Below are 52,062 nucleotides of genomic sequence, written 5' to 3' on the forward strand. Positions count from 1 at the left end.
CGGCGTATAGCGGAGAGCTGGGGGTGGTGTAGGCCTTGATGAAGTCGATTACCAGCAGTGCCGGTTGTTCGCCGAAGCCGACTCGGCCGGCTAAACCGTGCTGCCGGTAGTCGTCGGTAAGTTGCTCAAAGCGTGTCATAGTTCCTCAGGCGGTTACCCACCGGTGTCGGTGCACCGGTGGGTAGTTGGTCAAGCGAAGCGAGCCTTCTTTCTAGTCGGCTGTGACTTCGTGTTGCTTGACAGGCTGTGCCATACGCTCGCGACGAGCGGCGCGGGCCATGGCCCATCGCACCGGTTGCGGTTTACGCGGTGCCGGCAAGCCGGTCTCGGCTTCGGCATTGGCCAGCAACTCTTCCAGCGGCGGTCCGAAGTCGAAGCCTTTGATTTCGCCACGGGCAGCAGCCAGCTCGGTGCGTTTGGCTTCGGTAGCGGCCACGTCGATGTCTAACGTGTCGGTCAGTACGACGCCGTAGTCATTCAGGGCCTTCTCGCGGCTGACCAACCCGTAGCGTACATCACGCTGCACGGCCTCCGGTGGGCGGGTGAGTGGATCTTTCCAACCGCCGCCACCGGCAGTGCGGTAAATCAATTGATCACCTGGCTCAACCGCAATTTGGTCGCACTTGCTGGGCAATACCTTGCGTGTGCCATCGGTACGCACGAGAATCTTCGTTGACCGACTACCCGGCTTACCGCCGACGTTGCCCCACGGCGGTGTTAACCAGCGGTCGTCGTGGATCGAGATTTCGCCCGGCTCGAGGAAGGTGTAGATCTTCTCGATACCATTCCCACCACGATGGAAGCCGGCGCCACCTGAGTCCATAATACTGGTGTAGCGTTCGATCCGGATCGGATAGTAGCTCTCAAGGTATTCGGTGGGAATGTTGGTAAAGAGCGGCCACCACGAGTGCCCGTCCATTCCGTCGCCAATCGGACGACCGGGAATACCACCGTAGTTGATCTCCATCAGATAGAAGAATTCACCGTCCTTATCGTAGCCGGAATAGAGCAGGTAGGGCGAGGTGCCATAGCCGGCAGCAGTAGTGAACTCGGGCGCACGTTTGGCCAGCGCACCGCCGAGCACGTCGAAGAGGCGGGTGAGGGCATGGGTACGGCATCCCAGTGCAGCCGGAAACTCCGGCTGGATAAGGCTGCCTTTGGGCATAATGACATGCAGCAGCGGGTAGAAGCCGTCGTTGAACAGGATTTGCGGGTCAAAAACCATAATCAGGTAGACGCCGATGAACATTTTGAACATCGATTCGTTGAGGTAGAAGTTGATCGGCCCCATCGCCTGCGGGTCGGTGCCCGTCCAGTCGAAGTAGGCTTCATGACCCTCGCGCCAGATTGTCAACTTCATCTTAAACGGCCCATTGCCCAGCCCATCATCATCGACATAATCTTCAAACGACTGTGGTTCTTCGGGCAGGTTGCGCACGATCAGTTCCTTCATCGCCCGGTAGGTGCGATCGAGCAGGGCTTGAGTGGCTGCCAGATAGACATCTTTGCCAAAGCGGTCGCACAGCTCGATGACCCGCTTTTCGGCGGTGCGGCAACTGGCAATGATTGCCATCAGGTCGGCGCGGTTCATTTCGGGCTGGCGGACGTTGTTGAGCATGATGTCGAGCACGGCTCGGTTGAGTTTGCCGCGTTCGTAGATCTTAACCGGTGGCAACCGCAACCCTTCGCCGAAGATGGTGGTGGCGTTGGTTGGCAGCGATCCGGGCAGTGGACCACCCACATCTTGGGCATGGCCGAACATGCTGGCCCAGCCAATCAGTTCGCGATCCTCACCCTCGCCGTAAAAGATCGGCAGCATTACCAGTAGGTCGTTGATGTGGCTGATCGCCCCACCGCAGAGGTACGGATCGGAGAGCAAAATGACATCACCGGGTTCGATGGTTTGATCCCAGTTGTCGAGTAAGCCAGCAATATACGAACCAAACTGACCGACGATCATCCGCCCGTGCGGATCGGTGATCATTGGAAACTGGTCGTGCTGCTCACGGATCACCGGGCTCATCGCCGTGCGGTAGAGTACGGCGTCCATTTCGTATCGGGTATTCTTGAGCGCATTCTCGATAATATCGAGCGTGACCGGATCGATCTCGATCTGGGGAATCGACGCAATCTTGAGATTGGTTGCCATCGTTGTTCCTCGCTATTCGTCTTGGTGCAACGCTGCACAGCAGTTAGCTCCGATTGATCAACAGGTTGAAGTACCGATCCACGGTTGCGGTGTGGTGGGGCAGCACCACTGTTGTGCTATCGACTTCAGTGATAATGGCCGGTCCTTCGATCTGCATACCGGGGCGTAGTTTGTTGCGGTCGTAGAGTTTGGCCGTGATCCATTCACCGTGACGGTAGATTTGGTGGTCGCCGGTGTAGGCGCTGCTGGCATCGGCATCACCCGGCTCGGCTTCCGGCAACTCCACCTTCGTCACGCGGCCAATGCCGACTGCGCGCAGATTGACAATCTCGACGTTGCTGTCGAGCATAAAACCATAGGTGCGGTCGTGCAGCTCATTGAAGCGCTGCACCAGCAGCGGGATCAGGTCTTGCTCGAATTCGGCCTCGCTGATCGCAATCGGCATCTCGTAGCCTTGGCGGTAGTAGCGCATATCGACGAAGTAGCGAATCTCTTGGCGGGCGGGCGGGATGGCCTCATTGGTCAGCATCGCCTGTGCTTCTGCGCCCAGTTCACGCAGCATCCCGACCATCTCCTCTTGCTCAACCCGATCGACGGTGCGGATGTAGGTGCGGGCAAACTCGTCGCGATAATCGGCGCTGAGATCACCAAGCGCGCAGAGCAAGCCGGGTGCGGGGGGTACGATCACCGGATAGCAACCGAGCAATTCGGCCAGTGCATTGCCGTGCAGTGGACCGGCTCCGCCGAAAGCCATCAAGGCAAACTGGCGCGGGTCGAAGCCGCGTTGCACGCTGACCAGCCGCAGTGCGCCGAACATATTCTCGTTGACGATGCGCAAAATTCCTTCGGCGGCATCCATCAGGCTGAGGCCGGTAGCATCGGCAATCTTCTGTATCGCTGCCTTAGCTGCAGCCACATCGAGCTGCATCGCGCCGCCGAGGATGCTTGGCGGCAAATAGCCGCAAACTAGATTGGCATCGGTAACGGTCGGTTCGGTACCGCCTTTGCCGTAGCATGCCGGACCGGGCACGGCCCCGGCGCTTTGCGGGCCAACGCGGAGGGCGCGAGTGAGGGTAGGCACGTGGGCTATGGAGCCACCGCCAGCGCCAACCGAGCGTACATCGACCGAGGGCACTTTTACCGGGAAATAGCCCAGGACCGTCTCACGGGCAATGTTCGGTTCGCCCATACAGAGCGAAACATCGGTTGAGGTGCCACCCATATCAAAGGTCAAGATACTAGGATACCCGGCGCGAATGGCAATGTGGAGTGCGCCTGCTACACCTCCTGACGGGCCGGAGAGCAGCGTGTAGACCGGGTTCTCCTCGGTCGTCTCGGCAGTCATCAGGCCGGCGTCCGAGCGCAGGATGTTCAGTTTGGCCTGTACGCCTTGTTGGCGCAGACTCTGATCGAGATTGTGTACGTAAGTCTTGACTTTTGGTTTGACATAAGCGTTCATGGTTGCGGTGAGGGTGCGCTCATACTCGCGAAACTCCGGCAACACATCGTATGAGATTGTCACCGGCAGATGAGGAGCAACGCGCTGAGCAATCGCCTTGAGCCGACGCTCGTGGTCGGGGTTGGCGTATGAGTTGATTAACGAGATGGTGAGTGACTCGATTCCCGAATCGACCAACTCACGGATAACGGCTTCAGCTTGCTCTTCATCGAGTGGGCGAACCACTTCACCACGGGCACTCATCCGCTCACGCACCTCGCGGGTATCGGCCAAGGTTGCCGGTGGTTCCGGCTTAATCATAATCATCCATCCGGCCAGTGGTCCTGGCGTCTGCGAGCGGGCAAGGTGCAGAATCTGCTTGAATCCTTCGGTGGTAACGAGACCGACGCGCGCTCCCTTGCTCTCAAGAATAACGTTTGTCGCGACGGTCGTACCGTGCATAATTTGGGCTACTTGCGAGGGGGCAATCCCGGCCTGTTGGCAGATGGCCGCGATACCGGCCAGCACTGCCTCTGACGGATCATGCGGTGTAGAAGGCGTCTTGTGGCGCCAGTAGCGCCCGCTCTCCTCGTCGAAGAGCATGAGGTCGGTGAAGGTACCGCCGACGTCGACTCCAATACGGTAACTCATGTCTCCATTCCTCCCTATAAAACCAATCGCTCCCCGAAGAATCCGCTAGGACGTGTGGTGTGTTGCCGTAGTGACGTAGGTATAGACCGGGCCGGCCTTACCGGTGAGGGCCGGCAGTGGTCGACCGAGGGTTGTACTCAGCCAATCAGAGGTGTGCAAAAGAGTCGGCAGGTCGATCCCGGTGGGTACACCGATACCGTTGAACATGTGAACCAAATCCTCACTGGCAATATTACCGACGGCACGAGGGGCGAAGGGGCAGCCACCGATCCCACCTACCGCTGCATCGAACGAACGGAAGCCGGCCTGCCAGGCAGCAAAAGCGTTGGCATACCCGGTGTTGCGGGTATTGTGCAGGTGGATCGTGAGGGTGACATGCGGCAACCGATGCATTGCCAGTTTGCACAACTTTGCCACCTGCGTCGGCACGGCCATACCGGTGGTATCGGCGAAAATAATCTCGTTGGCACCGAGATCGACGGCGTGTTCGGCAATCGAAATGACTCGTTCAGGGGAAACGTAGCCATCGAATGGACAGCCAAACGCCGCACCGATGGCGACACCAAATGCAAGGCCGTCGTAGTAGATGCGTGAGGCGAGTTGACTAAACTCGGCTAGTGATTCGGCGGTCGTGCGTTTGAAGTTGGCCTGATTCAACCCGTCACTGGCAGCCAGCACCAAACGAACGTGACGTAGACCGGCAGCAGCCGCCAATTCGTAGCCACGTTGATTGGGAACAAGTGCGGTAAAGCGAAACGTATCGTTCGTGGTGCGCGCCGCCAGATGATAACCGCGCTCGGTGAGCAGGCGAGCAATTTCCGCAGCGCCGGCCATTTGCGGCACCTGCCGCGGATTGACAAACGACCCGATCTCAACCCGTGGCACACCGGCAGCAAGCAGGTGTTCGATCAGTTCAACCCGTGTGCTCGGATCGAGTATCTCAGGCTCATTCTGCAGGCCATCGCGCGGGGCGACATCAATAATCGTGACGGCTTCCATCAGACTACTCGCTTCGCTTGCAACGTTGCCAATTCATCCTCGCTCAACCCAAGTAGATCGACAAACACCTCGCGGTTATGCTCACCGAGTGCCGGCCCGGTCCAATCGATACCACCCGGTGTGGCCGAAAGGCGTGGAACGACATTCTGCATTTTGATCTCGCCCAATTCGGGATCGTGGACACCGATGATCGACTGACGCGCAATAAAATGGGGATCGCTCAGCATCTCTTTGGCGGTGTAGATACGACCCGCCGGGACGCCATACTCGTCCATCATGGCTTGGAGTTGATCAGCGGTGTAATTGATCGTCCACGCCGCAATCAGATCATCGAGTTCAGCTTGGTGTTCGCCGCGCGCTTGGTGAGTGGCGAAACGCGGGTTGCGGGCCAATTCGGGTTGGCCCATGGCTTGAGCAAGACGGGTGAAAATCGTATCGGCGTTAGCCCCAATCACAAACCAACCGCCATCAGCAGTGGGGTAAATATTCGAGGGAGCGACATTGGGCAAAATATTGCCGGTGCGCTCACGGATATGGCCGGTCAACTGATATTCGGGGATCATGCTCTCCATGAGGGCCAAGACCCCTTCGTAGATCCCAATATCAACGACCTGTCCCTGCCCACTACGCTGACGTTGATGAAGCGCCACGAGCGCACCCAGCGTTGCAAACGTTGCCGCCAGCGAATCACCGATACTAATACCGATGCGCGTTGGGGGGCGGTCGGGAAAGCCGGTGATCGCGCGAATACCACCCATCGCCTCACCAATGGAACCAAAACCTGCCTTATCGCGGTATGGTCCCGTCTGCCCAAATCCACTGACCCGGATCATGATCAAGCCGGGATTCAGAGCACTCAAATCTTCCCAACCCAGTCCCCATGCTTCGAGCGTACCGGGACGAAAGTTTTCGAGGACCATATCAACGTGAGGAACGATCCGTTTGACCAGTGCCTGCCCTTCGGGAGTGCGCAGATCGATGGTGATCGACTTCTTATTACGGGCCAATACCGGCCACCAGAGAGTGCGACCCTTGTAACGATGGCGGCCCCACTCCCGCATCGGGTCGCCTTTACCGGGTGGTTCAACCTTAATCACCTCAGCCCCGAAATCGGCCAGCAACTGACCACAGAACGGCCCGGCCAAAAACGCACCTAGTTCCAACACACGGATATCATCGAGTGGTCGTGGTGGACGTTGACGACTCACAATCCCTACTCCTCGCCGAACGCCGCAGTTTCTGTGCGCCGGCTCTGTAACAACACATCACGGCCATAGAAAATGTGTTCTCGCATCATTGCACGGGCACGATCGCCGTCACCCAACTTCAGTGCGGTCAAGATACTGCGGTGAAAAAAGTTGGAGATGTGGCGCTCTTCGGCGCGATACCAATAGAACGAGCGAAACTGCAAGGGGATAGCAACGATCTGGTTGAGCATCGCAATCAAGCGTTGATTACCGGCAGCTTCAGCGATGGTTTGATGAAAGATGGCGTTCTGCTCAACCAGGAAGTGAACTTCGTCTTCACGACGGTCGAAGTGCTGCTGTAACGAAGCCTCGAGTGCAGCAGCGGCGGCTTCCATCCGCTCCAACTGTGCCGCTGTGATATGCTGAGCGGCAAGATAGGCTGCGTGCCCTTCGAGCAAAGCGCGCAAATCGTACATCTCGAGCAGATCGTTGGTTGTGAAGTTCCGGGCTACCGCGCCGCGATTGGGAAAGATCTGTACCAACCCTTCGGCGGCTGCGCGCACGAGTGCCTGTCGCACTGGTGTTCGACTAACGCCAAGGTCTTGAGCCAGGCGTTCCTCAATGAGACGGGTACCGGGTGGGTAATAGCCTTCGATCAGCAACCGGCGTAGGCGCCGGTAGACGTGATCTGCGGAGGATGTATCATTAGTTGTATACAATCTGCTCATTACAATTGGGTGTAGTAGCAAAAAGATGATCGATGTCCTCAAGATGGTAAATGGATTTTCACCTATTACCATCGAATAAAACAGTTTATACAAATAAGATATATTTCTTATGCCCAGAAAGGATTGTATACAATATAGCAGATGATACGCGACATGTCAAGAGGGGAAGGAAGGACAAAAACGGTTGCCAATTGGAGTCAGTTGGGAGCAGTCTTCTATGCGTTCGATGCAGCGGTACAGGTACAGGGCGATAATTATTTAGAAGTTCTACCTATTTTGTCGCCCGCCAATCTCGATTACAATGGGAAGCGCATGCCTACTGAACAATCCGAAGTCACTACTATGTCCGACCGTCCGCCCATTTCAGTGGTTATCCCAACCTACCACGCACGTCGTTTCTTACCGGCCTGCCTCAGTGTGGTAATGGCCCAGTTGCGTCCATCCGACGAGATCGTACTGGTTGACAACCACTCACGTGATCGGGCCGGTGCGTGGGTGCGCGCGCATCTACCGACGGTACGGGTGCTTGATCTACCATACAACGCCGGTTTTGCCGGCGGGGTGAATGCCGGTATTGCTGTAGCGCGGGGCGATCTCATCCTGCTGATCAACGATGACGCACTGGCCGAGCCGGGGTGTGTGGCAGCGTTGTGGCAGGCCCTGGTGATTTCACCGGCAGCAGGGTGGGCTGCCGGCGTGTTAACCTTTAGTCGTCAACCGGATATTGTCGCCGGAGCCGGTATTCGTTTTCAGGCTGATGGTATTGCTACCGATCGTGACCTTGGTCTGCCGGTTAGCGCCTTACCATCGCAACCGCAACCGGTGTTTGGGGCGAGTGGTGGTTTAGCGTTATTACGCCGGTCAATGCTTGATGATATCGGTCTCTTCGCCGATTTTTTTAGCTATCTCGAAGACGCCGATCTGGCGTGGCGGGCGCGGTTACGTGGTTGGGAGTGTGTCTTGGCGCCGCATGCTCGTGCGCGCCATATCTATTCGGCGACGGCCGGTGTTGCTAGCCCGCTAAAGCAACGCTTGCTCGGACGTAACCGACTTCGCATGATTATCAGATGCTTACCCACGCCGTTGCTGGTAGCCTGTTTGCCGTCGATCCTCGCCTACGATGGTATGGTTATCGCCTACGCTGCTTTGCGCCGCCAACCGGCACTCATCGCCGGGCGGCTGATGGCTCTGGCCGAAGTGCCAATGCTCTTGCGCCAACGTCGCGTTATTCAGGATCGGCGCACGGCTACCATTCCTGCACTCGCACGCTGGATTGAGCCGCCGGCTGGCCCGTTGACGACGTGGCGCCTACAACGCCGACTTGCCAGACTAACGCAACCGGCTACAACTTAATGGGTTCTAGACAAAGCGGGTGGTCACCGACCACCCGCTCCGGTACCACGTTGTATCTTACGGCGCTACGCCGTTGGGGCTGTGCTATTTGCGCCCTATGGTATTGATGAGGCGTTGCCATAATCGGTACCACCACGAGCGCTGACGGCGGAGGCGACGCGCTTCGCGCACCAGTCGTTCGTGTTCGGCATCACGGATTAGATCACGCTGATGCACTACCGCAGCCGTCAACGCAAGCCACGTGTCGTTCATGCCTACCCTCCTCTGTCGTAGAGCGACGCAGCGACCTCATCGTCTAGCGTCGGAATGCAAGCCAGAGGATGATACCTCTTGCTTCATACCATTTACAGTGTATAATAGATACTACTGATTGTGCGAAAAATAACAATTACTAACGGTTGTCACTCTATCACCAGCCCGGCACATGCTTGAAGTGACCGGGTGAGCGTGCTACAATATAAATGCGTATGGTCCGAATGCTTGCACGGTCAAAGGAGACTGCCATTAACGAGATCCGCACTCACGACGGAAAACGCCTTTATTCCACGACAATGCCGCGCCGGCGGGCTTTGCTGGTCGGTGCCGAAGTCGCCAGTTTTCGTAGCCCATGGCCGGTAGAGGATTCACTTGACGAATTGGCCCTCCTCGCCAAGACGGCCGATCTGGAAGTGGTCGGTCGGGTTTTTCAACGTTTACCCGAACCGCAACCCAAGTTTTTTATCGGTCCCGGTAAAGTGAAAGAGGTGGCGGCACTGCGCGAGCAGACGCAAGCCGATCTCATCGTGTTCGATGATGAACTCAGTCCGGCCCAGATCCGTAATCTGGAAGAGGAGTTACAAACGCAAGTTATTGACCGTACTGCGTTGATCCTCGATATTTTTGCCCGTCACGCTCGCACTCATGAGGGGCGCTTGCAGGTTGAATTGGCCCAGTATCAGTACCTTTTGCCGCGTCTGCGCCGACAGTGGACGCACCTTGAGCGACAGACCGGTACCAGTGGTGGTACTTCAGCCGGTGGTATGGTCGGTCTGCGCGGCCCCGGTGAGACGCAGCTCGAAATTGACCGCCGCTTGATCGAACGCCGGATCGCGTGGCTGAAAGAGCAATTAGCCGATGTTCACCGTCACCGCGAGTTGTACCGTCAGCGTCGGCGTCAGACCGGTGTACCGATTATCGCACTGGTCGGCTATACCAACGCCGGCAAGAGTACCTTACTCAACGCGATGACCGGCGCCGATGTGTTGGCGGAAGATAAGCTGTTTGCTACCCTCGATCCGACTACGCGGCAGGTATTGTTGCCCGGTAATACCGTTGCGCTGATGACCGATACCGTCGGTTTTATCCAAAAATTACCACCCCAACTGATCGCTGCGTTTCGGGCTACTCTTGAAGAAATTGAGGAAGCCGATCTGTTGTTGCACGTGGTTGATGTGACCCATCGTAATGCTCAAGAGCATGCGCAGACGGTTGAGCGGACTCTCCGCGAGCTAAAGGTCGATTATAAGCCGATCTTGACGGTCCTCAACAAGATCGATTTGCTCGAGGGTGCAACTGCTGAGGGTATTGACCAGATCGCTGCTGAGATGGGTCTGCCCGGTGATATTGTAGCCGTGTCAGCCCAGCGCGGCTGGGGGTTGCAGACGCTTGGTGAGCGGATTGTGGCGACGTTGGCGCAACGCATGGTGCGGGTTGATGCGTTGATCCCCTACCAGCGTAACGACCTCGTTGCGCTCTGGCGGCAGCGTGGTGTGATCGAAGTTGAGGAATTCGGTAGCGACGGTGCGCATATCGTTGGCCGACTGCCGCCGGCATTGGCGCCGCAGTTTGCCCGCTTTGCACGGGCGTAGGGTTGTGATAGGTATCTCAGCTCGTTATCATACAGCAATGCGACGGTAGCCCTGCCTGGTTGCGGGGCTACTGTCGCATGTAAAGACCCGCATTGGCCTACTCTCGTGTCCTGGTTTTCTAACGTCGTTGAGTGATCGTGTGTCGCGTCCATCGTTCCTTACCCTCAAGGACGCAATGCGCACTACCGTACTGCTATCGTCTCCCGTATTCCAGCGCCGATGTGGTGATGTTATGGTGGGATGCTCGGTAAGTGTTTGTGCGCCTTGTCAAGTGATGTCATTCCGCTCCGAATCTTCCGCGGCGAGGGGGATCGATGCTGTACCGTCTGTTGCTGCTCGGTGAGGTGTGTCGGTGCTGGCAGTCGCGCATGTCACAACGGTGTGCGTTTTTCTCTTCTGGTACAATACCTGCAATGCGTCTTCATCATTGGTCACGTATCACGAGAATATACGTCCTATGCTCCGCTACCTTCGCCTGTTTGCCCTCTTTGCTCACAATAGCTTACAAATCGCCCTCGAGTATCGAGTCAATTTTGTCACTGCGCTGTTTCAGAGCACCTTGTGGCTCGTATGGGGTGTGCTCGGTACGCTCGTGTTCTTCCAGTTTAGCGGCACGCTCGGCGGCTGGACGTTGCCGCAGGCGTTGCTGGTCGTCGGTCTCTTTCGTATCTTCGAGGGCTTGATCGATGGTATTATGCGCCCCAACATTACCCGCATCGTCGAACATATTCAGAAAGGGACACTCGATTTTGTGTTGGTCAAGCCGGTTGATAGCCAGTTTATGGCGTCACTGCGCCAGATTAATCTGCTCGTGTTGCCCGATCTCCTCACCGGTTTAGGCCTGATCGGTTACGGGCTTTGGCTTGGTGATATGTGGCCCACTCCCGTGCAACTGCTTGCCTTTCTCTTTTTGCTCGGCTGCGGCATCGTAACGGCCTACGCCATCTGGATGCTCCTGGTGACGACGGCTTTCTGGTTGGTGCAGGTCGAGAATGTCACCGAACTGCTCACTGCTATCTATGAGACGGGGCGTTTTCCGGTAACGGTCTATAGCCCGACGATCCGATTGGTTTTGACGTTTATCATCCCAATCGCCTTCCTCACCACCTTCCCGGCGGCGGCACTCATCGGTCTGCTGGATCCGCTCTACCTTGCGCTCGCGCCGATAGTCGCCGGTGTGTTACTCCTGGCGTCGCGCTTGTTTTGGCGCGTTGGACTACGCTCATACACGAGCGCCTCATCATAACCAATCTAATCTGCCACCGCCAATCCCAACGCCTCGCGTGCTGCACCGGCTACAAACAGCGAGCCGGTAACGCAGATCAGGTCATCGGGACCGGCTAAGGTGCGTGCTGTCGCAATCGCTTCGGCCACGATAGGTACGATGGTGATGGGCGCACTCGTGAACGGTTCGACCTCAGTCGCGATGCGGTCGAGGTCCATCGCTTTGGGATGGCTCGAACGGGTAATGATGATGTGATCGGCGTGCGGAGCGAGTGCGGCAGCGATGGCAGCAATATCTTTATCGCGCGATGTACCGAGCACGAGAATAAACCGGTGATGTGGTAATTCTTGCTCGATAGCCTGCCACAACTTTGCTGCCGAATCACCGTTGTGGGCGCCATCGATCAAGATGCGCGATGGGCCGTCGATCAACTCAAACCGTCCCGGCCACCACGCTGCGGCTAACCCGCGCCGGATCGCTGCATCGTCAATCGCAATCCCCTGCCCGCGCAACAGCAACGCCGCTCCCATCGCCAACCGCGCATTTTCTCGTTGGAACGTGCCGTGCAACTTGCCCGGCTGCGGCGGCGCTGGATAAGCTAACGGCTGTCCGTCTGCCAGCCACGGCTCCACTGCCGCCTCAGCGGCCAGCCAGAGCGGCGCGCCAACCGTCTGCGCTTCAGCGACGAAGACCGCTGCCGCCTCAACGTGCTGCGGTACCGTGATTGCCGGTTGGCCGGCGCGGATAATACCAGCTTTGTTGTAGGCAATGTCGCGCAACGTTGGCCCCAGTATCGCCATGTGGTCATAGCTGATCGAGGAAATCACCGCGACCAGTGGTGTGATCGTCGCCGCCGCGTCATACCTTCCGCCCAAACCAACCTCGACGACGGCCAGATCGACCTGTTTGGCGACAAAATGGCGCATCGCCATCACAAAACCAATATCGAACGTGCTAGGCCGGCCATAGGTCGCTACGTCAAACCCCTCTACCACCGGTAACACTGCATTGACCAACTCGATCAGCGTCTGCTGACTAATCGGCTCACGGTCAATCTGGATCCGTTCGCGGTACGAACTGAGGTGCGGCGATGTCCACAACCCCACCTTCAACCCAGCGGCACGCGCCATGGCTTCAATCATCGCGCACGTACTGCCCTTGCCTTTGGTACCGGCTACCACGACGGCACGTAATTGTTGGTGTGGGTTGCCGGCATCGCGTAATAATGCGGTAATTCGATCTAGTCCGCGTTGGGCAATAGAGGGATCGGGCGATCCTTGGCGGGTGGGGTCGATGAAACTGTAGATGTAGTCTAGTGCCGCTTGGTAGGTCGTGATGGACATAGCCAACCCTGAATCGTAACGTCGCGCATCGCCGGCGAGGGCTGATGGGCGACGGATGGATGCCGTTGGTGTATGATACCATTGCTAGGCAAAGGTTGAGGATGGGCAGGCAAGGGTGAACGTAGAGCCGTTGTCTTACAATGGCTCTACGCGCAGGGGCTATTGTGTGTACGTGGCTAGCGTGCAGTCATCGGGATGAACGTAGTGTAGATGTTCAGTTTGCGCGCTTGCGGCAACCCGGTTGAGAATACCGCCGAAGTGTTTCCCGATGTAGCAAGGACAGCGTAGCTAGGCAATATTCTAAAATGATGATATTTGTGTAGTAGCGCTGGAGCTATGCAAGCTGCGCATGCAGTCTGCTTATGGTGATGGTTGCGCGTGAGTTGCCTGCATGTTGAGTGGGGCGTCGGTTATCTCGCAAACGGTATGGTGCAAGCTGGAAGTGCGATCGCTCGCACAGCACACTCTCGGTATATCGAACATTGCACCTTTACCGTAACGTTCTCCTTTGCCCACGTACATTGACAGACCGTACCGGATCATCTATCCTAAACAATACGAACAGGTGAGCGAAGGAGTCGGCATGAGTCTTAATCTCGCTGCGCTCGGTAAACAGGTTCGTGTGATGAGCCAGACCGTTGCCCGTGAAGCGCGACAGCGTGATCAGCGTCTTGATGAGGTGCGCCAACGCTATCTGGCCGGGGTCGGTCAGGAAGATACATGGCATACCGCGGTTGAGTTAAGTTCACCATCGTTCAACTGGCTATTGGCCGATCCGGTGGAGGCGCTCGATACGGTAGGCGATTTGCCACCTATACCCAACGACTATGCAATCGTGGCGACCGATGGCTCGCATCTCGATGTCGACCGCCACGGTGAGGTTGATTGTTACTTGATCAACATTGGGCAGGTCTATATCCGGTATGGAACCAACCCAGAAGCTCGGCTCGAATCGCTACCGCGCCTCTTCTTTACCGAAGATGAGCTATTTTTGACTGATGACACGCGCCGCATTCCCATTGAAGGTGCGGTGCTGAGTATGCGGCGTGATGTTGAGGAAGGATTAGCGTTGGCACGATTAGCCGCCGACTATCTGACCGATCCGAACCTTCCACGTGTAGCATTACAAGATGGTACCTTGATTCGATGGGCGTTGGCGAATGCCGACGCGAAAGTACGCGATCACTTTTTGCAGCAGTATTTGGCATATCTCGACCAGATGCAGAAGCTAGCCATCCCGGTTGCTTCGTACATCAGTCGCAGTCGCTCGCCAGAGGTGATGGGGTTGGTCCGGTTGATGCTGTGCCCTGATGTGAATGTCAAAGCGCAGCGCGGGGCAAATTGTACCCAATGTAGTGATGCCAAACAGGGACTCACCCCGTCGTGTATGGTGTGCCAAGACTTGATCGACGCCGATCTGTTTGCGCCGCGTTTGCGTGAAGGTCAGCGCAGTCCTATTTTTCGCTCGCTGAGCCGGATTAGCGTTGAGCGGTACGAACATCACCAGATTCACTTCTTTTTCTTGCGGGTCGGGCGCGAGCTGGCCCGTGTCGAGCTACCCGGTTGGGTGGCGAGCCAGCCGGCATGGGTCAATCAGGTGCATGCGTTGGTCTACGATCAAGCGGCGCGCGGCCTGGGCTATCCGATTGCCTTGCAGCGTGCTCACGAACAAGCGGTGATTCGCAGCGCCGAGCGGCGCGTGTTCGAGCAGATGGTCTCTGGTGCGATCCAGCGCGCCGAAGCGCCGGCTGGCGTTTCGGCCAAGCGCGAGAGTAAGCAGTTTGTGCAGGGATGATACTCATGACGATGCCGCAAAATGGCCGGATCGGTGAAATTATCGAGTCTTCGACGACTCAGTTTGTCGCTGCGACATACGAATTGTTGGCTGCGCCGCCGTTTGGCGCGTTGGTGCGGGCCACGACTCGTGATACCAATATGCAGGTCTATGGACTGGTCTACGATATTCATACCGGCAGCCGCGAACCGGGTGGTCGGGCGATTGTGCGTGGCCGTACCTACAGCGGGCGCAATCTGTACGACGACCAAATCTACCGCGAACATCCCGATCTCGGCGAGGTGCTGCAAACCGAGTTCGCTGCACTGACGGTCGGTTACACCCTCGATGGGCGTTTGTTTCAACGCCTGCCGCCCCAGCCGCCACCGGTTCACTATTCAGTCTATCCTTGTACCGATGCTGAACTGGTTATGTTCGGCGAGCAACTCGATTTTTTGCGCACCGTTTTGCTCGCTCCCGGGGTGCCGTCGGATGAACTGTTGGCCGTGTCCGTCCGCGCGATCGCATTGGCCCGCCGTGATGGCCCTGCCTATCTGGTGCGGGTTGGCCGTGAATTGGCCCGGCTGCTCAAAGAGGATTATGACCGTTTGACGGCGCTGCTGCATCAGATTAGGCCGTAAACGACGAACGCAACGGTATCGTCGCAGCGCCCGGTGGCTGATCTTGCGATGTGGAGTGAGGAGCCGCTTCTCGCTTGTCATTGCGAGCCGAGCGGTCGGGGCCGAGCACCGCTCGGCCCGCCGCGAGGCGAAGCAATCTCCCCCAAGAGCGGGATTCTATTACTCATCGAAAACGTATCATTTGTGCATCGTTTCGTAGCAGTATCTGCCCTCCCAACCCTTCCTTCGTTGTGGGATGAGTGATAAAGAGCCACCAAAACACCCAAACCGCGCAAAACGACCCTCTTAGATGTTGGGTCTTTTGTGGCGCTTGACAGTTCTTCACTCTCAGCCCGCGTCGCCAGTTTCGCAACCGTAGCAGCCCTTCGGGGCCATGTGGTCACCATCCTTCGGTGCTTGCTCTACGGAATGCGGCAATGGTAGAGGTCTTGCGCAAGGTAGCCAACTTGCGCTGTGGCGTGCGGCATAGGAATAACCATAAAAACACCTAAAGCTCGCAAAAAGCCAAGATTCTATGTCTTTTGTGACTCTTGGCGGCTCTTCACCCTCAGCCCGCGTCGCGAGTTTCGCATCCGTAGTGGCCTGCACCTCTTGCCCTAACATCTGCTATCATATCCATTCAGAAGCCGATCTGTCACGGAGAACATTATGCTCTTGCTCGATGCCGCTTTTCAGGTTGATGCCAATCCCTTGCCGAACGCCGCCGCCGTGGCCCAAGCTGCCGAGGCGATTGGCTTTGCTGCGCTTTGGGCACCGGAGACAGCCCACAACCCCTTTCTCCCCCTCACAATTGCTGCCGAACATACGCGGCGGCTTACTATCGGTACGGCGGTGGCAATCGCTTTTCCACGTAGCCCAATGGTGACGGCTCAGATTGCGTGGGATCTGGCCGGTTTTAGTGGCGGGCGGTTTGTGTTGGGGTTAGGCACACAGGTGAAGGCCCATATCGAACGACGTTTTAGCAGCGTCTGGGATTCGCCGGTAGGCCGGTTGCGCGACTACATCGATGCGCTCCGTGCCATCTGGCAGTGTTGGCAGACTGGCAGCAAGCTCGATTATCGCGGACAATACTATCAACATACGTTGATGACACCTTTCTTTAGTTCTGGCCCGATCGATCATCCGCAGATCCCAATTTATATCGCCGGTGTGAATACCGGTCTTGCCCATCTGGCCGGTGAGATATGCGATGGCTTCCACGCCCATCCACTCTCAAGTGCCCGTTATTTGCGCGAAGTTTTGCGCCCGCAGATTACCGCCGGAGCTGTGGCTGCCGGTCGCGATCCGGCGGCGTGTATCATCGCCGGAAGTGCTTTAGTGATTACCGGACATAATGCCACCGAACGCGCCCGCATGCGCGCCTTCGTGCGTCAGCAAATTGCCTTTTATGCCTCGACACCGACCTACCGCGCTGTGCTTGAATGCCATGGCTGGGGTGAGGTTGGCGAAGAGTTGTCGCGCTTGGCGGCGCAGCAGCGGTGGGCCGAGATGACTGCACTGATCGACGAAACAATGATGGCGACCTTTGCTGTGGAAGCCGATCCGGCCGATCTGCCAGCGGCGTTGCGGGAACGGTACGAGGGTTTGCTCGACCGGGTTGCACTCTATCTGCCGTTTGTGCCCGGTGAACGTGATGCGTTTTGGCGTCATCTCGCTGTTTCGCTGAATGGTGCGTAGGATGGCCGGCGTTTTTACCCAGCTTGATTTGTCACCCAATCGGTTGGAGGTAGCCCGGCAAGCGTGTGCAGCACGCGGCGATCTGATCGATCTAACAAGCAGTAACCCGACAACCCAAGGGTTGCTCTTTCCACCGGAGGTATTGGCAACTGCTGCCGCTAAATACTGGACAACTCGCTGTTACCGACCTGATCCTCACGGTGATTTGGCAGCACGCGAGGCAATTGTCGCGTATTACGCACGGCGCACGCCACCGTTGGTTCTCACGCCCAACGATATTTTCCTGACGGCCAGCACGAGCGAGGCCTATAGTCTGCTCTTTGCTTTACTCGCCGATCCGGGTGATAACCTCCTCGTACCGAATGTGACCTACCCACTGTTTGAATATCTGGCTGCGCTCCGTAATCTGGAATTGCGTAGCTATCAACTCGATGAAGACCGGGATTGGCAGATCAACCAACGCTCGTTGCGTCGCGCGGTTGATGACCGAACACGCGCAATTTTGATCGTCTCACCACATAACCCCACCGGCGCAATTGTCGAACATTCGCTGACAACCCTTGATCTGCTCGGTGTACCTATCATCTGTGATGAGGTCTTTGCTCCATTTACGTATGCAGCACCTTCGACTCCGCCGTTGGCGGCCCTCCATCCCGATCTGCCGGTATTTACCCTGAACGGTATCTCAAAATTGTTCGCTTTACCCGACCTCAAATTGGGATGGATTGCACTTAACCGACCTGCGCGCGCTTTTGCTGCACGGCTAGAGCTGCTTAACGATACGTTGCTTGGGGCAAATGCGCTCAGCCAGTTCCTCTTGCCGACCCTCTTCGCTGCCGGTGAAGCGTTTGTTTCAGCGATGGTTGAACGGGTGCGCACGAATCTGACCTTTGCCCTGCAACGGTTCGCCGATCACCACCGTATCCATGCCCGTCCTCCTGCCGGTGGTTATTATCTCTTTCCTTCCATCAGCGGCTGGGATGATGAAGAGGCGCTCGCTCTCTATCTCCTTGAACAGGGCGTCTTTGTCCATCCTGGTTATTTCTACGGTGATGTTCCCGGCTGTCATATTATGCTGTCGGCGCTGACCGAACCACACGTCTTTGTTGCCGGGGTAGAACGTCTCTGTGTGGCCCTGACCGGATAATACTTGACCGCGTGTTTGCATGGTAGATAGCCATAGTTGCCTATTGCAGAGCATTCTAGCCTCGGCTATAATGCTTGCAATCGAATGGATGGAATGCATATTTGTGTGCTAATCATGCGGAATATGTCGTTTTTCAAACCGAAAAGGTTGTAATGCCGCTTGCGATACAGCGAGATTCTCAACCGAGTGTACCATTCTGTTCACGAGCAGAGTCAGTAACAGTACGACGATGACCACATCTTCGCAGCAACGCTCCTCTCCCCGCTGGTTGGCTGTATCGTCGGAACAGCCGATCAGTGATCGCGATTTGCTGCAACACCTCCTGTTACAAGAAATCCCGGCTCGGCGCCATCCGCTGCGTCCGGCACAGTTACGTTCACGCACGGTGCAGCGTGAACAGGCACTACGCGGCTTCTTGCAGCGCACCTGGGTTGATCGAGTACTGCTCGTCACCGAAGTCATCCTCTTTATCGCGATGGTTGCAGTCTTTGCATACTGGCTGATCGATGGCTACGGGCGTGATTGGTGGCGAGCATGGATAGCACAAACCCAACCTGAGGTGCTTGCACCGACAATACCGATCCCACCGGCTCCGGTCGCTCCACCGGCGGCTGCACCTCATCTTCCTGCCTTGCCCTTTACGAAATCTGAATTGGCCGTCGAACCACCAGATTATCTTGCGCCACAAACGCATGTTCAACCCTTACCCAAAACCGATCCCCGACCGCAACGGTTGCGTATCCCCGCGATCCAATTGGATACACCTGTCTACGAGGTCTTTGTGGTCGATGGTGCGTGGCAGGTGGCCGAGTATGCTGCCGGCTACCATCACGGCACAGCTTTGCCGGGAACGACAGGTAACACCGTGTTGTCGGGTCACGCCGGTTTGCGCGGGGCGGTGTTTCGTAATCTACCGGCACTTAAGGTTGGTGATGAGATTGTGCTCGAAACAGGTAGTTGGCAGTACCGCTACCGTGTCCGTGAATTGCGCAATGTTTGGCCAACGCAGGTGGAGGTGATGGATCCGACTCCATCACCCGTTCTCACCTTGATTACCTGCACCAACTGGGATACGCAACGCCTGATCGTCATTGCCGATCTGGTCGACTCGCGCCCGCTCAGTTGAGGCAAGGAGGCTGTATGCCACCAAAACCGTCGCACTCTGCCAAGTTACCCCCTGGTCGCGGTCGTGCTCCGGCACCGTGGACGATCTGGGAACTTATGGCGATTGCGGTGAGTGTCTTGATGATTGTGGTACCTCTCTCGTTCGAGGTGCTGAATTGGTTGCTCCCGCCGGTTGTGCCGGCGCAGGGGCTGATGGCTGTGACTGAAACGACTGTTAGCCTTGAACAGCGCCCACCAACGTTTACACCGGTAAATTCACCCACGCCAGGAACGGTAACCCCGGTGACGCCGACGGTGGATACACCGACCGCGGTGACGCCGACGGTAAATACACCGACCGCGGTGACGCCGACGGTGGATACACCGACCGCGGTGACGCCGACGGTGGATACACCGACCGCGGTGACGCCGACGGTAAATACACCGACACCGTCACCTACCCCTGGTATCACCCGCGTGAACAAGTTTGCTTCATTAAGTACAGCGGCGCCCGGTCAACCGTTTAGCTATAGTCTTGCCGTGACGACCCAAAGTGATAGTACGCTTACCCTGACGCTACGTGATGTACTAGCACCTGAGCTTGAAGTACTCAACGTATCGGCGGTAGGAGGATCGTGCTTTTTGGGTCAGACGGTGCTCTGCACGCTAAACGTTAGTAGTCTTAATCCGGCATCAGTAACGATACAGGTACGGGTAGGTTCATCGGTCAGCGAGGGAACGGTTATTCCTAATCAAGCGACACTTGAACAGGGTAGTTTGCGGATCGGTGTTTCAAATGTTGTCAATGTCACGGTTGCCGGATCAGCACAGCCCACTCCAGAACCAACGTCTGCAACCCCAACCCTCACGGCAACCCCAACCCCAACGGTGCCTACTACCCCAACATTGGTGACGGCTATCCCGCCAACGGTGGTTGTAACCAACACTCCGGTACCGTCTACCCCACGGCCAACATCTCCGCCACGACCTCCGGCGCCTCCTGAGCCTACTCCAACAGCATCACCCGTACCACCGCCGCCCACTGCTCCTCCACCGGTGTTACCGACGGAGCCGCCATCACCGGCGCCGGTCGTCACGGTTGTGCCTCGCCCAACAGCAACGCCGCGTCCTCGTCCGCCGGTACCGCCAACCAATACGCCGACACCGGAGGTGTCGCCAACTCCAACCGAGCCACCTGCACCGGCTGTGTTCGGTGAGTCTGATCTGCTCTTGCGGCTATCGAGTGATTGGGGAAGTGTTTATGCCGGTCAGGACGTGGTCTTTACGGTAATCTTGGGCAACTCGCATCCATCTCAAACGATCAGCACTGTCAATGTTCGCAGCGTTATGCCGGCGAACTTGCAGGTGTTGAATGCCAATGCAAGTCGCGGGGCCGATCCGGTGATCAACGGGCGGATAGTAACCTACGTTGCACCTGATCTCGCCCCCGGTGAGCGGGTAGAGTTGACCATTGCAACCCGTGTCCAGCCTAACGTGGCAGTGGGTACGCTCCTTGTGGTTCAAGCGCAGGCGAATTATAGCGGGTTGAGTCGGCCGGTCTTTTCCAATATCAGTACCGTGTTGGTGGTCGGATCACAGCAGGTGGCGACGGCTACTCCGACGTTGTCACCAACGATCGGTCGAACGCCGGTAGTGACGAGTAGCCCGACGGTGACGGCAACGGTGACGGTAATTGCTTCGGTGACGGTGACGCCGATGACGGGTGGCACGGTGACCGCTACCACCATACCTGTACCACCGGCGGCAGGTGGTCAAAGCGGTAGTCAAGCACCGCTACCGAATACGAGTGCCGGGATACCCTTCCTTGGTGTGTTATTGCTGGGTGCTACCTTGCTAACCCGCACGATACGGCTCCATCGCGCTCGTGAACGGATTTGAGGCCATTATTCGTCGCTAGGGGTACGGGCGTCACTGTACCCCTCCTTACTCCCTTGGCCGACGCTCAACCACGATCCGAAATTGGACATCGCCGGCAAGGTATTGCAAGGTCGTGCTGACGAGCGAGATAACCACGCCACCAAAAAAGGCCGGCCAGAAGCCATTAACCACGAAATTGATACCAAGCTGGTCGGCGAGTGCTGACGTTAATCCTAACAGCAGCGCATTGATCACCAAGCCAAACAAACCGAGGGTCAAAATAACGAGCGGGCAGGTCAGGAAGTAAAGCAGGGGCCGTAGCAGAGCGTTAAGCAGCCCAAACAGCAGAGCTACTACCCCAATCTGCCAGCCCGGCCCGCTAAACTCGATCCCCGGTACGATCCAGACCGCAGCAAAGATTGCCAGCGAGTAGATGAGCCATCGCAGAAACAGTCGGCTCAATTCGCTTCGTTGTGGGGTTGACGACTGAGAAGGTGGAAACATTCCTCGGCTCCTTCCTATCAAACCGGCGCGCGATACCCGACTCGCCGATCTGTCACGAGTATGATACTATACGGCGCGGCATAATGAGGTAGACCGCCGTTACCGTGTAAGCGATGATGTGCAACTTCTTATTACATAGACGAACAAACCATGACGAAAGTTGATGAATCAGCTCTTTTTGCGCGGGTGGCCCAGAGCGCGCGTGCCGATGGTAAAGAGGCCTACTTCCGCTTACATCGCCATCGCTTCGCCGCAATGTTGCGAGCAATGGGGCCGGCGCATGGCGCGCATGTACTTGAAGTCGGTGTCACTCCGGGCCAGTTTACCGAATTATTAGTTGGCGCCGGTTTTCGAGTCAGTGGGGCCGATCTCGACCCTCTTACCCGCAAAGCGCTCTGGGATCGGTTAGGGGTCGAAGTACGGCGGGTTCATCTTGAGCGCGAACCGCTGCCCTATCCTGATGCCGGCTTTGATTGGGTGATCTTTTCAGAAGTGATCGAGCACATGGTCTATTCGCCCCTGCCGATCTTACGTGAGTTTTACCGCGTCCTTCGACCCGGTGGTCGTGTGCTGATTACGACACCCAATGAGCTGTATCTCAAAAGTCGGGCGCGGGCGATTGTCCGCATGCTGTTGTGGCAGAGCTTGAGTACCCGTGAAGAGTTTCGCCATCAAATGTTGCTTGAGGGCGAGGCGCGCTATACCACCCATAGCCGCACGTACACCATGGACGAGCTGACGTGGCTTGTTGAGCAAGCCGGTTTTCGCATTGCGCTCAAGCGGTTTGAATCACCGTGGGAGCGAGTCGGTCTCGAAGCCGGCCGGCTGTTCCGCGCTCCTCATCGTGTGCTCGCCAAGGCGCTCTTCTTCGTCCTTACGACGGCCATCCCACCAACCCGCTCAATGCTGTTGGTAGTTGGGCAAAAACCGATGAGTTGACGACAATCCTTGCTCTTCGCTATAATAAGGCAGCGGGCCGCTAGCTCAACGGCAGAGCAATCGGCTCATAACCGACAGGTTCTCGGTTCGAATCCGAGGCGGCCCACCAGAAGCGACCGGCACTAGCCGGTCGTTGTTGTCTGGCGCTTGACAAGCGCTTAACTTCCTTCTATCATTACCAACACAACTTCATATGTAGCGAGGGGTGCCGGGAGAGCCTGGCTGAGAGTGCGGCCCAACTGATGCCGCTAACCCTTTGAACCTGATCTGGGTTATGCCAGCGGAGGGATTGCTAAGTGATGTGACGTACCGTCGCTTCCATTCGCTGGGGCGGCGGTTTTTTGTTGTTAGATGATCGTATGTTAAGGAGGAACGTATGCCCGCAGTTACCGTCAGTTTCGAGGTTCTGCCCGCCGGTTTGCCCGATAAAGCTACGACTTATGCCGCTGTTGATGCCGCGATTGCGGTAGTGGCCGAAAGTGGCTTGACGTACCGTGTCTGTCCAATGGAAACGACCATTGAAGGTGATTACGATACGATTATGGCCGTGATTAAACGGGCGCAAGACGCTGTACTGGCCGCCGGTGCTAGCCGGGTCTTCACCCTGATCAAGGTTGATTACGATCCCAACGGTTCGTCGATTGCCGAAAAGTTGGCGAAGTATGAGTGAAGAGGCCTCTGCTCCTATTACTCCTCCAACCCGGCCGTTGTCGGTGCAGGTAACGTGGCGGATTCGATTGGCTGAATACGGACCGCCGACTCTCCTCGTGGTTGGCTTATTGCTCCTTTGGGAGGGACTGGTCTGGTTTTGGGCTGTACCGGTCTGGTTGCTGCCACCACCGTCTCGGATTGTGACTACGCTCTTGAGCAGCTTGCCGGTGTTGGTCGAACATACCTTGGCTACCCTTACCGTGACTATCCCCGGCTTCGCACTGGCATTGGTGACCGGTTTTGGGCTGGGCGTGGCCCTCGATGCCTCGCCGTTGCTCCGTCGCGCCCTTTATCCGCTACTGGTAACATCTCAGACGGTGCCGATTGTTGCGATTGCACCGTTATTGGTGGTGGGTTTTGGGTTCGGTCTTTTACCCAAGATGTTGGTCGTCGCTCTGATTACCTTCTTCCCGATTGTGGTCAATACAATTGATGGCTTGCAAAGCGCCGACCGCGATCAGCGCCGTCTCCTTGAGGCGATGGGTGCTACCTACTGGCAACTGCTTCGCTTGCTCCGTTTGCGTGCAGCGCTGCCAATGATCTTTACCGGGATCAAAGTCGCGATTACCTACAGTGTTATCGGTGCAGTCTTGGCCGAATGGATTGGGGCTAGCGCTGGGTTGGGCGTGTACATCGCCCGTTCGTTACGCGCTTTTCGCACCGATCAGGTTTTTGTCGCGGCATTAGTAACCTCGTTACTCACGGTTGCCCTCTTTTCGTTGGTGAGTTTGCTTGAACGCTGGATCGTGTTTTGGAAGGGAGAACACTAATGCACAGATGGTTTTTGCTGACCCTGGTCATCCTGCTGACCGCCTGTGGCGGTGGTGCCGCTACGCCGACAACGTCGACCCAAGCTCCTCTCACCAAAGTGCGGGTGGGACTGGATTGGACGCCGAATACCAACCATACCGGCTTGTACGTTGCTCAGGCGAAAGGCTACTATGCCCAGCAAGGCTTAGAGGTTGAGATCCTCGGCGCACAAGAGGGGGGGACTGTCGAGCAGTTGGTGGCAACGGGCCGCCTCGATTTTGGTATTTCGTATCAGGAAGGCGTAACTCAGGCTCGGGTCGAGGGCGTACCGATTGTCTCGATTGCTGCGATTATTCAGCACAATACGAGTGGTTTTGCCAGCCGTGCTGAAGAGGGCATCACTAGCCCGCGCGATTTTATCGGTAAAAAGTATGGTGCATTCGGTTCGCCCGTCGAACAAGCAGTGATTAAGGGGTTGCTCGAATGCGCTGGAGTTGGCGATCAATTCGATCAGGTGCAGTTCGTTGACATCGGCAGCTCCGATTTCTTTGTCGCGACCGAGCGTGATGAAGTGGATTTTGTCTGGATCTTTAAGGGTTGGACGGGAATCGAGGCTGAGGTGCGGGGCGTGCCACTCAACATTGTGATGATGAATGATCTCCAGTGCATTCCCGATTACTATACGCCCGTGCTCATCACCGGTGAGAAGCTCATTGCCGAACAACCCGATCTTGTGCGACGCTTCCTCGCTGCCACGAGCGCCGGGTATCGCTTTGCCATTGAGCAACCGGGTGAAGCAGCCGATATTTTGCTCAAAGCTGCGCCTGAACTCGATGCCGAACTTGTCCGGCGTAGTCAGCAATATCTGGCCGGTCAGTATCAGGCCGAGGCAGCACGCTGGGGCGAGCAGAAGCTTGAAGTCTGGCGTGCCTACGCACAGTGGATGGCCGATCGTAACCTGATCGCTCGCATGATCGAGCCGGAAAAGGCGTTTACCAACGATTTCTTGCCGTAGCCGTGTCAAGACGTGAAAACGATCTTCTGCCCGGTGCGTTTTCGCGTCTTGCCATCACAATACATATATGTCAACGCTCGAACTTCGTGCAATTAGTAAGACCTTCGCATCGCCAACCGGTCCGGTTCAGGTGCTCGACCGGTTGAGTATGCAGGCCGCGGCAGGCGAGTTTGTCGCCGTTATTGGTCCGAGCGGGAGTGGAAAAACGACTCTCTTCAACATCATTGCCGGTCTTGAATCGCCTGATGCCGGTGCAGTGCTGATCGACGGAATTGAGGTGACCGGTCGGCGCGGGCAGGTGGCGTATATGCCGCAACGTGATGCGCTGTTGCCGTGGCTGTCGGTGATCGAGAATGCGGTGTTGGCGACGGTTGTGCAGGGCGGCGATGTCGCGGCGGCCCGCCGCGAGGCGCGTGCGTTGCTGGCCGATTTCGGCTTGCAAGGCTGGGGCGATGCCCGCCCTGCTCTTTTGTCAGGTGGGATGCGTCAGCGCGCCGCTTTTTTACGCACCGTCCTCTGGCATCGCCCGATTATGCTGCTCGACGAACCTTTTGGTGCGCTCGATGCACTTACCCGCGCTCAGTTGCAGCAATGGCTGCTGACGCTCTGGGATCGGTTGGATCGCACCGTCGTGCTCGTTACCCACGACATTGACGAGGCGATCATTCTCGCCGATCGTATCTATGTCCTCACGCCACGCCCGGCGCGGATCGCGTTGGAAGTACGGGTCGATCTACCACGACCGCGCTCGTATGCCCTCGTCACCGACCCAGCATTTGCGCGGCTCAAACGGCAGTTGCAGCAAGTGTTGATGGACGGTGAGCGACGATGAGATGAACATAAGCCGAGGCTGCGATTATGCCGTCACCGGCTAGATGATCCTCTAAATCTTACGCAGGCCACAGAGACAGCATCGTGGTGGTACTGTAATCGCCCCGCCTCCGCCCTTGTGACTGCAAGGACGTGAGCGGGGCGGTTCTTTTGCCCTCCGAACCGGTTGATCTACTCAGCAGAATCCCCACATGAGGCCTTCGTCATCCCCGCTCACCTACTCCTCTGGCGGGAGCGAGGTCGTAATGTCATACACTAATACCTGCACATCGAGACCCTCATTAGTCAGTAGGGAGATGGTAAACTCGTTCGTCGCATTCTTGATCGCCTGTTCGTCAGCAGCAGGGGCATACGCGCGAATGCTCGCCTCCTCGGTTGACACGCGCGTCACTCTTGTCACCGCAGTGGGGCTAGCCGCAGCAATTCGGCGCTGGATTTCGGCGATGGCTTCATCAAGTGTCATGGTTCATCACCTCATTAGATAACATTGAATTCGGATGCGAGTTGACCGCGGCGGAACCGGTCGATCCGCAGCTCGTCGATATTGATAGTGTGTGCCCGTCCATCGATCACCTCTTCGGCGATCAGCAGACCGGTAGCCGGAGCGTGCATAATGCCATGGCCACTAAAGCCGCTGGCATCAATATAGCCTTCAAGGTCGGGGTGTCGACCAAGGATGGGGTTATGATCCGGGGTGATTTCGTATAGCCCGGCCCAACACTGTTGCTCGGCTAACCCTGCCGACTCAAGGATTGGGAAGCGATAGATGCCGGCTTCTATCACTGCTTCTAGCCATTCCCAATCGACGTTCGTGTTGGTACTACTTGGCTCGTTAGGTTTCGAGCGGCCCATCAAAATACTCTGACCTTCGCGTCGCATATAGAAACCGGTGGCAACGTCAATTGTGAGTGGAATCGGTGCATTGATGACCGGGAAGGGGGTGGTCATATAGACGTTACGACGGTATGGTCGCACCGGTAGATCGAGACCGGCCAACGCCGCGACTTCACCGGCCCATGGCCCGGCACAGTTGATCACGATCTCACAGCCAATGGTACCGGCTGGCGTTTCAACTGCCGTGACTCGCCCACTATTGATGTGGAATCCGATGGCCGGTGTACTACGGCGCAGACGCACACCGTGACGTTGTGCTGCGCGCAGATAGCCGAGCGCGATTCCATAGGGATCGCAGTAACCGTCGTCAGGGCCAAATGTTGCGCCAATGAGGTCGTCGATCCGCATCCTTGGGATAAAGCGAGCTGCTTCGTCAGGGGTAAGTACCTCAACCCGCACTCCTAGCTCGCGTTGCATCGCGACATTATGCATATATTGCGCCCATGTCGCCTCGTCGTTAATCAAAAATAAGTAACCGACTTGGTGTAGTTCGGCGTGACCACCCACCTCTTTCTCAAAGTGGCGCAACCGTTCGATACTATAGCGCGACAGTAACACGTTAGTACGTGATGAGAATTGGTGACGCACGCCGGCTGCCGAGCGAGCAGTGCTTCCGCTAATTTCGGTTTCTTCGCGTTCAAGGATGATCACATCGCGCAGACCACGTTCGGCCAGATGAAAGGCAATACTGGCGCCGATCACGCCTGCACCGATAATGACGACGTGTGCTCGGTCAATCATACCTTTGTTCCTTGTCAGGAAACAGCTTATCGTGCGGCACAATAACATCGTGCCGCTGCGAAACCCTAAAAGGTAGTTCGTTTACCACGCCGCCGTGGCGATGTCTCCGCCGGCGGCGCCTGAGGTTCTTCACCGGGCGCTAACTCCTCGGGTGGTGCCGGTGCTGGCGGTTCCGGTTGCGACCGACGTTCCTCGCGCCACGCCAATCGTTCACGGGCGACCGCTTCAAAACCGCGGTTAGTCGGTTCATAGTAGATTCGACCAACCAGATTTGGTGGCAGATGCTCTTGATCCGACCGACCTTCCGGCAAATCGTGCGCATATTCGTAGCCCCGTCCGTAGCCCAATCGTTTCATCAACTCCGTTGGTGCATTACGTAAATGGAGCGGTACCGGCTCGTTGCGGGTTTCGGCTACGTCACGTTGCACCGCATTGTACGCGCGGTAGAGGGCGTTGCTCTTCGGCGCGAGGCAAAGGTAGACCACCGCTTGCGCTAGCGCTAACTCCCCTTCCGGTTGACCGAGAAAATGTACTGCTTGCTGTGCTGCAATCGCCTGCGGTAACGCTTGTGGATCGGCCAATCCCACATCTTCAACCGCAATCCGTACCAGCCGGCGGGCAATATAGAGTGGATCTTCACCGCCATCGAGCATACGACCCAACCAATACAGTGCACCGTCGGGATCGCTGTCACGTATGCTTTTGTGTAACGCCGAGATAGCATCGTAATGCAACTCACCACGTTTATCGTAGCGCACAGCTCGGCTTTGCAAGGCGTCGCGAATATCATCAACCGTGATCAGCCGAGTCTCGCCGATGGCCGGTGGCTTCGAGCGGGCCGCTGCCTCGAGCGCGTTCAGTGCAGTTCGCGCATCACCATTTGACATATTGATAAGATATTTACGCGCATCGCTCGCCAGCATGATCTTCAGATCGCCTAGACCACGCTCACGGTCGCTCAGTGCCCGGTCGATCAATATGCCGATCTCTTCATCGGTCAACGCTTCAAGCGTGAAGATGCGCGCTCGCGAGAGTAAGGCTGCATTCACTTCAAACGAAGGGTTCTCGGTTGTCGCGCCGATCAGAATGATCGTGCCATCCTCTACGTAAGGGAGGATAGCGTCTTGCTGGCTCTTATTGAAGCGATGGATTTCGTCGATAAAGACGACCGTGCGTTGTTGGAACATGCCTAGCCGATCTTTAGCCTCTTGCACGACCCGCCGCAGATCGTTGACCCCAGCACTCACTGCGCTCAACGGCTCGAAGTGGGCATTGGTACTACTTGCGATAATCTGAGCTAGTGTGGTCTTGCCACTCCCCGGCGGCCCCCACAGGATCAGCGAAAAGAGCTGATCGTTGGCAATTGCCCGTCGCAGCAGTTTACCCTCACCGATGATATGCGTCTGCCCGACGAATTCGTCGAGCGTGCGTGGGCGCATCCGTGCCGCGAGTGGCGCTTGTTGCTGCAACGTCTGTTGACGTTGCGCGTCAAATAGAGTTGGGCCTCGTGATTTAGACGGCATATGCAACGGTTTGTTGAGCCGGTTGGTTTACTATTCTTGATTGTAGCACATCTTGGTTGCCAATCTGTTGTCTGATGGTTGTGAGTGCATGCGCTATGACAACCGGCTGTCTCGCAAAAGTTAATACTGCTATATGCTACCCATGTGGGTCATGGCAAAGGGGAATAAAGAACTATTGCCGCTTGTAACTTGTCATCGTATGCTATAGGCATGTGAAGACGGCATGGCCCGCCGGTAGAGAGGCAACTGTAGCGAACCTCAGTGCTACTTGTACATCATCTCTTCAGTGCCCCGTTGCCCCTCTTCCACTCTCCTCCTTCCCTCTACTGGCCGGCCTGCCGGGGACACGAACACCGGCAACGATCATCGTTGCCGGTGTTGTTATGTGTCACAGGTTCTGGTTTGATGACACGGGACTACATCTCTTCGCTAGCAGCAATGACGGCATTCGCAATCTGATCCCCTCGTCCGTTTGGCAGATACACATAGCGCCCACCGAGCCAAGCTGCCAATTGCTGTGCTTCACCCCGTGAAACGAAACTGCGCTGGGTATCAATGACCACAGCACCGACACCGGCAGCGCGCAGCCGACCGGCCAGTTGCTGCACCTCTTGACGAGCTTGTTCAAGCCGGCGGTTTTTGTCCATCGTGGGGTCGGCCTTAAGCGGTACATTGGGTCGCCCATCGGTGATCAGCACAATGGTGGTGCGGAAGATACCACGCGCCCGTGCTTGCTCGCTGATCTGGTATGCCGCCAGGAGTGCCGCTGCGAGTGGGGTGCCGCCACCGGTTGGCAAAACGTCGAGGGCGCGTTTTGCCAGCTCGACGCTTTGTGATGGAGGAAGGAGCAGATCGGCCCGCTCACCACGGAAAGCCAGCAACGCCACCTGATCGCGGTGGACGTAGGCTTGCTGCAAGAGTGCATTGACGGCGCCTTTCGCCTGTCGCATGCGGTGCAAAGCCATTGAACCGCTGGCATCAACCAGAAAACAGAAGAGTGTCCCTGCCTTAGAACGGTATTTCTTGATGTGTAAGTCTTCAGCACGTAGATGAATTCGTCCACGCCGATGCTGATGTTGCGGATGGTCGCTCGCTCGTAGTCGTTGCCATGGTGCGGCGGCACGGAGTGTGGCAATGACATCAAGCCGTCCCTGAGCCGGACTCCCCGGTACCGAACGAATATGGCGACCGCGTTGCCCGGAAATAGTACCACGTGAACCACTCCGCCCACGTCGGCGCACGGTAAACGGCGTTTCGAGGATGTCCGGCGGTACTTCTGTATCCATTGCCGCCAGGATAAGATCCTCGACTGTCAGCTCTTCGTCTGGTGGCGTCGGTGGTTGATCGTCATCATTGTTCTGCTCGTCGTCCTCTTGTTGTTGACTCGGTGGTGGTGGGGCCGGTTCTGGGGTTGGTGGTGGTGGTTGGGATTCTGCCGGTGTCATTTCTGGTAACCGTGTAGCACGCGGCAGCATCACTAACCGCACGGCCAGCTCAAGGTCTTCATTACTCACCTCATCACGTCCGGCCAGTGCGGCGGCTGCCCGGGCTGCCCGCACCGCGAACATATCGGCCCGGTGCCCTTCGATCCCTAATGCTAGTGCGGTCAGACTCAATTGTCGAATCTGATCATCGGTAATGGTGACGTTCGGTAATAATTCACGTGCCGCCAGAATGCCGGCCAACACCAGCGCCTCATCATCTTCGTAATCAAGGGGGGGGTGGAGGTTGCGACGCACAACCTCGGCCCGCGTCGTCACCGGTGCTTTACCGATCGGCGCTACGATCAACCCTAGGCGGTCGAGCAAATGGCGACGGGGAGGACCCTCCGCCGGGTCATATGTGACGAGCAGCACAAAACGGGCCGGTTCCACAACGGATATTCCTTCTCGCTCGACCCGCACTACGCCGCTATCCAACGCACCGAGAATGTGGTTGATCGTGCTATCGTCGAGCAAGTTGACGCTATCAACGTACAACAAGCCGCCGTTGGCCCGTGCCAGCAACCCGCTGCGATGCACCCGTTCGCCGAGGGCCAGCGTCGCCTCAATGTCAATCCCGCCCAAGAGCCGGTCTTCGCTCACGCCGATCGGCATCTCGACCAAATTGCAGGGTAAGGTGGGGTCAAACTCACGTCCTCCGGCCAGCATATGTGCAAAGGCGCGTACCAACGCACTCTTACCGGTACCTGCTCCTGCCCCAATCGCGACACCGGTCAGTAGCGGATCGACTGCCAACAGGAGCAGAGCCTGTCGGGCTGTTTCGAGGCCGACAATTGCCGTGAAGGGAAGTGGCCCTGTCGGTAGTTCTTTCACTCTTTGTACCATAATGTACTCCTGTCAGCGTGATCGTTGTTGTTCGTCACGCTGCCAGATGCGATTCCTCCTACGGTGTAACGTGCCTGGCTATGTGGATTGCAGCAGGATGCCTGCCGCAGTCCATACAGGATGAAAGGATTGCGGCAGGATGCGTATCGCCATCACACTTACGGCACTAACACCTCTTCTACCGCTCGCTCGATTCGGACAGTATCATCTTGGGTCTCCAACGGATCTTTGCGGAGACGGTGACGTAGCGCGAGCACTGCGATGCGGCGGACATCCTGTATCGTCACCTCGTTACGCCCTTCTAATGCAGCCAAAGCAGTAGCGGCACGGGCCAATGTGAGCTCACCACGGTGACCATCAATTTCAAGCTTGACGCATAATTCGGCGATTTTGTAGAGCACCGGATCGGGTAACACGACATCGGGCAAGCGACGTTGCGCCTGCTTAATCTTGCGCTGCAATTTCTGGGTCTCTTTCGACCACTTCTCAGCAAAGGCAAACGGATCGGCGTCGTATTCACGGCGCCGTTTGACGATCTCGACCCGCTCATTCACATCGGTGATCGTCGTGATGCGGGCATGGAGGCCAAAGCGGTCGAGTAATTGTGGTCGCAGATCACCTTCTTCGGGGTTGCCCGATCCTACCAGCACAAAGCGTGCCGGGTGGCGGATACTCACCCCTTCACGTTCCACGACATTCACCCCCGAAGCGGCTACATCAAGCAACACATCAACCAAATGGTCTTCGAGCAAATTCACTTCATCAATGTAAAGAAACCCACGATTGGCGCGTGCCAGCAGGCCCGGAGCAAACGCCTGTACTCCTTGCGTTAGCGCACGCTCAATATCGAGCGTACCACACACCCGATCTTCCGTTGCACCGAGTGGTAAATCAACGACAGGCACCGGAATATTGATCACACTCAGTTTCTTGGATTTACCCTTCTGAGCAGGAATCGCCCGGCACTGATCGCACAGACCGGCTGTCCGATCTGGTGCGCACGAATACGGGCAGCCGGCCACTGCCTTGATCGGCGGTAGCATGGCTGCTAAGGCCCGTACCGATGTCGATTTGGCGGTACCACGGTGGCCCATCACCATCACACCACCGATGGTTGGATTGACCACACAAAGCAACAGCGCTAACTTCAATTCAGCTTGACCAACAATGGCAACAAACGGGTAGGGTGGTATCGGAGCATTCGTCGCGGGCGCTTGCCCATTGCTCGATACTTCTTCGGTGGTGACTACTTGGTCGTGTTCATTGTTCATTGCGCAACACCTTTACAAAATGTATGGGCGGGCACATGCCCGCCCAACCCATCAACCCCGATGTAGGCGGGACAGATAAACGAACCCTCTGCTGTATGCGACGGGTACGCCCTGATCCCGCTGTGGGCCGATTAACGTTGTGACTTGACCACCGATCCCGCCGTCGGTTTCCGCCCGTTACGAGTGCGACGAGCGTAGGCCGTGACATTCGTCCAGATGAACGTGAGACCGAGACCAAGAACGGTTAGGATCAAACAGGCCCAACACAGGATTGCCGGCGTCAACGGACCGATCATTTGGGTGGCTTCTCCGAGTCCGCTAGGCATAGTGTTCACTCCTCTCGCGGCTGTTTAGCTTTTGCGGCATACGATGGCATAATCACTTCACGCATTTTTTGTGGATCAATGCGGAAGTTCTCTATTAATTCTACCACGTAGCGCAAATGTGATCGCGGGATGGAAACGAACATTTCACTCGGATCGAGCCGGTTATGCATCCGTCCGCCGCCATCGCCAATGGCAAAAACTGAATTTTTCGTGTGCCATGGGGCTGCAAAAATCGAGGCGCAAGCACTAGCACCTAACTCACCGACCGGAAATGTCCCGATCCGCACACTAGCAGCGCCGGCGATTTGCATTGCCCGTTGCGGATCAACCACGCATACCATCAGATCGACCGGCACACCGTCAGGTACATCATCGAGCGGTGCCGCTGCCAAGGCTTTAATCATTCCGGCCGGTAACGAATAGCTTTGTCGTTTGTTGCAAGCTGCTGCCTCCGGCGTGTAAAAGCCCTGTGCATCGGTCAGATAGATGCCCTCGGTAATGTACGGCCCCGGATTGGGGTTGAAGCCAAGGTGGTACTGACCGACCCAGCAATCGTGGTGCTCTGCGTCGATATACACTCGGCGTCCCTGTTCGGCTTCACGCACGATGGCACAAGCGACTACATTGGCCGGCTCGTATCCCGGTGGTGGTCCGTCATAACAATAGGTAATTGCAACCGGGCGGCGTTTTACCCGCATCCGCTCGATCAGGAGACGGCTAAGCTCTTTCAGATCAGGGATGATATCGGTTCCGTTCATCACCGCCTCCATAGTGGATGTTGCAAATCAGGGCTTTTGGCGTGCAAGGTTGCTGCCGTTTCGCCCCAGCGCCAAATCCATCCCTCGATCCACCAACGTACACGCAGGATGAGCGGCGCAACTCGATATTCGGTCGGTTTGGTCGCAAGGTGCAGCCGCATTACTTACCTCCATCATCCACCCAACGGTTACAACCAAATCGCTCGGTTAGCGGTAGAATGGGCTAGCCGGTCGGCGTAAATCGACATAACGGAATTGCTCACCCGAACGTTTTAACGCAGCCAGAATGGCAATCTTACTATCGAGATCGTCAGCGCTCCCCATGCAAATGGTGGTGTAGCCATCAACGGTGAGCGTCATTCCTTTCTTGGGATCGTGGTTGGCTTCCGTAACGTACATACCGAGTTCGTTGAGTAAGCGCTTGACCACCATTCGGGTTGGTGCATCCATGTCGGGTTTGTCGCCCACCGCGCGCTCCATCAGACCTAGTGTTATCACCGGTGCCGATTTCCGCTGTGGTTGCCCACCAAACAACTCTTCGGCACTCGCCCCATCGGGTACGATGTCCGGCTCCTCCGCACCAAAGACACTCAAAAACTCTTTGTAGGCGAGAGGCTGCACTTCTTCCATTTTTACTTCCGGTAGCGTGCGGTCAATGATCTGGCGGGCCAAGCGGTCGAAAATCGCGTCAAAGCGAGGTTCTTGCAAAGCGAGTTTACAAGCGTCGGCCAGTTCACGCACGGTGCGGTCGAGGGGAATACTTGCCAACACCGGTAAGTTAATCTTCTCGGCAAAGCGAGCAGCTACGCCACTGCCATCGTCACGATTAACGACCAGGCCGAGGAGTTTCGTCCGTCCACCCATGCTAGCAAAGTACTTAGCCGCACTGGCAATATTGTTCGCTGCGTAAAGGCTTTGGCGGTCGTTGCCACAGAGAATAATGACCTCTTCGGCCAGCGAACGTGAGAGGGGGGTTGCAAAACCACCGCACACGACATCGCCCAGAAAGTCCATGACGACAAAATCGAGCGCCCATTGGCTCAGACCGAACTTTTCGAGCATATCAAAGCCGAACGTGATGCCGCGTCCACCACAACCACGTCCGACTTCAGGACCACCGATCTCACAACCGTAGACGGTTGCTGCTCCGTCCATAATGGTCGTCTTAAAGATGACGTGATGTGGGGCCAATTCATCTTCTCGCCCAGCTTCCTTAAACTCACGCCAGACATCGCCAAGCGTGGGTAAGCTTACTCCTCCGAAGAGAGCATTACAGCTATCGTGCTTCGGATCGCAACCGAGCTGGAGTACCCTATTTCCCAAGAGTGCCAATTTGCTGACCAGATTGGTAGTAAAGAACGACTTTCCCATACCGCCTTTGCCGTAAACGGCTAGCATCCGGGCGGTTGTACTGGTCTGTTTCTGCTTGGGATGCGCAGGCATGTGCTGTTTCTCTTTCTAGGCGTCGTCGCTCCGCTCAGGCAATTGTTCGTTACTTCTCCATTCCATGCGGTGTCATATTACTCAGCCGCCCCGTTTTGAGGCCACGTGACCACCACTTTGAGGCAGGCCGGATCTTCCAGTGCCAGTCGGTACGCAGCTTGGATCCGGTCAAGCGGGACATAATGGGTAAGCAGACCATCCACCTTCAATTCACCATTAGCCAGCAGGTCACGTACCCGCGGGAGGTCACCATCGGGGCCAAACTCCCACTCACGCGCGACCAGAATCTGTGCTTCGCGCATAAAAACCGGTGCGTAGGGAATATTGATATGATCGTAGTAGCCGAGTAATACCACCCGACCATGGTTCGCGAGCAACGGTAATGCTCCCGACAGCGCTCCCATCGAACCGGTCGCCTCGATCAGCACATCCACTTTCGATTCACCAATGGCCTCATCAAGCGACTCGCGGGTCACGTCGATCACCTGATCAGCTTGACTAGCCTGCAACCGTACCGCCACCCGATCGGCGACGGCAACGTGTTGCGCGCCGGCGTATTTTGCCAACCGGGCCGCCAGTTGGCCGACAATCCCCTGCCCCAACACGAGAACACGGTCAGTGCGTCGAATCTGGCCGATGCGCACACCGTGCAAGGCAGTAGCCGCCAGCGCCAGGAGAACACCGGTAGCCGGTTCTATCGTTCCCAGTGGTACCACCCGCTCGTGCTCGGCAGTGATGTATTCGCTCTGCCCACCCCACGCAGCATTCACTCCCCGGAAGCACCGCGCACCGCCGATATACACCCACTGGCCAAGCAACTCTTTCGGTGCTTTGCTGCCTACCTGCACAACCTGCCCCACGGTCTCGTAGCCGGGAACGACCGGGAAGAGCAATTGGGGTTGAGGGAGGCGGCCATCGAGCAGCATGCGTTCGGTACCGGCACTAATCGAGGTAAATGCCGTCTTGATTAACACATCGCCCGATTTTGGCTCATTGACCTGCACCGTCCGAATTTCGATGGTGTTCCGCTTGGGAATAACTACTGCACGCGATTTGATCGGCATACAATCTATTCCGCTTTCTAGTACGCCGGAGCGTAATCTCGCTGAGCGACACGGCCATTAGGTGTGCCGCAACCTCATCGTTGTTACTGCGCCTTTGCTGTTCCTGATGCCTGAGCGCGCAATTGCGCCTCAAGCAGACGTCGCTCTTTGGCCGAGCGGATGCCGCGCCAGAGGAATTGACCGGCATTGAAGAGGTAGGTGACGTAGGCAAAGACCATCACCCACATCACGGTGCGGCTATCGAGGTGGAGCCACACTGCCACGAAGTAGGCGTTATGGGTAATGATGGCGATCAGGTTGCCCAAGTCTTCCCAGAAGAATTCGGGCGCCATGAAGTATTTGCCGTAGATATCGTGTTCCCACAGCATGCCGGTGATGGTCAGTGCCCAAATCAGCGCAATCTTGATCCAGACGCTGATGGTTGCAATCCAGTATCCCTCACCGGTAGCGAGATACCGGATAACCAGGGCAAAGCTGATGATAAAGACGATAAACTGAATAGGGGCCAAGATAAATTGGGCTTTCGTCCATGGTGAGCGATTTCGTCGTTCGAGTTGTTCAGGAGTGTACATTATCTTCCTCCACCTTGACCACGACGACCACGACACTCCTATGCCACACGCCCTACCGTCAGGAGAAACCGATGTTCAACGACCTGTGGCTCGTTGAGGTCTGCCCACCGGTGTTCTGCCCATACCTGCACTCGTTCGATAGCGGCTTGCAGTATCTCATCGCTTAATGCCCACGTTTCGGTGTCGATGCGGGCGGCCATACCGGCCAGCACTTCCGCCGGGCTAATGGAGCGTTGCCAACGGGCTGCTTCAATTGGGTCGCCAACAGATACGCCTAGTTTTGCCAGATGCTGATTAACCGCCGCCCCGGCTCCGGGTGGTCGCGAACCGGGTAAGAGATCCATCACTGCTTGTCGTAGTTGGCTGCGTAACAAGCCAACACATGATGTCGGGTCACGCCAGTCAACCCCTTGAATAATCAGTCCACCCGTTTTAACCACGCGCACCATCTCGGCGAGCGCCGTCCGCCAATCGGACAACAAGTGCAAGACATGCACAGCGAGAACTGCATCGAAAGCCGCTGTCGCAAACGGTAATGCTTGTGCGTCGGCTCGGATCAACCATAACGGCACGTCGGCCTGTTGGGCACGTTCGCGTGCCGTTGTTAGCATCCCGGTTGAAACATCAATCCCGATCACGCGCGTACCGGCTGCCGCTACCGGTAGCGCAATGCGCCCGCTGCCAATCCCGATTTCTAACACCTTCGCCCCGATTCCGGTTTGGGCAACAATCGCTTGACCGATTGCGGTGGCTGCTGCCGGTGGGTGCGCACGCTGGGCGTCGTAGACATCGGCGATCTTGTCAAAAGTAATCTCTAATGCCATGCGTAGTCGATTTTCCAGTGGCGCGGAGCATATCTCCGCGCCAAGCAATACGATTGCAGCTACTTAAGAGGCCGTGTCCATTGCCAATGTCGTTGTAATATCTTGCCGGGTAAGGCCCTTGAACTCCTGTACCGAAATGCCACGCAAGATGCCGATAGCTAGCACCATCAACAAGGCCTCGAAGCCAAAGACGAGGGCGTAGCCGGTGGCGGGCGAGACGAGGCCACTTTCGATCATGACCGTATGCCCTAAGCCGCTCACAACGTTTGCGAAACCGTTACCCAGTCCTTGAGCCATGCCCCACATCCCCATATACAGGCCGGTCTGACCTTCAACCGTCATTTCCATCATCATGGCGAGTGTGCCGACGTTGAAGAAGCCGATACCCAACCCCATAATGAACAGGGCCGGTTGAATAATCTCGCGATGGTAGGTCATGGCCGAAATCATGAGTAACGCCAAACCGCCGGCTACACCGAGGCCACCGAGCGTTGCGATGGTCTTCTTCTGAATCGAGAAGACGCTCGACAAGATACCAATGCCCAGCATGCCGAGGAGCGCACCGGCACCCCACATCTGTTGGAAAGCAGCGGTGTCTTTTTGTGGCATATTGAAGACTTCAGCACCAAACGGCTCAAGAATGGCATCTTGCAGGAAGATACCGAAAATCGCCAGCAATACGAAAAGGAAGAATCCGCGCACTTGTGGGTTGTGTCCCATCAGACTCGTAGCTACCCGCCACGTCCCGAGTGGGCCGGCCTCACCCTTTTCCGGGGCAGCCAGTAACAACTTGCGATGCTCTTCCTTTGAGATTGGCTTCTCAAGACCAATTACGCCTAACAGGACGGTCACTGTAACGATAATCGGGGTAAGGTTGTAGAGGAATTGCATCGATTCAGGTGAGTATTGTGGCATAATCACCCGCGACACGCCTGCCGAGACAATTCCACTGATAATCACCGTCGCCCAGATAAACGCAACCACCGCGCCGCGCTCTTTGGGGGTTGTCACTTCGGCGATAAGAGCGTTCGACGAGCTGCCGTTCATCGCCATCAGCACACCGAACAGGAAGATCAACCCAAATGCCTCAATCGTCGCGAGCAGTGAGCGCTCACCGAGGCCAATGGCAATACTGGGAAGTGCCATAAAAATCAGTGCGGCGCCAATGTTTGAGAGGATAACGTAAGGTGTTCGTCGCAAGCCAAATATCGGGTAACGGTCGGTGAATCGGCCCCAGTAGACTTGGAAGAATGAAATGAAGTGGTGTAGTCCGATCAATGTGGTGACGATCACCGCCATTGCACCGAGGTCAGCAATGGTCACGCGATTGAAATTGAAAGTAAGAAGGGCGAACATCCATCCGGCGCCTACCCGCATAAGCGAGAGGCGAAAGGTCTTGACGGCGAAACGGAGCAGACCCATTGCGCACACCTTTCTAGCTGATTAGGCGAGGCGATTGAACCTGTAGCGCAGAATCTGAACTACTTTTTTCGGACAGTACCTGTTCCTACTTGATCGCAAAAGCAGACAGCGCTTCCTGTAGCTCTATGAGGCATTTGGGATATTCTTTACGCCGTGAGTATAGCATATATTACAGTGGTGTGCAATATTTGCAAAAGTTGTGCATTAGCTTGTCAAACTTGATTTGTTGCATATATGTCAAAATTTTGGCGGGATTAATAATTGATTCGTATTGTGTTTCTCTCTAAATAAGGTGATTATATCGCTGAAGTTTCAATAAATGAGCATGATTCTCAATTGTGTTGTATTTGAAACTATTTGCCTTGCCAGGTCATCTGTGATACGGTTGCGAACTCTTTACGCATCGGAAAAATTTATTGCCTGGTAGGAAGCAAGCGAGACATACGACCCTGTGCAGCCCTGATGTTGTGGTTAGGAAGGTTCTGTTGCGGCGAAACCGCTTCTTTCCGTTGCATCTCTTGCTGTTCCGATGGTAGTTCGGCGGTAAGCAAAGAGGTAGTACTGCTCTTCACACTATGTGTGTAATACGGTCGTTTGTTCGATGTATCCTCACCGATTCGGTTGCTACGATGAGTTCCATCTGGTAATGCTGTGGTTCGCCGGAAGCGTATATTTTACGATAGGCCTTCGGTGTAGCTTCGGCCATACCCGAAGTACTGTGTCTGCTTACTTAAGGAATCTAAGCTTATGTGGACCAACATCGCCGCACTTCGTCGCTCGTTCGTAAGCTTGTTGCTCGTCATCGCTGTCGTTTCTAGCGGTTTACAGCCGACGATTGCCTTTGCGAACGCTACCGTCAGTGTGATGCTCAGCACCGATTTTCCCATTGTTGATAGTGGTCAATGGGCGGTGATTAAAGTTGACTATAGCTGTTCGAGCGTGATCAATACGCCGTGCGAGAATGCAACGGTGACTGCTGTTATTCCGCCTGAGTTGGCCGGTGCCGTCGGTGATGTGCAGGTGCTGGGTACCGGAACAACGACGGCTTACAATCCGGCTACCCGGACTGCAACGTGGACGTTTACTGCCCCTCTCAGTGCCGGTGATAGTGGTCGCCTTGAGCTGCGGGTTCGCTTTCCTGCCGGTTCAACTCCTGATGGTACGACGGCTACTTTGCGTGCCGAGATGCGCTCGACAACGGCACCACCTCGCCTCTCCAATCCGTTGACCATCACGGCGCGTGCCGAACCGCGGGCGGTGGCGACGAAGACGTTTGTGTCCGGCGGTGCGCCTGATGTGCCGACAACCTATCAGGTGCAGGTCTGTATTCCGAATAGTGGTCTGGGGTCGTTGAATCTCACGAATGTTCAAATTGTTGATACGTTACCCGCCGGCGCGACGTTCGTGAGTGCTTCAGATGGCGGTGCCTACAATAGCGGTACGAATACGGTGACATGGCCGGCGACCAGCCTGACTGTGCCGAGCAGTCTCTGCGCTACCCGCACGGTGACGGTGCTCTTCCCCGCGACAACATTTTCCGTTGGTACCGAGGTGCGCAATGTCGTAGATGTGACAGCACAAGCCGGTTCGGTTACCTTAACCTTGACCGATGATGATGTTCGGCGGATTCAACCGCCCACGCCTGGCTTAGGTTCGAGTAAGAGTGGTCCAACGACGGCGCTGATCGGCGATACGGTAACCTACACCCTCAACGCGGTTAATACCGGTACGACAGCTTTGACTGATGTGGTTATTACCGATCCGGTACCGCCCGAATTGCAGGTGACTCGCATCACCGTCGATGGTGGGAATGTTACTGGTATCCGGGTTGCGCTCGAATACACAACGAATCTTAACTCAACCTTTACCCCCGTGCCCGGTAGTCCCTTTACCACAACGAACTGTATCAATATTGCGCCGACGACCGGTGGTGGGTGTAGTACGTTGACGCTTGGCGTCGGCGAGCAGATTACTGCTATCCGCTGGCGCTATCTTGATCCGCTGCCGTTTGGCTTTAGCGCCACCGGTCACGGTTTCAGCGCCGTTGTGACCGCCAGCCCCGTCAATGCGGTGATCGTCAATCAGGCGACGAGTGCATATACGTTTAATGGCTTTACCTCCACGCGCGTGAGTGAGGCACGCACCCGTATCATCGAACCCGGTGCGCGTGCGGTGGTTGGAAAGTCGGTTAATCCGACCATTGCTTATGCCGGCGATACGGTAGAGTACACGCTTACCTTACAAAATATCCAAATCGGTACTTCAGCGGCGGCACTGGCGAATCCGGTGTTAGCCGATCTGTTGGTGCCAAGTTTGAGCTATGTAGCCGGTAGCTGGTCGGTGGTTTCGAGTCCGTCCGGCGCACCCGCTCCGGTGTTTGAGGCAATTGAGAATTACAACGGTACCGGTCGTATGCTCTTGCGTTGGCGGTGGGATAGCTATAGCTTGCCGCCCGGTCAGTCGTTTACGATTCGATTTCAAGCGCGAATCAATCCGGCTACGCTTGCCGGGATGATTACGAATACGGCGTCATTGGCAAGTTTTGCCAATCCGCCCAGCCAAATCTTTATCGATCAGTGTAGTCAACAAGTACCCGATACTTTTGATCTAGATGGCGATGGTATTATCTCCGAGTTGATCTGCTCTTCATCGATTACCAGCTTGAGTTTGGCGGCAGCAGCCACTGCTAGTTCGGCCAAGTGGGTGTTGGGTCAGCTCGATACCGATTGGACGCGCGATCCTGATGTTGGTCAGACTACGCCGGGCGGTATGGCCGACTATAAGTTGATTATCACTAATACCAACTCGGTGGCACTGACCAATCTGGTCTTGATCGATATTTTGCCGTGGGTTGGTGATGTCGGTGTGGTGCGCTTTACCGAATCGCGTGGTAGCCAGTGGCAGCCCTATTTGGCCGGTCCGATCAGTGTGCCCGACGGTGCGACGGTCTACTACAGCACTACTAACAATCCTTGTCGTAATCCGGATTTGGGCCTGACCGATATTGATGGTAATCCAATAGATGCCCCCGGTTGTGTTGATCCGCAGTGGTCGACGGTCCCGCCCGCTGATATTACAACTGTCCGTTCGATCCGCATCGATTTCGGGAATCGGATTCTCTATCCAGGTGATTCGGTTATTTTGACATGGCCGATGCGGGCGCCGGTCGGTGGTACTCCTGACGAGGTGGCGTGGAATACCTTTGGTTACCGTGCCCTTACCATCAATGGTGATCCGCTCCTCGCCGCCGAACCACCGCGTGTTGGGATTAGGCGCGGTGCGGTGTTGCCCCCGTCGTATGGTAATTATGTGTGGCTCGATGCTAATCTGAACGGAGTGCAAGACACCGGTGAAGTCGGCGTGAACGGTGCTCGGATCGATTTCTACCAAGATAACGACGGTATAACCGGGCCGAGTACCGGTGATCGTTGGGTGGGCTTTACTATCTCTGGCCCGGATAATGACGGTAACCCCGGGTTCTATCTCTTCTCTGACCCACTCGATATTCCGCCCGGCGATTACTACATCCGCGTGACTCCACCGGCCGGCTATGGCTTTACCACGCCGAATGTGGGTGCCAACGATACGGTCGATTCGGATATTGAGCCGGCAACCCGCTATAGCGCTGTGACCGAGTTGGTTGCAGGCGAGAACGATGATACGTGGGACGTCGGTTTGGTGATGGTGACGGCGGTTGGCAATTATGTCTGGATTGACCGCAATGGTAATGGGATTCAGGATGAACCTCCCAGCGAGGGCGTCAATGGTATGACCGTGCGGCTCTATCGCTCGGATAATACGCTGGTGGCCACCACTGTCACCACCGACGATTTCCTGGGCAATCCCGGTTACTACATCTTTAGCGATCTCAGTGCTGGCGACTACTACATCGAATTTGGCTTGCCTGCTGGCTTTACCTTCACCACGGCCGATACCGGCAGCAACGACGAGGTTGATTCAGACGCCAATACGACGACCGGCCGCACGACCGTCTTTACGCTGGCAGCCAATCAACTCGACCGTAGCCGCGACGCCGGTCTGATTGCGTCGTCCGGCATGCTCCGGTTGGGCAATCGGGTCTGGTACGACCGCGATAACGATGGCCGCTACGAGCCGGCCAATAGCGAGATCGGCATTAATGGCGTGTCGTTAAGCCTGTTCCGCGATTTCAACAACAATGGCCAGCCTGATCCCGGCGAGCATGTTGGCAATTCGGTGACGATGACGGTTGGCGGTGAAGCCGGCTATTACCAGTTCACCAATTTGGCCGCCGGTAACTACATTGTGGTGGTTGATGACAGCAACTTTGCTCCCGGTGGCGCGTTGTTCGGCATGCGCACCAGCAGCGGCAATGATCCGACGCCTGATCCCGATAACGATGTTGACCACGACGACAACGGCGATCTGATCGGCGGCATGGTGCGCTCGTTGCCGATTACCCTCGCGGCGGGCAGCGAGCCGGTAAACGACGGCGATGATGCTAACGGCAACCAGACCCTCGATTTCGGCTTTATCCGTGGCGCTGCGCTTGGTGATCGGGTTTGGTTCGATACCAACAATAACGGCATCCAAGATGCCGCCGAACCCGGCGTGCCCGGCGTGACGGTTGAGCTGCTCGATGGCAGCGGCAATTCGATTGATAGCGACCCGGCGACTCCCGGTGTGCAACCAACCATTACCGTGACCGATGGCGCCGGCCGTTATGGCTTCACCGATCTGGACGCTGGTACCTACCGGGTGCGCTTTAGCGATCTGCCGATCGGCTATAGCTTCACCACGCCCGATCAGGGGTCGAACGATGCCCTCGATAGCGATGCTGATGCAACCGGTCTTACGACGTTGATTACGCTGGCCGCCAATCAGACCGACCTGCGCTGGGATGCTGGTTTGGTGGCGGCGCTGGCGAGCCTTGGCGATCGGGTCTGGAACGATCTCAATTACAACGGCATCCAAGATGCCGGTGAGCCGGGGGTGAACGGGGTAGAGGTGAGCCTCTACCGGCCCGGCTACGATGGCCTCGCCGGCACGGCCGACGATGAGTTGGTGGCGACGACGACGACCAACAGCAGTGGCAACTATAGCTTCACCAATCTACCCCCCGGTCGCTACTTTGTCCAGTTTGGCCCGCCGCCGGCTGGGTACGCGGTCACAGCGACCGATCAGGGGACGAACGACGCTGCCGATAGCGATGCTGACCTTACCACCCGCCGCACTGCGTTAATCGATCTTGCTCCAGGCGAGAACGATCTCGACTGGGATATGGGTCTGTTTGTCTTTGCCGCCATTGGTGATCGGGTCTGGAGTGATACGAACAACAACGGGATTCAAGATGCCGGCGAGCCGGGGGTGAGTGGTGTGCAAGTGCGCCTCTACCGGCCCGGCAGCAGTGTGCCGGTGGCGATGACCACCACTAATGGCAGTGGTGTCTATACCTTCACCAATCTCGTTCCCGATGATTACTACGTTGAGTTTAGCTTACCCAGTGGCTACCGTGCTAGTCCGCGTGACCAAGGCGATGATACGCTCGACAGCGATGCCGATCCGGTGACGCACCAGACCATAATGACGACGCTCGTACCCGGTGAGAATGATCCAACATGGGACTTCGGTATTGTGCCAACCGCCAGCATCGGCAATCGGGTCTGGCTCGATCTCAATGCCAACGGTATCCAGGATGCCAACGAGACGGCCGGTGTGCCCGGTGTGCAGGTCGTGCTTTACGACGGCTCAGGTAATGTACTCAACACCACTGTCACCGACGTTGATGGCCTCTATCACTTTGACAATCTGTTGGCCGGTAATTACTATCTACGCTTCGTCGTGCCTGCCAGTTTTGTGGTGAGCCCGCAGGATCAGGGTACGAACGATAATGCGGACTCGGATGTCAATCCAACGACCTTCTTGACCGTGCCGACCACCCTGAGCGCCGGCGAGAACGATCTGCGCTGGGACCTTGGTCTCTACCAGTTGGCCAGCATTGGCGACCGGGTGTGGCACGACCTCAATGGCAATGGCCGTCAAGATGGTGGCGAACCGGGTGTGGCAAATGTGTCAGTAGAACTCTATCGGCCCGGTACCGATGATGTGGCCGGTACAGGTGATGATGTGTTGGTTGGTAGTACGACCACCGATAGCAACGGTTTCTAACGCTTTGACAATTTGACTCCTGGTCGCTACTTTGTTCAGTTTGGTGCTACTCCCGGCTATAGCCTGCTGAGTCCGCCTGATGCAGCCATTGCTACTAACGAGACCGACAGCGATGTCGATGCCAACCGTCGCACACCGATTGTTGAACTGGTGTCGAGCGCAGTTGATCTCAGTCTCGATATGGGTGTGCTCAACCCGGCCAGCCTCGGCAACTATGTCTGGTTCGACGCCGATGTGGATGGGATTCAGGATGCGACCGAGAGCGGTGTGCAGGGGGTGCGGGTGCGCCTCTACCGGCCCGGCAGCGCCACGCCGGTGATGACCACAACGACTGATATCAACGGCCTGTATCTGTTCAACAATCTGTTGCCGGGAGAGTACTACGTCGTCTTTGATAACCTGCCGGCCAATCGTTCATTCACCCGCGCTGATCAGGGCAACGACGATGCGCTCGATAGCGATGCCAACCCGCTCGATGGACGCACCGGCGTTATCCGACTGGTATCGGGTGACAATAATCAAACTGTCGATGCCGGTATCTTCGAGACGATCACGGTCGGCGATCGGGTATGGATCGATCTCGATGCTGATGGTATCCAGGATGCGACCGAAACGACCGGTGTTCCCGGCGTGCGGGTCGAGTTGCTACGTAACAGCGATAATACCGTCGTTGATGTCACCTACACCGATCTCAACGGTTTCTATCAGTTCACCAATCTCTTCCCGGATACCTATCGGATTCGCTTCAGTGAGATTCCGATCGGTTATATTCGTAGCCTCCAAGATCGTGGTGGGGACGATGCGCTCGATAGCGATGCCAACGACAATTTTGAGACGGCGCCCTTCACGCCAGTATCTGGGGATAATCCGCAGTACGATCTTGGTCTCTACCAGTTGGCGCGCATCGGCAACTTCGTCTGGGAAGACCGCAACGGCAACGGCCGCCAAGATGCCGGCGAGCCGGGGATTCCAAATGTCACCGTGACATTAACCGGCACGACTGGTGCTGGCGATGCCGTGACAATGACGACTCAAACCGACTCAAACGGATTCTACTCGTTTGATGGCCTTACGCCGGGGAGTTATACCATTACGGTAACAGCACCGCTCGGCTATCTCTTCACCACTGCCGATCAGGGTGATGATATCGGCGATTCCGATGCGAACATTGCCGGTGCTATGCCGACAACGACTCTTGAATCGGCTGAGGAGGACTTAACATGGGATGCTGGTCTCTACCGCCCAGCTACGATTGGTGATCGGGTCTGGCGCGATACGAACGGCAACGGTGTGCAAGACGCCGGTGAAGCAGGGATTGATGGTGTCGTCGTGGCACTAAATGGAACAACCGGTGTGGGTGTGGTGGTTAACCAGATCACTACCACTGCCGGCGGCGGCCTCTACAGTTTCACCAATCTCGCGCCGGGTACGTACCAGATCACCGTCACGGCGCCGAGTGGTGAGGTCTTTACCTACCGCGATATTCTGGCGAGTGAGGTGGCCGGAGCGAACGATACCAACGATAGCGATGCTGACGCCAGCGGCATGATGATCGCCACCACGCTTGAGTCGGGTGAGAATGATCTGACGTGGGATGCCGGTCTGGTCATTCCAGCCAGCTTAGGTGATTTGGTCTGGGAAGACCTCAATGGCAACGGTGTGCAAGAGACAGGCGAACCCGGCTTCAACAATGTAACCGTCGCGCTGATTGGGGCCGGACGCGACCGCACCTTTGGCACCGCTGATGATACGGCGGCGACGACTACCACCAATGGCAGCGGTAGCTATAGCTTTACCAACCTGCAACCCGGTCTCTACCGCGTCCGCTTTACCCGTCCGAACGGCTACGGCTTTACGGTAGGTGACGCGGCGGCAGCCACCGATACGACCGACTCGGACGTACCCGGTGGGGTGAGCGCAACAGCCACCACGATCACGGTTGATCTGGAGTCGGGCGAGAATGATCCAACGTGGGACGCCGGTCTCTACCAATTGCTCTCATTGGGCAATCGGGTGTGGGACGATGTCAATAACAATGGCCTGCTTGATACCGGTGAGGATGGCATTGACGGCGTGACCGTGCGTCTCTACCGTGATCTCAACGGTGATGGAGATGTCAGCGACTCCGGTGAGACCATACCCGTGGCAACCACGACTACCGGCAACGGCGGCTACTACCTGTTCAGCGGCTTAGTGCAGGGCGACTATGTGGTTGAGGTGGTCTTGCCGAGCGGCTATGTATCGAGCACCGGCACGAATGGCAGCGCTAGCGGCCCCTTCGAGCCGGCGCCCAATGCCAATACCAACAATACCGACAGTGATGACAACGGTACGCAGAGTGGCAGCGTTGTGCGTAGTACCGTTGTGCAGTTGCGTCCCAACAGCGAGCCGACTGATGAGAGTGATCCGCTCCCCGCTGCGATGAGCGATCCGGCGCGCAACGAGAACAGTAATCTTACCGTTGACTTCGGTCTTTTCCGCCCGGCTAGCCTCGGCAATCTGGTCTGGTTCGACCGCGACGCCAACGGCGTGCAGGACGGTGGTGACGAGACGGGAGTGAGTGGGGTGCAGGTCCAGCTCTTCCGTGACGATGACGGCACACCCGGCCAAAGTGCCGGCGATAGCCCGATTGCCAGTACCAACACCGATGCTTCCGGTGTGTATGGGTTTGGTTATCTGATCCCGGCGAATAACTACTATCTGGTCTTCGATCTGCCAACTGGCTATGTGCGCAGTCTGCGCGATCAGGGCGGTAATGATGCAACCGATAGCGATCCCGACCGGACGAGCGGTGCAACTGCGTTAATCACGTTGGTGGCCGGCCAGAATGACCAGACGTGGGACGCCGGCCTCTACCAATTGGTCAACCTCGGCAACCGGGTCTGGAACGATGTGAATAACAACGGCATGCTCGATGTCGGCGAAAGCGGCATTGACGGCGTGACCGTCAACCTCTACTACGACGCGGATCGCAGCGGCACGATCGATCCGGCTGAAAATACGCCGGTGGCAACGACCACTACCAGCGGCGGCGGGTTCTATGCCTTTGCCAACCTTGATCCGGGCAACTATCTGGTCGAGATCCCGGCCAGCAACTTTGCCGCCGGCGGGGTGCTAGGGCCGAGCGGCGCTATACCGGCCTTCCGCTCCAGCACCGGCACTAATGGCAGCGCTAATGGCCCCTACGAAGGTATGGCGACGCCCGATCCCGATAATAATGTCGATAACGACGATAACGGTACTACTGACGGGAGCGGCAACGTGCGCGCAGTCCTGATTACCCTGCGCTCGCAAGATGAGCCAACCAACGACGGCGATGGCAATAACGGTAACTTGACGGTTGACTTCGGCTTCTTCCGTCCGCTGGCGCTGGGCAACTTCGTCTGGCACGACTACAACAACAACCGCGCAGTAGATGCGGGCGAACCCGGTATCAATAATGTGACAGTGCAGCTCTACCGTGATGTCAACAGCAACGGCGTCTACGATAGCGGTACTGACACACTGGTGGCAGAGACCACCACTACCGGCGGCGGTCTCTACCGCTTCGACAACCTTGCCCCCGATGACTACCTCGTCGTCATTCCGGCCAGTAACTTTGGTCCATACGACGCTCCTCTCCGCTTCTTCCGTAGCAGCGATGGTGGCAATGCCAACGACAGCGCCGACACGACCGATCCTGATAACGATAACGATAATGACGACAACGGTATCGGGCCAAATGTGGGAGTGATGACGAACAGTTCAGGGCCGGTCGTGAGCAGGGCAGTCACCCTGAGCGTTGACGACGAACCAACCGCTGAAGATGGTGACAGCAACACCAATCTGACGGTTGACTTCGGTTTCTACAGCTTGACTGTCGGTAATCGGGTGTGGCTTGATGCCAACAACAATGGTGTGGTAGATGGGGCTGAGACTGGTCTAGATGGTATTCAGGTGCAGTTGCTCTATGATGCCGACGGTAATGGCACGATCAACGGTTTGGAGACGACGGCAATAATAACCATTTCTACCAGCAATAGCGGACGCTACTTCTTCGGTGGCTTGCGTGATGGCGGTCAGTATGCCGTTCAAGTCGCCTCTAACGCATCACTGGTGTCGAGCACTGGCATTAACGGTATGGCAAGTGGTCCGTATGAACCGGGTCTTGATCCCGATACTGACCTGACCGATAACAACGATAACGGTACCCAAACCGGCAATAGCGAACGTAGCCCAGTCTTTGCGGTGCGGGTTGGTTTGCTGCCGATCAATGAGCCTGATACCACATTACCGACCGGCATGACCAATCCGGCCATCGATGCCAACAGCAATCTGACAATTGACTTTGGTCTGTTTGACGATGCACGGCTAGGTGATCGGATTTGGCTAGACGTGAATGGTAATGGGATTCAGGATACCGGCGAAACCACAAATATTGCCGGAATTACCATCACCATCTACGATGCCACGACCAACCAGCCGCTCGACAGCGATCCGGTAACGCCGGGCATCCAGTCGATTACGCGCACCTCGACGACGGCGGTGACGAGCTACCTCTTCGACCGCCTGATCGCCGGTTCGTACTATCTGGTCTTTAGCGACATTCCAGCGCAGTACGCCATTAGCCCGCTTGATCAGGGCGCTGATAATGCAGTCGACTCGGATGTCGATCCGGCAACCTTGCGCACTACGACGATCACACTCGGTACGAGCAATAACAACGACCTGACGTGGGATCTCGGTCTCTACCCGCGGTTGACACTCGGTAATCTGGTCTGGTACGACACCAACGATAACGGAGTAGTTGATAGTGGTGAGAGTGGTATTGCCAACGTCCGGGTTGAACTCTATCGTGACGGTGATGGCAATAGCCAGCCTGATGCCAGCGAGTTCGTCACCTTCACGACCACCGATGTCAACGGCAATTACCTCTTCACCGGTCTTGAGCAGGGTGATTACATCGTCGTGGTTCCGGCGAGTAATTTTGTGTCGGGTCAGCCGCTCTACCGCCATCGCTCAAGCACCGGTAGCAACGGTGCCGCAAGCGGCCCGTATGAGCCGGCGCCTGATCCCGACAATAACGCGGATAACGATGACAACGGTACCGATCAGACCGGCGGTGATGTGGTCAGTGGTGTGATCACGCTTAACCCGTCGTTCGAGCCGGCCACCGATGGCGACGACAGCAACGGCAACCTGACTCTCGACTTCGGCTTCTTCGAGCCGTTGACGCTCGGTAATCTGGTTTGGAACGATGTAAACAACAATGGTCAGTTCGAGACCGGTGAACCCGGCATCGACGGCGTGCACGTCGAGTTGTACCTCGATAGCAACGGCAACGGTCAGGTTGATGCAGGTGAGTTTGTCGCCTCTACTACCACGGCAGGCGGCGGTCTCTACACCTTCAGTGATCTGATTGAAGGCAACTACATCGTGCGTATTCCGGCCGGCCAGTTCGCGACGGGCCAACCGTTGGCCGACTTCGTCTCGAGCACCGGCACGAACGGCAGCGCTAATGGCCTCTACGAAGGTATGGCGACGCCAGACCCCGATAACAACCTTGATAACGACGACAACGGTACGACCGGCGCCGGCGGCAACGTCGATAGCCTGCCGATCACGCTAAGCCGTGGTAACGAGCCAACCAATGATGGTGATGGCAACAACGGCAACCTGACGGTTGACTTTGGCTTCTTCCGCCATGCTCGCCTCGGTGATCGCGTCTGGCACGATCTGAATGCTAACGGCATCCAAGATGGTGGAGAGGTTGGGATTAACAACGTTATCGTCAAACTGTTCAGCGTCGGTGCTGATGGAAATATCGGTGGTGGTGATGATGTGTCGGTGGCGACTACGACCACTGACTCTAGCGGGATCTACGGCTTCAGCTACTTGATCCCCGGCAACTACTATGTCCGCTTTGACCTGCCCTCCGGCTACACCGATGTCAGCCCGCAAGATCAGGGCAGCGACAACACGATCGACAGCGACGCCGATCCGGTTACCCGCCAGACGGTGGTGATCGCGCTGGCTGCCGGCGATAACGACCCGACATGGGATATGGGTGTCTTTAACCGGGCCAGCGTCGGCAACTTCGTCTGGGAAGATCGCAACGGCAACGGTGTGCAAGACACCGGCGAGGCGGGGATCGGCGGTGTGACCGTCACCCTCTACCGTGCTGATGGTTCAGTGGTCGGAACTGCTACAACTGCCGCTGATGGTTCGTACAGCTTCACCGGCCTTGTGCCCGACGAATACTACCTTATCTTCAGCAACCTGCCGAGCGGCTACGTCTTCACCGCCGCCGATCAGGGCACTGACGATGCGGTGGACTCGGATGCTAATCCAACCACCGATCGCACTGCAAACTTCACGCTCACGAGTGGTCAGACCGACACTACGTGGGATGCAGGCGCGTATCGGCCGGCCAGCATTGGTAACTATGTCTGGGAAGACACGAACGGCAACGGCATCCAAGATATCGGTGAGCCGGGAGTAGCGAACGTGAGGGTCACGCTGAGCGGGATGACCGGCGCGGGGGTGGCGGTCAACCGCAGCACCACCACTAATGGTAGTGGCTTCTATCGGTTCGACAACCTTGCTCCGGGGACATACACCGTGACAGTGGATCGACCGAGCGGGTACGAGTTTACCCCGGCCAATCAGGGTACCGACGATGCGGTCGACTCGGATGTGACCAATTCGGCTACCGGTTCTATGAGCGCCACAGTGCTGGTGTCGGGTGAGGAAGACCTGACGTGGGACGCCGGTCTGTATCGGCCGGCCAGCGTCGGCAATCTGGTCTGGGAAGACACGAACGGCAACGGCGTGCACGATACCGGCGAGCTAGGGATTGATGGCGTGACCGTGACATTGA

At 56.7% G+C, this 52,062-nt stretch carries 37 protein-coding genes, 1 tRNA gene and 1 riboswitch; of the genes, 17 read left to right on the forward strand and 21 right to left on the reverse strand.

Annotated features, from left to right (window positions below; all coding sequences use genetic code 11):
* Positions 1-211 precede the first annotated feature (211 nt).
* From AC01ZF_RS03860 to AC01ZF_RS03880, 5 genes are read right to left on the reverse strand one after another with little or no spacing between them, the layout of a single operon-like run.
* Complete coding sequence (locus tag AC01ZF_RS03860) at positions 212-2,149, reverse strand: hydantoinase B/oxoprolinase family protein (RefSeq protein WP_428111413.1); 1,938 nt, start codon at positions 2,147-2,149, stop codon at positions 212-214.
* Positions 2,150-2,192: 43 nt separating this feature from the next.
* Positions 2,193-4,238: a hydantoinase/oxoprolinase family protein gene (locus tag AC01ZF_RS03865; protein WP_428111411.1), complete on the reverse strand. Its 2,046-nt coding sequence runs from the start codon at positions 4,236-4,238 to the stop codon at positions 2,193-2,195.
* A gap of 45 nt (positions 4,239-4,283) precedes the next feature.
* Positions 4,284-5,237 carry a hydroxymethylglutaryl-CoA lyase gene (locus tag AC01ZF_RS03870; RefSeq protein WP_428131973.1) on the reverse strand — a complete coding sequence of 318 codons (954 nt, stop codon included), beginning with the start codon at positions 5,235-5,237 and terminating at the stop codon, positions 4,284-4,286.
* Positions 5,237-6,445 (reverse strand): CaiB/BaiF CoA transferase family protein, encoded by a 1,209-nt coding sequence (locus AC01ZF_RS03875; RefSeq protein ID WP_428111407.1) that lies wholly within the window; start codon positions 6,443-6,445, stop codon positions 5,237-5,239. The genes AC01ZF_RS03870 and AC01ZF_RS03875 overlap by 1 nt, the downstream gene beginning before the upstream one ends.
* 5 nt (positions 6,446-6,450) lie before the next feature.
* Positions 6,451-7,152 carry a GntR family transcriptional regulator gene (locus AC01ZF_RS03880; protein WP_424675649.1) on the reverse strand — a complete coding sequence of 234 codons (702 nt, stop codon included), beginning with the start codon at positions 7,150-7,152 and terminating at the stop codon, positions 6,451-6,453.
* 153 nt (positions 7,153-7,305) lie between these two features.
* Here AC01ZF_RS03880 and AC01ZF_RS03885 point away from each other — a divergent pair, with 153 nt between their 5' ends.
* On the forward strand, positions 7,306-8,505 hold the full coding sequence (locus AC01ZF_RS03885) for a glycosyltransferase family 2 protein (RefSeq protein WP_424675650.1): 1,200 nt from the start codon (positions 7,306-7,308) through the stop codon (positions 8,503-8,505).
* A gap of 84 nt (positions 8,506-8,589) precedes the next feature.
* On the opposite strand, the gene AC01ZF_RS03890 is transcribed toward AC01ZF_RS03885, so the two are convergent.
* Complete coding sequence (locus AC01ZF_RS03890) at positions 8,590-8,757, reverse strand: hypothetical protein (RefSeq protein ID WP_428111404.1); 168 nt, start codon at positions 8,755-8,757, stop codon at positions 8,590-8,592.
* Between the two features lie 215 nt (positions 8,758-8,972).
* On the opposite strand from AC01ZF_RS03890, the gene hflX reads away from it, so the two are divergent.
* Both hflX and AC01ZF_RS03900 read left to right on the forward strand, forming a co-directional pair.
* Positions 8,973-10,352, forward strand: a complete 1,380-nt coding sequence (gene hflX / locus AC01ZF_RS03895) for a GTPase HflX (RefSeq protein WP_476575128.1) — start codon at positions 8,973-8,975, stop codon at positions 10,350-10,352.
* 457 nt (positions 10,353-10,809) lie between these two features.
* On the forward strand, positions 10,810-11,598 hold the full coding sequence (locus tag AC01ZF_RS03900) for an ABC transporter permease (protein WP_428111400.1): 789 nt from the start codon (positions 10,810-10,812) through the stop codon (positions 11,596-11,598).
* Between the two features lie 5 nt (positions 11,599-11,603).
* Here the strand turns inward: AC01ZF_RS03900 and AC01ZF_RS03905 are convergent, their stop codons facing one another.
* Positions 11,604-12,920 carry a bifunctional folylpolyglutamate synthase/dihydrofolate synthase gene (locus AC01ZF_RS03905; protein WP_476575129.1) on the reverse strand — a complete coding sequence of 439 codons (1,317 nt, stop codon included), beginning with the start codon at positions 12,918-12,920 and terminating at the stop codon, positions 11,604-11,606.
* A 583-nt stretch (positions 12,921-13,503) separates the two neighbouring features.
* Here AC01ZF_RS03905 and AC01ZF_RS03910 point away from each other — a divergent pair.
* The 6 genes from AC01ZF_RS03910 (at position 13,504) to AC01ZF_RS03935 (ending at position 21,162) form a co-directional block, all read left to right on the forward strand.
* Positions 13,504-14,715: a DNA double-strand break repair nuclease NurA gene (locus AC01ZF_RS03910; RefSeq protein ID WP_428111398.1), complete on the forward strand. Its 1,212-nt coding sequence runs from the start codon at positions 13,504-13,506 to the stop codon at positions 14,713-14,715.
* Positions 14,716-14,720: 5 nt separating this feature from the next.
* On the forward strand, positions 14,721-15,335 hold the full coding sequence (locus AC01ZF_RS03915; protein WP_424675656.1) for an HAS-barrel domain-containing protein: 615 nt from the start codon (positions 14,721-14,723) through the stop codon (positions 15,333-15,335).
* Positions 15,336-15,983: 648 nt separating this feature from the next.
* Positions 15,984-17,012, forward strand: a complete 1,029-nt coding sequence (locus AC01ZF_RS03920) for an LLM class F420-dependent oxidoreductase (RefSeq protein ID WP_476575130.1) — start codon at positions 15,984-15,986, stop codon at positions 17,010-17,012.
* Between the two features lies 1 nt (position 17,013).
* Positions 17,014-18,159, forward strand: coding sequence for a pyridoxal phosphate-dependent aminotransferase (locus AC01ZF_RS03925; RefSeq protein WP_424675658.1), 1,146 nt, complete (start codon positions 17,014-17,016; stop codon positions 18,157-18,159).
* A 229-nt stretch (positions 18,160-18,388) separates the two neighbouring features.
* On the forward strand, positions 18,389-19,285 hold the full coding sequence (locus tag AC01ZF_RS03930; RefSeq protein ID WP_424675659.1) for a sortase: 897 nt from the start codon (positions 18,389-18,391) through the stop codon (positions 19,283-19,285).
* Between the two features lie 14 nt (positions 19,286-19,299).
* Positions 19,300-21,162, forward strand: coding sequence for a hypothetical protein (locus AC01ZF_RS03935; protein ID WP_476575131.1), 1,863 nt, complete (start codon positions 19,300-19,302; stop codon positions 21,160-21,162).
* A 45-nt stretch (positions 21,163-21,207) separates the two neighbouring features.
* On the opposite strand, the gene AC01ZF_RS03940 is transcribed toward AC01ZF_RS03935, so the two are convergent.
* Positions 21,208-21,645, reverse strand: coding sequence for a phage holin family protein (locus tag AC01ZF_RS03940; RefSeq protein ID WP_424675661.1), 438 nt, complete (start codon positions 21,643-21,645; stop codon positions 21,208-21,210).
* A gap of 150 nt (positions 21,646-21,795) precedes the next feature.
* Here AC01ZF_RS03940 and AC01ZF_RS03945 point away from each other — a divergent pair, with 150 nt between their 5' ends.
* The 6 genes from AC01ZF_RS03945 to AC01ZF_RS03970 all read left to right on the forward strand — a co-directional run bounded on the left by AC01ZF_RS03945 (position 21,796) and on the right by AC01ZF_RS03970 (position 25,892).
* On the forward strand, positions 21,796-22,584 hold the full coding sequence (locus tag AC01ZF_RS03945) for a class I SAM-dependent methyltransferase (protein ID WP_015941820.1): 789 nt from the start codon (positions 21,796-21,798) through the stop codon (positions 22,582-22,584).
* Between the two features lie 34 nt (positions 22,585-22,618).
* Positions 22,619-22,693: transfer RNA gene (locus tag AC01ZF_RS03950), tRNA-Ile, on the forward strand.
* 82 nt (positions 22,694-22,775) lie between these two features.
* A riboswitch (TPP riboswitch) is annotated at positions 22,776-22,891 on the forward strand.
* Positions 22,892-22,960: 69 nt separating this feature from the next.
* Positions 22,961-23,254 carry a thiamine-binding protein gene (locus AC01ZF_RS03955; protein WP_015941821.1) on the forward strand — a complete coding sequence of 98 codons (294 nt, stop codon included), beginning with the start codon at positions 22,961-22,963 and terminating at the stop codon, positions 23,252-23,254.
* A complete protein-coding gene (locus tag AC01ZF_RS03960) occupies positions 23,247-24,065 on the forward strand; it encodes an ABC transporter permease (protein ID WP_424675662.1) in 819 nt (272 codons plus the stop codon). Before AC01ZF_RS03955 ends, AC01ZF_RS03960 begins: the two co-directional genes overlap by 8 nt.
* A complete protein-coding gene (locus AC01ZF_RS03965; protein WP_424675663.1) occupies positions 24,065-25,060 on the forward strand; it encodes an ABC transporter substrate-binding protein in 996 nt (331 codons plus the stop codon). The genes AC01ZF_RS03960 and AC01ZF_RS03965 overlap by 1 nt, the downstream gene beginning before the upstream one ends.
* Before the next feature lie 67 nt (positions 25,061-25,127).
* Positions 25,128-25,892 carry an ABC transporter ATP-binding protein gene (locus tag AC01ZF_RS03970; RefSeq protein WP_424675664.1) on the forward strand — a complete coding sequence of 255 codons (765 nt, stop codon included), beginning with the start codon at positions 25,128-25,130 and terminating at the stop codon, positions 25,890-25,892.
* Between the two features lie 216 nt (positions 25,893-26,108).
* Here the strand turns inward: AC01ZF_RS03970 and AC01ZF_RS03975 are convergent, their stop codons facing one another.
* The 13 genes from AC01ZF_RS03975 to AC01ZF_RS04035 all read right to left on the reverse strand — a co-directional run bounded on the left by AC01ZF_RS03975 (position 26,109) and on the right by AC01ZF_RS04035 (position 39,056).
* Positions 26,109-26,354, reverse strand: coding sequence for a hypothetical protein (locus AC01ZF_RS03975; RefSeq protein WP_424675665.1), 246 nt, complete (start codon positions 26,352-26,354; stop codon positions 26,109-26,111).
* 14 nt (positions 26,355-26,368) lie between these two features.
* Positions 26,369-27,526, reverse strand: a complete 1,158-nt coding sequence (locus AC01ZF_RS03980; protein ID WP_424675666.1) for an NAD(P)/FAD-dependent oxidoreductase — start codon at positions 27,524-27,526, stop codon at positions 26,369-26,371.
* Between the two features lie 65 nt (positions 27,527-27,591).
* A complete protein-coding gene (locus AC01ZF_RS03985; protein WP_424675667.1) occupies positions 27,592-29,049 on the reverse strand; it encodes a replication-associated recombination protein A in 1,458 nt (485 codons plus the stop codon).
* A gap of 416 nt (positions 29,050-29,465) precedes the next feature.
* Entirely contained in the window at positions 29,466-31,376 is a 1,911-nt protein-coding gene (gene bchD / locus AC01ZF_RS03990; protein ID WP_424675668.1) for a magnesium chelatase ATPase subunit D, read from the reverse strand.
* Between the two features lie 158 nt (positions 31,377-31,534).
* On the reverse strand, positions 31,535-32,647 hold the full coding sequence (gene bchI / locus AC01ZF_RS03995; protein WP_424675669.1) for a magnesium chelatase ATPase subunit I: 1,113 nt from the start codon (positions 32,645-32,647) through the stop codon (positions 31,535-31,537).
* A gap of 131 nt (positions 32,648-32,778) precedes the next feature.
* Entirely contained in the window at positions 32,779-32,973 is a 195-nt protein-coding gene (locus AC01ZF_RS04000; protein ID WP_287904522.1) for a hypothetical protein, read from the reverse strand.
* A 5-nt stretch (positions 32,974-32,978) separates the two neighbouring features.
* Positions 32,979-33,731, reverse strand: coding sequence for a DUF169 domain-containing protein (locus tag AC01ZF_RS04005; RefSeq protein ID WP_424675670.1), 753 nt, complete (start codon positions 33,729-33,731; stop codon positions 32,979-32,981).
* Positions 33,731-33,892: a hypothetical protein gene (locus AC01ZF_RS04010; protein ID WP_424675671.1), complete on the reverse strand. Its 162-nt coding sequence runs from the start codon at positions 33,890-33,892 to the stop codon at positions 33,731-33,733. Before AC01ZF_RS04010 ends, AC01ZF_RS04005 begins: the two co-directional genes overlap by 1 nt.
* Positions 33,893-33,938: 46 nt before the next feature.
* Positions 33,939-35,174, reverse strand: a complete 1,236-nt coding sequence (locus AC01ZF_RS04015; protein WP_424675672.1) for a chlorophyllide a reductase iron protein subunit X — start codon at positions 35,172-35,174, stop codon at positions 33,939-33,941.
* Between the two features lie 77 nt (positions 35,175-35,251).
* Positions 35,252-36,238: a chlorophyll synthesis pathway protein BchC gene (gene bchC / locus AC01ZF_RS04020; protein ID WP_015941834.1), complete on the reverse strand. Its 987-nt coding sequence runs from the start codon at positions 36,236-36,238 to the stop codon at positions 35,252-35,254.
* Positions 36,239-36,321: 83 nt separating this feature from the next.
* Positions 36,322-36,810, reverse strand: a complete 489-nt coding sequence (gene bchF, locus AC01ZF_RS04025) for a 2-vinyl bacteriochlorophyllide hydratase (RefSeq protein WP_424675673.1) — start codon at positions 36,808-36,810, stop codon at positions 36,322-36,324.
* A 38-nt stretch (positions 36,811-36,848) separates the two neighbouring features.
* Entirely contained in the window at positions 36,849-37,634 is a 786-nt protein-coding gene (locus AC01ZF_RS04030; RefSeq protein ID WP_424675674.1) for a class I SAM-dependent methyltransferase, read from the reverse strand.
* Positions 37,635-37,697: 63 nt separating this feature from the next.
* On the reverse strand, positions 37,698-39,056 hold the full coding sequence (locus AC01ZF_RS04035; RefSeq protein WP_428131983.1) for a BCD family MFS transporter: 1,359 nt from the start codon (positions 39,054-39,056) through the stop codon (positions 37,698-37,700).
* A 747-nt stretch (positions 39,057-39,803) separates the two neighbouring features.
* Here AC01ZF_RS04035 and AC01ZF_RS04040 point away from each other — a divergent pair.
* Both AC01ZF_RS04040 and AC01ZF_RS04045 read left to right on the forward strand, forming a co-directional pair.
* Positions 39,804-45,203 carry an SdrD B-like domain-containing protein gene (locus tag AC01ZF_RS04040; RefSeq protein ID WP_476575132.1) on the forward strand — a complete coding sequence of 1,800 codons (5,400 nt, stop codon included), beginning with the start codon at positions 39,804-39,806 and terminating at the stop codon, positions 45,201-45,203.
* Positions 45,204-45,215: 12 nt separating this feature from the next.
* A partial coding sequence (locus AC01ZF_RS04045) for an SdrD B-like domain-containing protein (RefSeq protein ID WP_476575133.1) occupies positions 45,216-52,062 on the forward strand: 6,847 nt, incomplete at its 3' end.

It is taken from the genome of Chloroflexus sp. (assembly GCF_056331925.1).

Coding starts and splice junctions, on each gene's coding strand:
- AC01ZF_RS03860 (WP_428111413.1), bottom strand. CDS start 2,149: ATGGCAACCAATCTCAAGATTGCGTCGATTCCCCAGATCGAGATCGAT.
- AC01ZF_RS03865 (WP_428111411.1), bottom strand. CDS start 4,238: ATGAGTTACCGTATTGGAGTCGACGTCGGCGGTACCTTCACCGACCTC.
- AC01ZF_RS03870 (WP_428131973.1), bottom strand. CDS start 5,237: ATGGAAGCCGTCACGATTATTGATGTCGCCCCGCGCGATGGCCTGCAG.
- AC01ZF_RS03880 (WP_424675649.1), bottom strand. CDS start 7,152: ATGAGCAGATTGTATACAACTAATGATACATCCTCCGCAGATCACGTC.
- AC01ZF_RS03885 (WP_424675650.1), top strand. CDS start 7,306: ATGTCAAGAGGGGAAGGAAGGACAAAAACGGTTGCCAATTGGAGTCAG.
- AC01ZF_RS03890 (WP_428111404.1), bottom strand. CDS start 8,757: ATGAACGACACGTGGCTTGCGTTGACGGCTGCGGTAGTGCATCAGCGT.
- hflX (WP_476575128.1), top strand. CDS start 8,973: ATGGTCCGAATGCTTGCACGGTCAAAGGAGACTGCCATTAACGAGATC.
- AC01ZF_RS03900 (WP_428111400.1), top strand. CDS start 10,810: ATGCTCCGCTACCTTCGCCTGTTTGCCCTCTTTGCTCACAATAGCTTA.
- AC01ZF_RS03905 (WP_476575129.1), bottom strand. CDS start 12,920: ATGTCCATCACGACCTACCAAGCGGCACTAGACTACATCTACAGTTTC.
- AC01ZF_RS03910 (WP_428111398.1), top strand. CDS start 13,504: ATGAGTCTTAATCTCGCTGCGCTCGGTAAACAGGTTCGTGTGATGAGC.
- AC01ZF_RS03915 (WP_424675656.1), top strand. CDS start 14,721: ATGACGATGCCGCAAAATGGCCGGATCGGTGAAATTATCGAGTCTTCG.
- AC01ZF_RS03920 (WP_476575130.1), top strand. CDS start 15,984: ATGCTCTTGCTCGATGCCGCTTTTCAGGTTGATGCCAATCCCTTGCCG.
- AC01ZF_RS03925 (WP_424675658.1), top strand. CDS start 17,014: ATGGCCGGCGTTTTTACCCAGCTTGATTTGTCACCCAATCGGTTGGAG.
- AC01ZF_RS03930 (WP_424675659.1), top strand. CDS start 18,389: ATGACCACATCTTCGCAGCAACGCTCCTCTCCCCGCTGGTTGGCTGTA.
- AC01ZF_RS03935 (WP_476575131.1), top strand. CDS start 19,300: ATGCCACCAAAACCGTCGCACTCTGCCAAGTTACCCCCTGGTCGCGGT.
- AC01ZF_RS03940 (WP_424675661.1), bottom strand. CDS start 21,645: ATGTTTCCACCTTCTCAGTCGTCAACCCCACAACGAAGCGAATTGAGC.
- AC01ZF_RS03945 (WP_015941820.1), top strand. CDS start 21,796: ATGACGAAAGTTGATGAATCAGCTCTTTTTGCGCGGGTGGCCCAGAGC.
- AC01ZF_RS03955 (WP_015941821.1), top strand. CDS start 22,961: ATGCCCGCAGTTACCGTCAGTTTCGAGGTTCTGCCCGCCGGTTTGCCC.
- AC01ZF_RS03960 (WP_424675662.1), top strand. CDS start 23,247: ATGAGTGAAGAGGCCTCTGCTCCTATTACTCCTCCAACCCGGCCGTTG.
- AC01ZF_RS03965 (WP_424675663.1), top strand. CDS start 24,065: ATGCACAGATGGTTTTTGCTGACCCTGGTCATCCTGCTGACCGCCTGT.
- AC01ZF_RS03970 (WP_424675664.1), top strand. CDS start 25,128: ATGTCAACGCTCGAACTTCGTGCAATTAGTAAGACCTTCGCATCGCCA.
- AC01ZF_RS03975 (WP_424675665.1), bottom strand. CDS start 26,354: ATGACACTTGATGAAGCCATCGCCGAAATCCAGCGCCGAATTGCTGCG.
- AC01ZF_RS03980 (WP_424675666.1), bottom strand. CDS start 27,526: ATGATTGACCGAGCACACGTCGTCATTATCGGTGCAGGCGTGATCGGC.
- AC01ZF_RS03985 (WP_424675667.1), bottom strand. CDS start 29,049: ATGCCGTCTAAATCACGAGGCCCAACTCTATTTGACGCGCAACGTCAA.
- bchD (WP_424675668.1), bottom strand. CDS start 31,376: ATGGTACAAAGAGTGAAAGAACTACCGACAGGGCCACTTCCCTTCACG.
- bchI (WP_424675669.1), bottom strand. CDS start 32,647: ATGAACAATGAACACGACCAAGTAGTCACCACCGAAGAAGTATCGAGC.
- AC01ZF_RS04000 (WP_287904522.1), bottom strand. CDS start 32,973: ATGCCTAGCGGACTCGGAGAAGCCACCCAAATGATCGGTCCGTTGACG.
- AC01ZF_RS04005 (WP_424675670.1), bottom strand. CDS start 33,731: ATGAACGGAACCGATATCATCCCTGATCTGAAAGAGCTTAGCCGTCTC.
- AC01ZF_RS04010 (WP_424675671.1), bottom strand. CDS start 33,892: ATGCGGCTGCACCTTGCGACCAAACCGACCGAATATCGAGTTGCGCCG.
- AC01ZF_RS04015 (WP_424675672.1), bottom strand. CDS start 35,174: ATGCCTGCGCATCCCAAGCAGAAACAGACCAGTACAACCGCCCGGATG.
- bchC (WP_015941834.1), bottom strand. CDS start 36,238: ATGCCGATCAAATCGCGTGCAGTAGTTATTCCCAAGCGGAACACCATC.
- bchF (WP_424675673.1), bottom strand. CDS start 36,810: ATGTACACTCCTGAACAACTCGAACGACGAAATCGCTCACCATGGACG.
- AC01ZF_RS04030 (WP_424675674.1), bottom strand. CDS start 37,634: ATGGCATTAGAGATTACTTTTGACAAGATCGCCGATGTCTACGACGCC.
- AC01ZF_RS04035 (WP_428131983.1), bottom strand. CDS start 39,056: ATGGGTCTGCTCCGTTTCGCCGTCAAGACCTTTCGCCTCTCGCTTATG.
- AC01ZF_RS04040 (WP_476575132.1), top strand. CDS start 39,804: ATGTGGACCAACATCGCCGCACTTCGTCGCTCGTTCGTAAGCTTGTTG.